The sequence below is a fragment of the Pseudomonas sp. GM48 genome, assembly GCF_000282335.1.
Taxonomy (GTDB): domain Bacteria; phylum Pseudomonadota; class Gammaproteobacteria; order Pseudomonadales; family Pseudomonadaceae; genus Aquipseudomonas.
In genome coordinates, this window is the sequence record NZ_AKJM01000117.1 from 57,322 (window position 1) to 114,144 (window position 56,823).

Sequence of the window (56,823 nt, forward strand, 5' to 3'; positions counted from 1 at the left end):
TGCCGCGTCGCATCAGCAGAGCGCTTCAGCCGCTCAGTGTTTTGGCTTTAACCCTGGCAATCAGCGGCTGCATCGGAACCGGAGGTATTGCCCCACAAGGCAAGGCGCTGGAGGCCAATTCACTGGCTACCGACGAAGCGATCCAGAGCGCCGCGCAAGATGCGCACTGGCCTACCGCGCAATGGTGGCAAGCCTATGGTGACCCGCAACTGAATCGCTGGATCGACCTCGCCCTGCAAGGCAGCCCGACCCTGGCCATGGCCGCCGCCCGGGTGCGTCAGGCCAAGTCCATGGCCGGCGTGGCCGAAGCGGCCGAGTCGCTGCAGATCAATGGTGATGCCACTCTCAAACGCCACAACTGGCCTACCGACCAGTTCTACGGGCCGGGTGAGCTGGCCAACTCCACGACCTGGGACAACAACGCGGCGCTGGGTTTCAGTTATGCCCTCGACCTCTGGGGCCGCGAAAGCAATGCCACCGAGCGCGCCGTGGACATGGCGCACATGACCGTCGCCGAAGCGCGTCAGGCCCAGCTCGAATTGCAGGACAACATCGTGCGTGTCTACATCGAGTTGTCGTTGCATTACGCCCAGCGGGACATCGTCGAAGCGACCTTGAAGCAGCAACAGCAGATTCTCGAGCTGGCGCAGAAGCGCCTGAACGGTGGCATCGGCACCCATTTCGAAGTCAGCCAGGCCGAGACGCCGCTGCCGGAAACCCATCGCCAGATCGATGCCCTCGACGAAGAAATCGCTTTGAGCCGCAATCAGCTCGCTGCTCTCGCCGGCAAGGGCCCGGGGGAAGGTGCGCAGTTGCAGCGGCCAACGCTGTCGCTGGGCGCGCCACTGAAACTGCCGTCTTCGCTGCCGGCGCAATTGCTCGGGCAGCGCCCGGACGTGGTCGCCAGTCGCTGGCAAGTGGCAGCACAGGCGCGAGGTATCGATGTTGCCCATGCCGGTTTCTACCCGAACGTCGATCTGGTCGGCAGCCTCGGCTACATGGCCACCGGCGGCGGGGCCCTGGAGTTTTTGACCGGCAAGAAACTCAACTACAGCGTGGGTCCGGCGATTTCGTTGCCGATTTTCGATGGCGGGCGTTTGCGCTCGGAACTGGGTGAAGCCTCGGCCGGGTATGACATCGCCGTAGCCAAGTACAACCAGACCCTGGTCAACGCGCTGAAAAACATCTCCGACCAGTTGATCCGCCGCGAGTCCATGGACAAGCAACAGGCTTTCGCCGCCGAGTCGGTGGCCGCCGCGCAGAAGACCTACGACATCGCGATGATCGCCTACCAGCGTGGCCTGACCGACTACCTCAACGTGCTCAACGCCCAGACCTTGTTGTTCAAGCAGCAGCAAGTGCAGCAGCAGGTACAGGCGGCGCGTTTGAGCGCCCATGCCGAACTGGTGACGGCGTTGGGCGGTGGCCTCGGTGCCGGCAACGACGTGCCGAAAGACAGCCAGACCCAGGCGCCGAAAACCCCGAGCCTTTTACGTTGAACACAAAACCTGTGGGAGCGGGCTTGCTCGCGAAGGCGGTGTGTCTGATGACACTTTTGTTGCCTGACACTCCCTCTTCGCGAGCAAGCCCGCTCCCACAGGTTCCGGGGCTTCACTGAATTTTATTGAGCAGGATTTGATGACTCCCTTGCCCGCACCCTTGCGCTGGTTGTACTCCCTTGAATGGCGCCGGGGTTTCTTTGACTGGGCACGCAGCGATGGCGTGACCTGGGTCTACATTTTCAAGGTGTTGTTCGCGGCATTCCTGACGCTGTGGCTGGCCATGCGCCTGGAGTTGCCGCAACCGCGCACGGCGATGATCACCGTGTTCATTGTCATGCAACCGCAAAGCGGCCAGGTGTTCGCCAAGAGTTTCTATCGTTTTCTCGGCACCCTGGCCGGGTCTGCGGTGATGGTCGCGCTGATTGCCCTGTTTGCACAGAACACTGAACTGTTCCTCGGTTCGCTGGCGATCTGGGTCGGTATCTGCACCGCCGGTGCCGCCCGCTGCCGCAACTTTCGCGCCTACGGTTTCGTACTCGCCGGATACACCGCAGCGATGGTCGGCTTGCCCGCGCTGGCTCATCCGGATGGCGCGTTCATGGCCGCGGTCTGGCGGGTACTGGAAATCTCGTTGGGCATTCTTTGCTCGACACTGATCAGTGCCGCCATCCTCCCGCAATCGGCCAGCGCGGCGATGCGCAATGCGTTGTATCAGCGCTTTGGCGTGTTCGCCTTGTTCGTCACCGACGGTTTGCGCGGTCGCAGTCAGCGCGAGGCGTTCGAGGCCGGCAACGTGCGTTTCATCGCCGAAGCCGTCGGCTTGGAAGGCTTGCGCAGCGTCACGGTTTTTGAAGACCCGCACATGCGTCGGCGCAATGGCCGGCTCAGTCGCTTGAACAGCGAGTTCATGAGCATCACCACGCGCTTCAACGCCTTGCATCAATTGCTCGAACGCTTGCGCAGCAGCGCGGCGGACCAGGTGGTGGCGGCGATCAAACCGGGCTTGCAGGACCTCGCCGAGTTGCTCGACGGTTTCAGCGGTCGCGCCCTGACCAGCGCCGATGCGGCGCGTCTGGTCGCGGTGCTTACCGCCTACAAGGAAGGTTTGCCGGCGCGGGTGCGCAGTCTTCGGGCGACGTTTCAGCAGAGCAATCCGGGCGATGCCGAGCAACTGGATTTCCACACCGCCTACGAGCTGCTCTATCGCTTCGTCGACGACTTGCACGGTTATGCGCAGACTCATGCGTCGCTGGCCGATCACAGTCACGAACGGGAGCGCTGGGACGAGCCGTTCACTCCGCAAACCAACTGGCTGGCCGCTGCGGCGTCGGGTATTCGTGCGTCATTCATTCTGGTGGTGCTGGGCAGCTATTGGGTGGCCACGGCCTGGCCGAGCGGGGCGACCATGACCCTGATTGCCGCCGCTACCGTTGGCCTGGCCGCGGCGACACCGAACCCGAAACGCATGGCCTTCCAGATGGCTTGCGGGACGCTGCTCGGGGCTTTGATCGGCTTCGTCGAGATGTTCTTCATCTATCCGTGGATCGACGGATTTCCCTTGCTGTGCATGGTCTTGGCCCCGGTGATCGTGCTCGGTTCGTTCCTCAGTTCACGGCCACAATACGCCGGGGTTGGCCTGGGGCTGCTGATCTTCTTCAGCACCGGTTCGGTACCGGACAACCTCACGGTCTACAACCCCTACACCTTCATCAACGACTACATCGCCATGGTGCTCGGCATGCTGGTGTGTGCCGCGGCCGGGGCGATCATTCTGCCGCCCAACAGTCGCTGGCTGTGGCGCCGGCTGGAGCAGGATTTGCGCGGTCAGGTGGTGTACGCGATCAGCGGCAAGCTCAAGGGGCTGGCATCGAGTTTCGAAAGCCGTACCCGTGATCTGGTGCACCAGGCCTACGGCTTTGCGGCGGGTCAACCGCAAGTGCAGCGGGACTTGTTGCGCTGGATGTTCGTGGTGCTGGAAGTCGGCCATGCGATCATCGAGTTGCGCAAGGAACAGGCGATTCTGCCGGTGCATCCGGCCTATGCCGAATCCCGGCCGTGGCGCCAGGCAATCCGGGTGATGGGACGCGCACTGGTGCGGTTGTTCCTGCAACCGAACAGCAGCAATCTCGAACGCGCGCTGATTGCCGTCGATCACGCGATCAACCGTGTGCAGTCCACCGACGAACCCTTCGCCCCGCACTTCGATACCTCGGCGTTGCGCCGGGTGAAGAGCTACCTGCACTTCATCCGCACCTCTCTGCTCGATCCGCAATCACCGCTCGCCGCCTTCGCACGCAGCCAGCCCCAAGGACTTGAACATGCCTCGTGAAATCGCCTTCCACGGCGTGTACATGCCGACCATGACCCTGATGTTTTTCATTGCGGCTCTGCTTGCCTGGGCGCTGGACCGGTTCCTGTCCGGGTTCGACCTGTACCGCTTCTTCTGGCACCCGGCGTTGCTGCGCCTGAGTCTGTTTACCTGTCTGTTCGGCGCCATGGCGCTGACTGTCTACCGTTGACTCGCTATCACTGAGAATGCCCCGATGAAAAAGTTTTTCAGCCTGCTTGCGACCTTGCTGGTGCTGGCCCTTGCGCTGTGGATCGGCCGCTCCCTGTGGGAGCACTACATGAACACGCCATGGACCCGCGACGGCCGCGTGCGCGCCGACATCATCAACGTCGCCGCCGACGTCACTGGCGAAGTGGTGGACGTGCCGGTGCGTGACAACCAACTGGTGAAGAAGGGCGATTTGCTGATGCAAATCGACCCCGAGCACTACCGCCTCGCGGTGAAACAGGCGCAATCGCTGGTGGCATCGCGCAAGGCAACGTGGGAGATGCGCAAGGTCAACGCCCATCGTCGTGCCGATATGGACAACCTGGTGATCTCCAGGGAAAACCGCGACGACGCCAGCAACCTCGCTGACTCGGCCCTGGCCGATTACCAGCAGGCCCAGGCGCAACTGGAGGCCGCCGAACTCAACCTCAAGCGCACTGAAGTTCGTGCGGCGGTGGATGGTTACGTGACCAACCTCAACGTCCATCGCGGCGATTATGCGCGCATCGGCGAAGCGAAAATGGCCGTGGTCGACATGAACTCGTTCTGGGTCTACGGCTTCTTCGAAGAAACCAAACTGCCCCATGTGCGCGTCGGCGATAAGGCCGACATGCAACTGATGAGCGGCGAAGTGCTCAAGGGCCACGTGGAAAGCATTTCGCGTGGCATCTACGACCGCGACAACCCGGAAAGCCGCGAACTGATCGCCGACGTCAACCCGACCTTCAACTGGGTACGCCTGGCGCAGCGGGTGCCGGTGCGCATTCACATCGATGAAGTGCCGGAGGGTGTGGTGTTGGCGGCCGGGATTACTTGTACGGTGGTGGTGAAGCAGGAGGGTGGGGCGTAACCGGTAGATCGAGTCGCCTGCTTCGCGAGCAAGCCCGCTCCCACATTTGATCTCTTTCGTGTGCAAGCTTTGAGTTCACTGAAGATCCAGTGTGGGAGCGGGCTTGCTCACGAAGGGAGCGACGCGGTGTCAGAGCTGCCCACGCAACCCGAACCGCTTCATCAGCCCGGATTCGAGCAAACCCTTGGGCAATAAACTAGCCATCAGCGGCAACGCACGACTGCCATTGCCCAGGCGAACCAGCCGTGGCGGTTTGGCTTGCTGCACAGCCTTGAGCAATCCGGCGGCGAATTCATTGGCCGGGGTCGGTTTGTCCTGGGAAGCCCTGGCCCGGGCGCGTATGCCTTCGCGCAGCGGGAACCATGGCGATTGCTCGCTGATCAATTGCTCGGCTTCGTGGCCGGCATTCCTGGCGAAACTGGAAGCGATGGCCCCCGGCTGGACTTCCATGACCCGTACGCCGAACGGCGCCAGTTCCATGCGCAAGGCATCGCTCAAGGCATGCACGGCGGCTTTCGAGGCGCAGTAGGCGCCGGCGAATGGCGTGACCAAAACACCGGACACGCTACCGATATTTACCACCAACCCTTTGGCCCGACGCAGCACCGGGAACAACGCACGGGTGACGCCGACGATGGCGAACACGTTGGTTTCGAACTGGCGCTGCATGGCCGGTACACCACCATCAAGTAGCGGCCCCATGGCGCCGTACCCAGCGTTGTTGATCAGCACATCGAGGCCGCCGGTTTGTTGATTGATTCTCTCGCTCAAGGCTTCGAGCGCCGCGCCATCGTTGACATCCAGTTGTACGGCGGTGAAACCGGCAGCACTTAGCGTGGCGACATCTTCAGCTTTGCGCGCACTGGCCCAGACTTCATAGCCGGCGACCTTGAACGCATCGGCAAGGGCACGGCCAATGCCGCTGGAACAACCGGTAATCAACGCAACGGGCATGGCGCATTCCTTGTGCAAAAAATGGGGGAGGGATCAGTCGGAAAAACTGCCCTGCAATCGCTCAGCGCGAAACTCCAGGGTTTCCGGACGGTAGCCAGGGCGCAGTGGCGGTAGCGGCAAGCAATCTTCCCAGTTGCCACCGGCCTGCAATTCGCCGGGGCCACGATAGCGCGGGGCGGTGTATTGATTATCGGCCAGGTTCACCGTATCGCCCGGCGCATAGGCCGCGACTCGCCAGCGCAGTTCGGTTAGCGGCACGTCATTGCCATTGTTCAGGGTCAATTGCAGTGGCCGGTCGGCAGGACACTGCTGCGGCGCGTAGTTGATTCGCAGCTCAAGGCGTTGCAGTTGCTTGAGTTCGCGGTGGTCCATCCAGATGACCCAGGTCGCGACGATGCCCAGCCCCACGGCGGCGGCCATGGAAACGGGCAAGGCCTTGGCCGGATAGCGCAACAACAGGATCAGCCAGGTGATGACCAGCAGGACGCCGATGAACATGACGTAAGTCTCGGGAGTAGAGAGGGTCATCCTACCTAAGCGCAGGTAGGGTTGGCGATGGGCGATTCGGTGGTGTGCTGAGCGGCCCCTTCGCGGGCAAGCCCGCTCCCACAGGGTATTGGGTTGATCACAGATTTTGTGCTCGGCTTAGTCCACTGTGGGAGCGGGCTTGCTCGCGAAGAGGCCAGTCGAGGCACTACAAAAAAACAGTGCAAAAAAAGCCCCCGCCCAGCCTGCTGCGGATAGGGAACGCAGCAGGCTGGACGAGGGCTTCTTGTTTTACTGAGCGTTACTGCGCGATGGTTTTCACCGCCACGCCACGCTCAACCGGAGTGGAGCGCCCGTAGATATCTTCAAACCGCTCGATATCGTCCTCACCCAGATAACTCCCCGACTGCACCTCAATGATCTCCAACGGAATCTTCCCCGGATTACGCAGACGATGCACCGAAGCAATCGGAATGTAGGTCGACTGGTTCTCGGTCAGCAGGAACACGTTCTCGTCACAGGTCACCTCGGCAGTGCCGCTGACGACGATCCAGTGTTCAGCGCGGTGGTGGTGCATCTGCAGTGACAGGCACGCGCCCGGTTTGACCGAGATGTGCTTGACCTGGAAGCGCCCGCCCATGTCCACCGAGTCGTAGGAGCCCCATGGACGGTAGACTTCGCAATGGTTCTGGGTTTCGCTGCGGCCCTGTTCGTTGAGGGTGTTGACCATCTGTTTCACGCCTTGGACCTTGTCCTTGTGGGCGATCATCATGGCGTCCTTGGTTTCGACCACGACGATGTTTTCCAGGCCGATCACCGACACCAGTTTGCCGTTGCCGTGGATCATGCAGTTTTTGCTGTCCTGGATCACCACGTCGCCCTTGGTGACGTTGCCGTTGGCGTCTTTTGCATTCACTTCCCACAGCGACGACCAGCAGCCGACATCGCTCCAGCCGGCGGTCAGCGGCACGACGCAGGCGCGTTGGGTTTTTTCCATCACCGAGTAGTCGATGGAATTGTCCGGGCAGCAGGCGAAGGTGGCTTCGTCGAAGGTGATGGTGTCGGCGTCCTGGTGGCTGCGTTCCAGGGTCAGCAGGCAGGTGTCGTAGATGTCCGGATCGTGCTTTTTCAGCTCTTCGAGGAAGCGGCTGGCGCGGAACAGGAACATGCCGCTGTTCCAGAAGTAACCACCGGACTGGACGAACTCGGTGGCGCGCTTCACGTCGGGTTTTTCGACGAAGTGCGAGACGCGGCTGACGCCTTCGGGCAGCAGCGAGTCGTTGGTCGACTTGATGTAGCCATAACCGGTTTCCGGCTTGGTGGCTGGCACACCGAACAGCACCATTTCACCGTTTTCGGCGGCGACGGTGGCCAGGGCCAGGGCGCGTTGCAGGGCTTTCTGGTCTTCCAGTACGTGGTCGGCCGGCAGTACCAGCATCAGTTCGTCGCGACCTTCATTGACCAGCATCATCGCGGTCAGGGCCACGGCCGGCGCGGTGTTGCGCCCGAATGGTTCCATCAGGATGCGTTGGGTTTCCAGTTTGCGCGCGGCCAACTGCTCGTTGACGATGAAACGGTGGTCCTTGTTGCAGACCACGATTGGCGTGTCCATGCCTTCGAACACCAGGCGTTCCAGGGTTTGCTGGAAGAGGGTGTGTTCGCCGGTCAGGGCCAGGAACTGCTTAGGGAATTGTTTACGGGAAAGCGGCCAAAGACGTGAGCCACTACCACCTGACAAGATCACCGGAATCATGTTGTTACTCCTTGAATATCGATTGGTTAGAGCTACTGCGTTCTGTCGTTTCACTCTTGTTTTTGTTTCGTAGCCCGATTGACGCCTCGATCCTTTGTGGGAGCGGGCTTGCTCGCGAAGGCGATGGATCAGTCGACATTGATGTTGAATGTCAGACCGCTTTCGCGAGCAAGCCCGCTCCCACAGGGGGGATGCGTCAGTCAGGCAAATCGTTTAGCGCGTCGATACCGGGCGTTTCACCCAGACCGGCGACAGGCTGCTGCCGCTGCCGGTGACGTACAGCACCGCGGCTTCACCGCGTTCCAGGGCGACCGGTTTCACGTCGCCGACTTTGGTGGCGCCGTCATAGAGCGCCAGGCTGACTTTCACCGGGTTGATTTCACGTTCGCCACGGCCTTTGGCGGCCACGTTCGGGACCACGTCGGTCTTGCCGTCGGCGGTTTTCAGGGTCAGCGCCTTGTCGCTGAGGTTTTGCACGCGTACCAGGGACTTCTGCTTGTTCTTGAACGGCGGCTCCTCGATCAGTTGCGGTGCGCCGCTGGCGTTGTTGACCAGGGTGTAATAGTGGTCGCCGGCCAGTTTCACCGGCAGGGACTGGCTGCCGACCTTGGCGCTGTAGTCGCCGCCCGGCATGAAGCTGAAGTCAGTGCTGGACAGTGGCGCGACATCGCTCAGGTTGGTGCTGCCAACGGTGGCGCTGACTTCGGCGTTGCTGGCGTTGTAGATGCGCACGAAGGTCGAGCCTTTCGGTGCGGTCGGGCCGTACAGGGCGGCGTCGCCACCGGCGAAAGCCTGCACCGACAGCACGCTGAGGCCGGCAACCAGGGCAAAGCGTTTGGCGAGACGACGCGGAGTTGTAGTGAAAGTCATGGTGTACCTCTCTTTCAGTTTTGCGCCCGGTCGGGCGTCTCGGATTTGTTGTTGATGGCTACGTTTTGTTGGCGCGCGCCGGCTTGTTTAAGCTCTGCGACCCACTGCGGGTCGGCGTCGCCGATTTCGTTGTTCACGGGCAGATATCGTTCAGGAAACTCCCAGATCAGCACCTGTGGCGGGCTGTTCTTGAAGGCATCGCTTTTCAGGTAGCTGAGCATCGGCAGAATCGGGCCGTGGCCGTCTTCGGCGTAATTGACCACGTCGCTGTGCAGCGCCTGCTTGAGCGCACCGACGAAGTTCCAGTTGGGGTTGGCGCTGTAGCTGGTGCCGATCAGGGCCACCGGCACTTCGGTGTTGGCGAACAGGGCGTCGTCACCGGCCGGCTGGTCGTTCGCCGCCACGGTGTTGCGTTTTTGCAGTGGCTCTTGCGCCGGCATCAGGTTTTCGAACAGCGGGTCGAGCGGCAGGAACAACTGCAGGTCACCCTTGTGTGTCACGGTTTCCGCAGGTTCGGTCACAAAGCGCTGCGGCTCGCCGCTCAGCGGGTACTTTTCGGCGATGGTTTTGGCCAGACGGTCGGCGGCGATCTCGGCGCCTTCCGGGGTCCAGTGGGTGTCGGTGCGCAGGAACACTTGCTGGCCGTTCTGTTTGGCCTGCTGCAGCGGGCCGAGCAGGTCTGGGGCCGGAATCCGGTCGGCGGCCAGGCGCTGGTGGAAGTCCTTGTAGAGGTTGGCGTGGATGCTCGCCGGTTTCACCTCACCGAGGTGTTCCGGGTACAGGCGCACTTTGGCCGGCACTACCGCCATCACCAGTTGCACGCCTTTCTCTTTCAGGGTCTGGCGCACGCCTTCGACCAGCGCGTAGTTGCCTTGCAGGTTCAGTTCTTCGTTGACCACCGGGTGGAATTCTTCATCGCTGTACAACCACTGGTCGCGGCCGAGCACTACGCCCGGACGACCTTCGTTGAACAGTTTGAAATCCAGTGCGGCCCAAAGATTGGTGCCCAGGCGCTTGATCGGGAACTCGTCGTCGTAGTGGGTTTCCACGGCCTTGGTCCAGCGACCGTTGAGCACCGTCGCATCGGCGTTGGTGCTGAAGCCGAAGAAACTGCGCACCGACCACAGGCCGAGCACCAGCAGGGTCACCAGGAACAGCGCGATGTAGAAGATGCGTAATGAGCGGGTCATGGTCAGATCCCTCAGAACTGGAAGTAAAGGAACGGCGAGAAGCTTTGCGCCGAGAGTTTGAGAATCGAGGCGATAAACAGCAGCAGCACCAGTGCACGCATCACGTAGCGCGACCAGTTAGCGGTCCAATAAGCCGGTTGCACCTGGGCTTCGACGCCGACGGTGTAGCCAGGCTGGTGGATGCTCGCCGGGTTATCCCCAGGCACGGCCTTGATCGTTCCCGGTGTCGCAGCAGCCGGGCCGTCGGTGTCGACGTTCACTGCAGGCTTGGTCTTCACCGGAGGCTGATTGGTGTAGAAGTCGCGCAGGCCGAAGAACGCCAGGGTTACGTAGGCCACGATCAGCGTTGCCACTTGCAGGCCGGTGAGGCTGGCCTGGTTGAGTTCCGACAGCGACCAGTCGCCGAAGCTGAACATCGCGCCGTACATGCGCCCGGCGACGTGCAGGTTTTCCGCGCGGAAGATCACCCAGCCCATCACCACCAGCAGGAAGGTCATTACCCAGCGGATCGGATTGAAGCTGCGTGGCGAAGTATTCAGGCCGATGGCTTTTTCAATTGCCAGCCACATGCCGTGCCATGCACCCCAGACGATGTAGGTGATGTTCGCGCCGTGCCACAGACCACCGAGCAGCATGGTCAGGAACAGGTTGCGATAGGTCATCAGCGTGCCTTTGCGATTGCCGCCCAGCGTGATGTACAGATAGTCACGCAGCCAGGTCGACAGGCTGATGTGCCAGCGCCGCCAGAACTCGGTGATCGACTGGCTGACATACGGCTGCTTGAAGTTTTCCATGAAGCGGAAACCCATCATCAGGCCCAAGCCGATGGCCATGTCGCTGTACCCGGAGAAGTCGAAATACAGCTGCGCGGTGTAGGCCAGTGCGCCGAGCCAGGCATCGCCCGTGGTCGGGTTTTGCAGGGCGAAGCAATGGTCGGCCACCACCGCGAGGGTGTCGGCGATGAAGACTTTCTTGATGAAGCCCTGCATGAACCGCGTGCAGCCCTCGGAGAATTTGTCGAGGGTGTGGGTGCGGTTGTTGAACTGGTCGGCCAGGTCGCGAAAACGCAAAACCGGACCGGCGATCAAGTGCGGGAAGATCGCCACGAACGCCGCGAAGTCGATCAGGTTGCGCGTCGCCGGAGTGTCGCCACGGTAGACGTCGATGATGTAGCTGATGGACTCGAAGATGTAGAACGAGATCCCGATCGGCAGCAGCACGTGGGTCAGAATGAACGGCGAAAGACCTACCGACGTCATCATCGCGTTGATGCTGTCGACGCCGAAGTTGGCGTACTTGAAGTAGCCGAGGATGCACAGGTCGACTGCCACGCCGAGCAGCAGCCAGCGCTGCGCCGGTTTGGTCTTGACCCCGGCGGCACCGACTTTCAGGCCGATCCAGTAGTTCCACAGCGTGACGCCGGCGAACAGCGCGAGGAAGTCCACACGCCACCAGGCGTAGAACACGTAACTGGCAATCAGCAGCAGCAAATTGCGATAGCGTTGCCCGCTCAGGTAGTACAAGCCGAGAAAGATCGGCAAGAACAAAAACAGGAACACGTTGGACGAAAAAACCATCCCGATCTCTCCTTGTTTGAACCAACAGTCAAGGGCCAACGGCCCCCCCAAACCCCCCAAAAAAAATCTGGAGGGCAACACACATAACTAAGGTCTTGCACTAACCCTGTGGGAGCGGGCTTGCTCGCGAAAGCGGTGTATCAGTCGACATCATTGGTGAATGTCAGACCGCTTTCGCGAGCAAGCCCGCTCCCACAGGGGATCTGTGTTTGTCTCTAAGAACCCTTGCCCTTTTCATTGGCCGGGTCGTAGACCTTGGTCAGGTCACCGCCGAGGCGGAAGGTCTTGAACGGTTGCATCTTGTGCTTCTTCGCCAGCACCTCGGGCGAGCAGGTGTAGAGCGAGCAGTACGGTTCGAGCCAGGCGAATTTCATGTCCTCTTTCAAGTCGGTCATGTCCTGTTCCTTGCCGTTCTTTTTCTCGAACTGGTCCGGGTCTTTCACGCCCGACAACACCCGATCACCCAGGCGTTTGAGCGCGGCGTTGTTTTCCTGACGCAGATCCACACCGTTGACCTGGGCGAAACTGGCGATCATCGCCAGCGGCGGCAGGGCGTAGTTGTGGTAGGCCAGCGCCCGTTGCTGACGCTTGAGTTCGTTGGGCAGGTAGCCGTCGGCGTCGACCTGATTAGCGCCGACCTTGTATTCCTTGACCGCCCAGTCGAACAGGTCGCGGCGGTTGGTGGCGACGGAAGTGGCCATTACCGACCACGCCGCCCAGTACGAGTGATTGTTGGTCTGGTCAAGCGGCAGGTTGTCCCAGTCGCTGACCACCTGGTCGGCCATCTTGCTGAACCAGCCTTCGATCACTTGCGCTTGCTGTTGATGGGTGGCCAGCGGGTGGGAGTCGGAAAACTTCAGGCGGATGTACGCCGAAGCCATGCTGCCCAATGCCCATTTGCGCATCGATTTGCCGGTGTGGTTGAAGTCCTTGGACATCAGCGCGTCGGCCTGTGCCCAGGCCGTCAGCCAGCTCAACGTGCACTCCAGCTGTTCCGGGCGACCGTCACGCATGAACTGCATCACGCGCTTGCTGGTGCCGCGCTCGATCTTGGTGATGTCGGCGGTGCTCTCGCGGAAGGCTTTTTCCGACTGCACGTTCAGGGTCGCGCGGGCCTTGTCCGAACCTTCGTACTTGCTGCGAAATTGCAACGAGCCGGTGTACGGCGTCGGCATCGCATCGCAGCCTTCGCTGTTGTCGCCCGTCTTGAATTTATCCACAGGCGCAAAATAGCCCTGGGGTGGACGCAGTGGCGCAGCTGCTTGCGTGGCCCCGGCGAACATCGCCAGGCTCAAGAGCGTTGGTGCCAACAGTGTTGAAAATTTCGGATTGCGCATAGCAGACCTCATTGCCCGACCGAAGCAGTACGCTGTTCGGCGCCCGGGAATACGTTGCGTTTGCAGATTTTCGCTTCGACTTTCTGTGGCGCGGCACCGGCTTCGGGGCCCTGGACTTCAACGGCCAGCAGGTTCTGCGAAGCCCAGTCTTCGTCCGTGCGCAACTCGAAAGCGAAACGCCCGTCAGTCTCGGAGGTTTCCGGTTTGTCGATCTTGATGTCCTCGTGGCGACCGTTCATGTACCAGAGGGTGGCTTGCAGGGTTTTCACCGAGGTGTCGGCGAAGCGGATGTCAACCTGGTGGCTGCTGTTGCGCAGGTCCATGTTTTTGCTGTTGACCATCAACTCGTTTTTGCCCGGCTTGAGCGTGGCGCTGCCGGACATCTGCGCATCCTTGCCTTCGCAACCGTTGTCCAGCAGCGCCATCATCTGGCGGTAGATGGTTTCCTGGTCGAGGCGGTACAGCGGCGAGAATTCCCAGATGAGAATCTTCGGCGGGTTCTTCTGGAACTCGTCGCTGCCCAGGTACTGCAGCATCGAACCTTCGAGGCCGCCGCCGGGGAACGCCACGTTGAGAATGTCGGCACCGATGGCCTCTTCGAGGAAACCGGCGAAGTTGTAGTTCTTGCCACTGTGGGAGGTACCCACGAGGGTGATTTGCGGGTTGCCGGAGTCGCCGAACAGATCGCCGTCACCCGCTTCGCCCTTCGGCTCGGTGGTGAACTGATCCATGTACTGGATCGCATAGCTGGTGCCACAGAGTTGACCTGCCATGTTGTGCAACGTTCCGGTCTTGCCCATACGCCCCGACTTTTTGGTCTCGAATTCGCGCTTGGGAATGTCGGCGAATTCAGGCAATTGCTTGACCTTCTCGGCGACGATTTTCGCCGTGCGCTGGGCTCCGTATGGGGTCCAGTGCTGGTCGCCACGGAAGTAGAAATCGTGGGCGGGCAGGGTGTCGGGCAACGACTCGTTGGTCAGCGGTGACAGGTCCGGAACGACGTAGCCCATCTGCGCGAAACGGCCGAGCATGGACTTGTAGTTCTTCAGCGCCTTGTCGAAGTCGAAGCTGGCTTTCTCCGCCGGGTTGAGCTTGTTGCGGTTCACCAGGCCACGGGTCGGCTGGTACACGACAACCAGTTCCACACCTTTGCTCTTGAACGCATCGTGCAGTTGCTTCATGCGTTTGTAGCCGGCGGGGGTGGTGTCGAATTCGGTGCGCAAGTCTTCCTGCGTACGGAACAGCCAGTCGCCCTGAGCCTGCACCAGGGTGGTGAAGTTCTGCTGGTAGCGGGTGGTGTAGTTCTTCGGATCATGGGCGGCCGGGCACAGGCTGCAGCACGGCTCGGCGGAGAATTTCGGTGCTTGCACCTCATCGGCGCGCGCACCGGTGCTGGCCGCGAGAATGCCGGCGGTCAGGGCCGACAGGCTGAGTAATTTGATCAAGTGTGGGTGCATAAGATTATCCTCAGTCCCGCATTTCGGTCTGGCGTTCGACGGGGTCGATCAGCACGGCTTTCTGCTGGCGCACCAGCAGGTCGAGAATTTCATCCTGACGATCGCCGAGGATGCCGGTGAAGCTGATGCCGCTGGATTTGGTCGGCGCAAGCATCGACACGCGATACAACTCGACGCTCAGCGGCGAGTCGATGGACAGCGGCCCGCTGCCGTTGGCCGCCAGTTCACCGCCGACCACGATCAGCGACACCTGGGCGTCGAACGGGTCGAGCTTGATGTCACGGTCGGTGTTGCTCAGGTCCTTGATGTGGCCGTAGACGCCGGTCAGGCCGTTGGCCATAGCGACGTTTTCGTACAGGCGAATGTTCACGCTGTTACGAATGCGGATGCCGTGGCGCTTGTTGCTCAGAACGCGATTGCCCCACAGCAGGTTGTCGGCACTCTCGTAGAGGGTGATGCCGTCGGTGTGGTTCTGGTAGATCTCGTTGTGGGCGATCAGGTTGTTCACGCTGTTACGGTCGATCACCAGCCCCGAGAGGTGGTTGTCGTAGCTGCGGTTGTTGAAGATGAAGCTGTCGTTGACCTCACGGGAAATAATGATCCCGTGCTTCTTCTTGGTACCAAACACCGTGTTGTCGGCAATGATCAGACCGTGGGAGCGGTCATGCGGGTCGATGCCGTAGACGATGTTGTCTTTGTAGGTGTTGCCCTTGACCACGAAGTCGCGGGTTTCATAGCAGTAGAAGCCGTACCACATGTCCGAGAATTCGGAGCCGACGATCCAGCCGGTCGGCTCAGGGCGCTTGAGCACCTTGGCCATGTTCGGCGTGTATTGGGAAATACTCACGCCGTAGGACTTACTGTTGGCGTAGCCGAAACTGGCGATCTTGCTGTTGGCGATGTAGGTCTCGGTGCCGCCCCAGGACAGCAGGAATGGACGGAACTCCTTCGGCGAATTGAATGTCGCCGGACCGTTGTCCTTCTCGCGCCAGCCAGTGATTTTGGTGTCACGCACAAACAGCTGGCCGTCGTTGACCAGGAACGCACCGCCCTCCTGGGACAGGCGCAGTTCCTGGGTCTGCTTGTCGATTTCGAGGATGCCATGACGACCGACCACGATCGGCAACCGGGACAGGAACACGCCCGGCGAGGTTTCGCTGAAGTACTGCTTGGGGACCTTTTTCGCCAGGTCCTTGAGGTTCATGTAGCCGTCGTCGACGAAGATCGCCTGCGGGATGCCGTGCTGACGCACCACCCACTCGGCCATCTTGTTATCACCGCCGATGAAGTCCTTCAGGGCGTCTTCCTGCATCATCCGGCGCAGGCTGATCTTGCCCGGTTTGCTGCGCACGATTTTTGCCGCGATGGCCTCGGCTGTGTAGCCCGAAATGTCCGGCAATTTCGGCTTTTCAAGCTCCAGCGGTGCGGTTGGTGCGCTGCTGACGGTGTAGGTCTTGGCCTGTTGCAGTTCCTTGGCGATGGTGGCCGGCTTCGCCGGTTCCACTTTGGCCGGCTCTACATTGGCGAAGCCAGTCGCACTGGCCAACAGCATCGCGCCGGCCAACAGGCTGATCGAGCCTTTTCGGGCTGGATGATTCATCTGGGAGACTCCCTTCGCAATGTGCATCAGAAGCGCCAGATCACGTCGATGAACGCACGGTGCATGTACGAATCGACCTGACTGCCATAGGCATCGCCCGGCTTGAACACGCCGCCACGGAAGCGCACCAGGGCCGAAGGCTCGTCGATCGACTGGCTCAGTGCCGCCGGCAACAGGCCTTGCTTGAAGTACTTGGTGACCACCAGGTCCATCTCCTGGCCGAGGTCTTTCTCGCCATCGTTCAGCGGCAGGGACGTGGTGGAAAGAATTGCGCCGGTGGCATCGTCGGTGTTGTTTTCGACGGCGTTGATGCCATTGCTGCCGATCGGCTTGTTGCCGTCGACGCGCCAGAACTTGTGGTAGATCAGGCTGGCGTCGTATTCGTCGTTGAGCATCCACGAGCCGAACAAAGTCGCGGTCTGCATGTTTTGCATTTCGCCACGGAAGGCTTCGCCGAAACGGTGAACCCGCGAGCGCGTACCGGTGTAGTTCGAGCGGTTGCTTTCCAGACCGTTCTGTTCGTACTCGGCGCTGGCTCGGGCATAGGCGGCACCGACTTGCCATTGCGGGTCGAGGCGCAGGCGCACGCCGATATCGGTGGCCCAGCCGTTGAGGTTTTCACCGCGCTTGGCTTCGGCCGGCGACGTACCATCGGCGTTCAGCGGGTTGACCTTGTCGATGTCACCGCTCATGCCGGTGATGCTGCCCCAGTAATTGACCGTGTTGGTATTGCGCCAGTTATAGGCGTCGCTGTCGGCGGTCAGGCCGATCCAGCTGATGTCACCGTTCTGTTTTTTGTCCAGCGAATCAGCCGGCACACCCGGCTCCGGGAAGTCGAGCTTGCCGTTGTCATGGGTGTGATGACCGCGAATACCGACCCAGTTGCCCGGTGTCCACTGATACGACGCATCGGCGTAGGCGTGCAGGCGATCCTTGTCTTTCGGGGCGAGTTCCGTGAGGTCGGTGCGGTACTCGCTGAAACGTTCGGCGACCCCGACGTTGGCGCGCAACAGGGTTGTGTCGAACGTCCAGTTCAGGGCTTCGATGTTGGTGTCGCGCCATTGGCCGTCGGCGTTGTGCAGGCGTTGGCGACCGAGCTTCAACTGCTCGCCCGGATACGGCGTGAGTCCGCTGTAGCCGACCCAGAATTCGCGCATGGCCAGGTAGTTTTTCTTGGTCTTGCGATCACCGTTGTCGGTGGGTGTGGTGCCATCACTGGCGGTCCCTTGCAAGGTGTCCGTCTCGATGATGTCGGTGGCTGTCACGGCTTGCCCCATGGCATAGGCGCTCCATGCGCCGCTTTCGCCATAGATCCATGGACGCAAGTCGAGGCCGACGCCGTTAACGTCGCCACCGCTTTGGGTACCGAGGTCACTGTCGTCTTCGGATTGGCCGGTAACCTTCACTTCCAGGCCAAAGTTCTTGGTTTCTTCAGTCATCGCAGCAAGCGTCGGGCAAGACCAGATCAGCGCGAATGTCAGGCCGATGCCGGCCTTCATGAATGGATTCAACTTCATTGGGATTCCTCGCTGACTTCTTCTTGCAGGGTGTGCAGTTCCGGCGTGTTCGGGCTCAGGGCACCGCGCACGGCCTGTTCTTGTTTCAACAGGCGTTGGGCTTCGGCCAACCGGTCGGGCGGCAATTGCGTTTGGATTGTTTGCGCAAGCTCGGTGGCTTGCGGGGTGTTCTGGGCCAGGGCCAATTGGCTGAAGACGTAGGCGTTCAGCGGATCAGGCTTGGTGCCCTTGCCTTGGGAAAACAGTTGGGCAATGGCGAAGTCGGCGCTGTTCTGGCCGTTGCGTGCAGCGGTCAACAGATGGTCGAGAGCCTTCTGCGGATAGACCTTGCCCAGGTAGCCACGGCGATAGATCTGGCCGAGGTAGTAATCGGCGGCGACTTCGCGGCCGACGGCTTTCTGGAAGTGCGCTTCGGCGACCTTGGCGTCGGCCGGCACCAGTTTGCCTTCGAAGTAGAGCTTGCCCAGCAACAGCTCGGCGCGCGGCTGGTCGGCGGCGCGACCGTTGTCCAGGTACTTCATCATCTGGTCGACGTCGCCGAGTTCCGGGAAGTCGTAGAGCAGTTGCGCGAGGCTGACCCACGACGCCGGGTAGCCCGGTGCGATCGGTTCGAGCAGCGACTGCGCGGTTTTTTCGTCGGTCTTGCCCAGGGTCGAATCGGCGAGCACACGGGCGACGCTGTCGACGCGCTGCGCCGAAACGCTGCCGCGTGCATGGGCTGCTTGCATCTGCTTGATCAGCTCTGCCTGCTGCTCTGGCTTGGCCTGTTTCTGGTAGACCGTGGCCAGTTCGACGTAGCAGATGTCGCTGGTGTTGAGCGCGGCCTTGCAGATCTTTTCCACGTCATCCAGATGCTGGTCGTAGGTGCCCTGGGTGCGATAGAGCAGCACCTGCGCCAAACCGGCTTCCGGTTTGTTTTCGGCACGCCATTGGCTGATCTGCTGCTGCGCATTCACGTTGGGAAAGCTGTGCGGGTATTGCAGGTACAGCATCGCCAGCGGGATCAGCGTGTTGCCTTCGCCCGCGGCGGCGGCTTTTTTCAACAGGGTTTCGGCTTCGTGGTGCTCGGCTTCAGTGGCGCCGGGCTTGGCCACCAGCAGGCGACCGAGGCGCGCCTGGGCACGTGGCGAAACGCTGGCCGCGGCGCGGTAAGTCGCCTCGGCCTGTTTCATCTGCGCCGGGTCGCGGCTGTCGACCTGGATATCGGCCAGGCCGACCTGCGCTTCGCTGTAGCCCAGGTCTGCCAGCTGCCGGTAGTTCGCCGCAGCGGTGGCGGTATCGCCGCGCTTGAGCGCTTCGTTGGCCAGGCGCTGGTCGGGTAGGCCGGCGCAACCGGCCAGGCTCACCGCCAATGCCACGGCACACAGAGAGCCCATGTGGGAGCGGGCTTGCTCGCGAAAGCGGTGTGTCAGCGAGCATTGATTCTGAATGTTCAACCGCATTCGCGAGCAAGCCCGCTCCCACAGGGGATGTGGTGTGTTCAGAAAGTTTGGAGTCGTCACAGGCATGTCCTCGACTTAAAGACCGACAGCCATGGCTTTGTCGATCAGCCAGTTCAGGTTCGGGCCACGGTCGCTGCTCACTTCCGCCGGGCGGCCGGCGAGGGAGCTGTCCAGGGTTTCGTCCGGCTGGATCAGCACGCGGATGTCCGACGACAGGTCGGCGCTTTTCAGGCTGGTGCTGCTGACGATCTTGCCGGTGCGGCTCTTGTCCTCGCCGGCGATCTGGAAGCGCACCGAAGTACCCGGGCGAACGTCGCCGAACTGGCGATAGGAGAAGCGTGCTTCAACATTGGCTTCGCTGTTGCGTGGCACCAGTTGGAAGATCACGTCGCCCTTGCTGGCGTACTGACCGTTGGCGACCATTTGCTGGGCCACGGTGCAATCGCAAGGCGAGGTCAAGGTACCGGTCATTTGCTTGCCGAACAGTTCTGCAACCTTGGCCGGTTGCAGTTGGTCTTCGTCCAGATGGCCCTTGAGCACGTCGAGCATGCTGGTGCTGAAGGTCGCCAGCGGTGCGCCTTTGGCGGCCACGCCGTCGGCTTTCACCAGGCTCTGCACGGTACCGTCGCGGGGCATGGTGATGTTCACGCCCGGCACGCTGACCAGACCGGCCTGGGCATGGCTGACGAAGTACATGCCGTACACCGATTTGAAAACAAAACCGAAGGCGGCCACACCAACCACGAAGATCCCCAGGCTGAAAGTCACGGCTTTCATGCGCCCGAACGCGGACATGCCGTGGCCGCCGTCCTTGACCTTGCGCGCCTTGGTGAAGTTGTCGCGCTGCAGGGTCGCCAGCATTTCACCCACGCTGACGATGTCGCCCGCCAGGTGCGAAGTGATCAGGTGGCGCAGGGTCGAGATGTCCCGTGGTTCCAGGTTCTGGAACTGGCAGCCGGCGCGTCCGGTCTCGCGATCAAAGGAGCGGACTTGCAACTCGACGTCCATGGCCAGGCCGAGGTTGTCGATGACGAATTGCAGGCGAGCCTTGTACACGTCGCCGATCTTCAGTGGCAATTGACCGGCATTGAACGCCAGGCCACCGGCGGACAGGTCGATCACCCGGGCTTCGACCGGTGTCCGGTCAGGGCCGAAGAAGCGCAACTTGGCCGGGATTTTTACGCGGGCGTGTTGGCGCTGGGCTTCGGATTCGTGCACTACGTTGGCGTTGACGGCGGTATTCATAAAGGCGATTTCCTGGTTAATTCAATAAGGGGGCGGTCAGACCATCAACAGCAGCACGGCGACAAAAATGCTGCCGGCAGAGAAGGTCATGGTCCGAGACGACCAGGTGTTGAACCAACGTTGAAAGCTGGCGAGATCACGGGTCAGGTGGGTGGGCTGGCGGGTCCAGGATTGTTGGTCGAGGCGGAAGAACACGTAGATCTTCACCAGCGCGCCGACGATCTGGTTGTAATAGAGAATCGCCGGGTAGGCCGGGCCGATCCGGTGTCCGGAGCACGATAGCAACAGGGTCAGGATGAACCGGGTGATGCCGATCCACAGCAGGTACACCAGGATGAACGCGGTGCCGTACTTGAAGCTGGCGATCAGCGCCACGGTCAGGCCCAGCAGCGAGGTCCACATCGACACGCGCTGGTCGAACAGCACCACCGAAGTGAACACGCCGAGGCGTTTGATCCCCAGGCCCAGGGCCCGGGAGTTCTGCCGCAGGTTGTTGCCGTACCAGCGGAACATCAGTTTGCGGCTGGCCTTGATGAAGCTCTTTTCCGGCGGGTGTTCAACGGTGTTGATCGCGGCATCCGGCACGTAGAACGTGTCGTAGCCCAGGCGCATCAGGCTGAACCAGCTCGATTTGTCATCGCCGGTAAGGAACTTGAAGCGACCCAGGCGCCAGTGTTGCAGCGAGTCGCTTTCCACGTCGGCGATGAAGTCCGGGTTGGTGACCACGGTGGCGCGGAACACCGACATGCGACCGGTCATGGTCAGCACGCGCTTGGACAGGGCCATCGAGCACATGTTGATGTGGCGCTGAGCGAAACGCAGCTTGTGCCATTCGCTCATGATGTAGCCGCCGCGCACTTCGCAGAATTCGTTGGTGGTCAGGCCACCGACGTTGCCGAACAGCTGGAACCACGGCACGGTCTTGAGCACCACGCCTTCGCCGAGCACGGTGTCGCCATCGATCACTGCAACCACGGCGCGATCATCCGGCAGGTGCCGGGAGATGGCGCGGAAACCATAGGCCAGGCCATCGCGCTTGCCGGTGCCGGGAATGCGCACGAAGTCGAGCTTGACCCGGGCCGGTGGGTTCATCCGGTTCCACAGGCTTTTGACCAGCAGCTCATCGGACATTTCCACGATGGAGCAGACCACGGTGGTCGGCAGGCCGCAGTCGATGGCTTCGCGGATCACCGAGCTGTAGACCTGCGCGGTGGTCAGGGCGTCGATACGGAAACTGGTGACCATCAGGAACACGTGGGACGGGTCAGCCGCTTTGCCCAGCTTGCGCACTTTGCGCCGCAGGTGCGGGTAGACGATGTACAGAAAAATCATGCCGCGCACAAAGTGTGTGGCACCCATCGAATAGCGCCAGATACCCACGGCGCCAATCAGGAAAATGAAGTCCTTCGACTCGGAGTCGAACGTGGACACGGGCAACGCCATGGCGAGGCCCATCAGTAAACTCAGGTAGAACAGCCAACCGGCGGCCTGGAGTAGGCCGTGTTTTAGCCTGTGCATAATCGGAATCCTAAAGTCAGTTGCAAGCCCCAAGCTTCAAGCCCCAAGCGAGGAGCTTTGAACTTGCGGCTTGGAGCTTGAAGCTTGCGGCTGCCTTACCAGCAGATACCTTCGGCCCGGCTATTGGTGCTGGTGGCCTTGGACATGAAGCCAACCAGGTCAATCACCTGCTTGCCTTGTGGAACGTCCTGCACCAGAGCGCGGAACTTCTCGTCGCGGTTGCCGAGGATGATCACGTCGGAGTTGTTGATCACCGCGTCGAAGTCGGCGTTGAGCAACGACGAGACGTGCGGGATCTTCGACTCGATGTAGTCCTTGTTGGCACCGTGAACGCGGGCGTACTCGACGTTGCTGTCGTAGATGCTCAGGTCGTAGCCTTTGCCGATCAGCATTTCCGCCAGGTCGACCAGCGGGCTTTCGCGCAGGTCGTCGGTGCCGGCCTTGAAGCTCAAGCCCAGCAGGGCGACTTTGCGTTTGTCATGGCTGGAAACGATGTCGAACGCGTTCTGCACCTGGGATTCGTTGCTGCGCATCAGCGAGTTGAGCAACGGCGCTTCCACGTCCAGGGAACCGGCGCGGTAGGTCAGGGCACGCACGTCCTTTGGCAGGCACGAGCCGCCGAAGGCGAAGCCCGGGCGCATGTAGTACTGGGACAGGTTGAGGGTCTTGTCCTGGCAGACCACGTCCATCACTTCGCGACCGTCGACGCCGACCGCCTTGGCGATGTTGCCGATTTCGTTGGCGAAGGTGACCTTGGTGGCGTGCCACACGTTGCAGGTGTACTTGATCATCTCGGCGACCGCGATGTCCTTGCGGATGATCGGTGCGTCGAGCTCTTCGTACAGCGACTGCAGAACGTCGCCGGACGCTTTGTCGAATTCGCCGATGACGGTCATTGGCGGCTGGTCGTAGTCGGCAATGGCGGTGCTTTCGCGCAGGAACTCAGGGTTCACGGCCACGCCGAAATCAACACCGGCCTTTTTGCCGGAGCAGTCTTCGAGAATCGGGATGACCACGTTGGCCACGGTGCCCGGCAGCACGGTGCTGCGCACGACGATGGTGTGGCGGGTGGATTTGTCACGCAGGACAAAACCGATTTCGCGGCACACCGCCTCGATGTAGTTCAGCTCCAGATCGCCGTTCTTTTTGCTCGGCGTGCCCACGCAGATCATCGACAGATCGGTGTCGCGAATCGCCTCGGCGAAGTTGGTGGTACCGCGCAGACGACCGGTCTGGATGCCCTGGGCCAGAAGTTCGCCCAGGCCCGGTTCAACAATCGGCGATTTGCCGGCATTGATCATATCGATCTTGTCTTTGGCCACATCGACGCCGACGACGTCATGACCCCGTGCAGACAGGCAACCGGCACATACTGCGCCGACGTAACCCAAACCAAAAATGCTGATGCGCATCGCAATTACCTCTCTGTTATCAAGCCTGTATTCATCAAGCCATTAGATGGCCGGAGTTAATGGTGTTCAGCGGTGATAGTGCACTCGCAAGTACGCCTTACAGGCGCAACGATGCCGCGTGCTGGCATATAAGTTACGAGTGTCTAAATAAATGCACTCAAGGTGTGCGTAACTAGGCCTTGTTATTATAATTTGCCCTGTTATGCAGCCGATCCTCCTTTCAGGGGATGCAGGTGCAAAAAGGTCTTGCACGCTTGATCTCGGGCCGAAAGCCCGTGGATCAAGCGGTTGGGTGCTCGGGTGAGCACGTTTATAGGGGCGCTGCCGTGGCCTTGTAGGGGATAGTCATACCGCTTTATCTCCTGTCCGCTTGCTGTTGTCCAAATCAGTGATTAGTCAGCGCAAGTTAGTATTACAACTTCGCTACAAGAATCGCTTATCTGCGTAAGTTATCTCGTACACGCTCGGCGAGAATCGTTACGGGTGGTATGAGCGGCGCGTTTTGACATAGTTCCAGTCCGCCCATCGTGAAATCTGAAATTTTTTGAAATATTGAGAAAGATGGCACTGCTCTCAAACTGATAGCACTTGCCGTTTCGCCCTTTATATATAGGCAGATAATTGGGGCGGATACTTTTTTGCCACTATGGGAAAATTTTTTCAGTGCCACTACTGAAAAAAAAGATCGAAGTCGAGTGAAACTAAAGTTAAGAAATAGAGTGGTGATTTTTTGGCGCCATAAATATGGCGAAAAAGGCGGGGAAGTCTGAAGTGAATCCAAGGTCGGCGCACGAGAGTTGTGGGAGTCGTGCGCCGACTGGATGCATCACTCTGGTGCGTGATCGCGCAGGAATACCAAATTGTCCGGTTTGGACTGCTCGGCGCTGTAGCGATAACCCTGAATGTCGAATTGCTTGAGGGCAGCCGGATCGTTGATGCGTTCTTCGATGACGAAGCGACTCATCAGGCCGCGGGCCTTTTTCGCGTAGAAGCTGATGATCTTGTACTGGCCGTTCTTCAGGTCCTTGAACTCGGTATTGATGATGCGTGCGTTCAGGGCGCTGCGTTTGACCGCCGAGAAATACTCGTTGGAGGCCAGGTTGAGCAGTACGTCGTCGCCTTGATCGACCAGGGCTTCGTTCAGCCATTCGCTGATGCGTGTACCCCAGAACGCATACAAGTCCTTGCCCCGGGCGTTGGCCAGTCTGGTGCCCATTTCCAGGCGGTAGGGTTGCATCAGGTCCAGCGGGCGCAGCAGTCCGTACAGGCCGGACAACATGCGCAGATGCTGCTGGGCATAGTCGAAATCGGCCTCGCTGAAGGTTTGTGCATTCAGGCCGGTGTACACGTCGCCCTTGAAGGCCAGCAGTGCCTGCTTGGCGTTTTCCGGGGTGAACGCGGGCGTCCAGCTGCCGAAACGAGCGGCGTTGAGCCCGCCGATCTTGTCGGAGACGTGCATCAATTCGCTGATTTGCGCCGGCGTCAGCTCGCGCAATTGCAGGATCAGTTCCTGGGAGTGGTCAAGGTACTGCGGCTGGGTGAAGCGCTGGGTCGCCGGCGGTGTTTCATAGTCGAGGGTCTTGGCGGGTGAAATCACCATCAGCATGAAGTCGTCTCCTTTAATCGTGGCGGCGATTCTAGGGGGTTGTCGTCGTTGACTCCAGCTATGGCATCCATAGGTGATGGCCGGTGGTCATGCGCTGAACCTGTGGGAGCGGGCTTGCTCGCGAATGCGGTGTATCAGTCGACATTTTTGGTGAATGTCATACCGCTTTCGCGAGCAAGCCCGCTCCCACAGAGGTTCAGTGTTGCTGCGGGAGTTGTGTCTGGATCAGCTATAGTGCCGCGCGGGTTTTGTTATGGAGACATCCCATTGCGTATTGTTTTGCTCATCTCGGCCTGGCTACTGAGCGTCGCTGCCATCGCGGCACCGGGCGATGTGGCGACGCTTGATCGTAGTACCTGGCCAGAAAAACTCGGCAACCCGACGCTGTTCGACGTGGCGTCGAGGGCTGAGATCCTGATGTTTTCCAGTGTCCTGTTGGCCAGCGAGTCGCTGGATGAATCCGCCCTGGCCCAGCGCCTGGGCCTGCGCAAGATCAATCTGGAGTCGGTCAACCGGGTTCGCCAGCGCATGTGGCAACGGCTGCTGGCCAACTACAACTTCGCCCAACAGAGTTGCGACCAGGATGCCTCGTTCTGTTTTCTGGTCGAAGACATGCCCACCTTGCGCGAGCAAGCTGCCAAGTTTCAGGTCGGTGCAGACAGCTACTACATCAAGTGGGCCGAGCCGAGCCGTGTGTTTCACACCCAGTACCTGGACGAGCAGTTGCGCAAGGCCGCGCTGTTCCCGCAAACCAGCAGCGAAGTCGATCGTTTTGGCGACTATGAGCGCACCGGCGACGAGATGCATGACCGGCTGTTTCTGCTGAGCTTCGACAGCGCCGCCAACGCCGTGCCGGATAACACCGCCTGGGTCACCGAGTACCTGCGCAAGTCGAACATGAGCGGGACATTCTTCGTCCTCGGCAAGGACATCCAGGCCCGGTTGGCCGGACATTCGGTGAGTGAGCTGCAAGCGACCTACTCAACCCAGTGCATTGGCGTACAAGGCTGGGAGTTCCGCTCCCACAGCCACTGGCAGGACTGGCAAGACTCGGTGCGCCGCAGTGCCGAACTGGTCAAAAGCAAACTGCCGGAGAACTACGTGCCGCTGTTCCGTCCGCCTGATGGCCAGCGCCGTTCCGATGCCGAAAGCTTCTTCAAGACTCAGGGTTTGCAGGTAGCGCTGTGGGACATCGACGCCCAGGACGGCGCCGGCAAACTCAAGGGCAACCCGAGTGCGCAACGGGTGCTGACCCTGATGCTGCTGTGGCGGCACGGGGTAATCAATTTCAACGTGAAGCAGGATGGGGTGAAAACGGCGTTGCCGTGGCTGGTTACGCAAACGGCGCCTGTCGGGATCGGCTGGGAAGATTGCCAGGATGCGTTTCGCTGAAACGCCCAGACCCAGTAAACGTTGGGTTTTTGGCGATTTTGCAGGGGAATTCGGTGCAGGTGGACTTCCGACTGTAAACGGGTGATGGCAGTCCGCCAAGTGCTATTGGTCATTCTGAAAAATAAACTTCAAAAAAGCGTCAAAGTACTTTTTTCTGTCACACGTTTTGGAGTATTACGAAGACAGACCGCCGAAACCTGCAACACAGGTGGCGTCTCCCAAGACCCAGCTATGCAGGCAGAACACTTGAGTCCCCGCAGGTGTATTCGGCAGTCACTTCGAGGCGCAGCACCGCCAAGGTATTGCGTCGACTGGCTCCCACAAAGGTGACCGAGTATGGATGATCACGGACGTAGCTCTTCTTCCAACCAGCCAATCCTTTATGTACTCGATACCAACGTATTGATTCACGATCCAAACGCGCTGCTTAACTTCGAAGAACACCACGTCGCGATCCCGATGACCGTGCTTGAGGAGCTCGACAAGCTCAAGAGCGGGCATCACAGCGTTGCTGCCGAATGCCGCCAGGCCATCCGCCTGATCGACAAGACCCTGGGCGATGCCTCACCCGAGGACGTCGAGCAGGGTGTGCCGATCCAGCGTGGCAAAAGCGGACCCAAGGGTTTGCTGTCAATTCTGATGAGCAAGCATGCCGAGCCGAACCTGATTCTGCCCGAGCACCTGAATGACAACAAAATCATCAACCAACTGATCGATCTGCACGCGCGCGACCCGAAGAAGCCCGTGGTGCTGGTCACCAAAGACATCAACATGCGCCTCAAGGCGCGCGCCTGCGGGATCGCAGCCGAGGATTACAGTACCGACCAACTGGTTGACGACGTATCGCTGCTGCCCAACGGTTATCACAACATGACCGGCTCCTTCTGGGATCGTGTGAGGAATGTCGAAACCCGTCAGGACCATGGCCGCACCTGGCACCAGGTGCAGTTGATCGACAACCTGCCGGCGGTGCACATCAACGAGTTCATCATTGATGAACAGGGCTTTGTCGGCTGGATCAAGGAGATCGAAGAGGACCGGTTGCTGATCCTCGACCTGCACCAGGAACCGCTGCTGCACCAGGAAGCCTGGGGCCTGAAGCCGCGTGATATCTATCAGAGCCTGGCGTTGTACGCCTTGCTCGACCCGGATATCCACCTGGTCAACCTGTCGGGTGCCGCGGGTTCGGGTAAAACCATCCTGGCGCTGGCCGCTGCGATCGAGCAGACCATGGTCAGCAAACGTTATCGCCGCATCATCGCCACCCGCAGCGTGCAGGGCCTGGACCAGGAAATCGGCTTCCTGCCCGGCACCGAGGCGGAAAAAATGGAGCCGTGGCTGGGCGCCATCACTGACAACCTCGAAGCCTTGCACATGGATGACGAAAGCACCCATGGCAGCGTCGACTACATCCTCAGCAAAGTGCCGTTGCAGTTCAAATCCCTCAACTACATCCGGGGCCGCAGCTTCCAGCAGAGCCTGATTTTGATCGACGAATGCCAGAACCTCACGCCGCACCAGATGAAAACCATCATCACCCGTGCCGGCGCCGGTTCCAAAGTGGTGTGCCTGGGCAACCTGGCACAGATCGACACCCCTTACCTGTCCGCGACCAGCTCCGGGCTGACCTACCTCACTGAACGCTTCAAGGACTTCCCGAACGGGGTGCACATCACCCTGCAAGGGGTACCACGTTCGATCCTGGCCGAATACGCCGAATCGCATTTGTAACTGTCCACCGAAACCGGGCGGCCCAACAGCCGCCCGGTTTTTTGTGGAAGTATGAAAAACCTGTGGGAGCGGGCTTGCTCGCGAAAGCGGAGGATCAGTCACCCATGCATCGACTGACCCGCCGCTTTCGCGAGCAAGCCCGCTCCCACATTGGTTTGTGGTGGGCCGACAATCGTGCGTGCGAAAAATTGACCCACAGGTTTACAATCGATGCTCCTGATCAGGAGTAAATCCGTGCTGACTCATCTCGATTCCCAAGGTCGCGCCAACATGGTCGACGTCACCGAAAAAGCCGTGACGTTCCGTGAGGCGACGGCCCAAGCGCTGGTGCGCATGCTGCCCGAAACCCTGCAGATGATCGTCAGCGGGGGCCACCCCAAGGGTGATGTGTTTGCCGTGGCGCGCATTGCCGGCATCCAGGCTGCAAAGAAAACCAGCGATCTGATTCCCCTGTGCCATCCGCTGATGCTGACCGGTGTCAAGGTCGAGCTCAGTGCCGAAGGCGACGATTCAGTGCGCATCGTGGCGCGCTGCAAGCTGTCCGGACAGACCGGCGTCGAGATGGAGGCCCTGACTGCCGCCAGCGTCGCCGCACTGACGATCTACGACATGTGCAAGGCCGTGGACCGTGGCATGAGCATCGAAAGTGTGCGTCTGCTGGAAAAGGTTGGCGGCAAGAGCGGTCATTTCCAGGCGGAGCAGCCATGAACGTGACCGTGAAGTTTTTCGCCCGTTATCGTGAAGCGCTGGGGCTGGACTCGGTGAAGGTTCAAGGTGATTTCGCTACCGTCGACGACGTCCGCGCACTCTTGGCCCAGCGTGACGGTGCCGAGGTGTTGAGCGAGCAGAACCTGATGTGCGCCCGCAACGAAGACCTCTGCCAGCTCGACGAGCCGGTCAGCGAGGGCGATGAAGTGGCGTTCTTTCCGACTGTGACCGGAGGCTGAGCCATGGCCATTCGCGTGCAGTCCACAGCGTTCGATCCGGGGGCTGAAGTCAACGCCATGCACGACGCCAATGTCGGTGTGGGTGCAGTGGTGAGTTTTGTCGGCTACGTGCGCGATTTCAATGACGGCCTGGACGTCGCCGGGATGTTCCTCGAACATTATCCGGGCATGACCGAAAAGGCCCTCGGCAAGATTGCCATCGAGGCTGAACAGCGCTGGCCCTTGCTCAAGCTGGAAGTGTTGCACCGTATAGGCGCCCTGGAACCGGGCGAGCCGATTGTCTTCGTTGGCGCCGCCAGCGCCCATCGTCAGGCGGCATTCGACGCCTGTGCCTTTGTCATGGATTACCTGAAAACCCGCGCACCGTTCTGGAAGAAAGAAAACACCAGTGACGGACCGCGTTGGGTCGAGGGGCGTGACAGTGATCATGCGGCGGCGGATCGCTGGAAGCAGTAACTCCTGCGGCGTTCTCAAGTCAGCCTTCGCGAGCAAGCCCGCTCCCACAATGGATTTGGTTGAATACAAATTTTGTGTACGACACAGAACCTTGTGGGAGCGGGCTTGCTCGCGAAGGGGCCATCTGACTCACCCAATACCTTGCAGAACCACCACCCGACCACCGGCCGGCACGGTCTGCATTTGCCTGATTGACGACCAATACATAAAAGTCCAAGATGGAATTATAAGTACAAAAAATTTCCACCCGCTTCAGCTTTTTCTTCTGTCTTGCCAAACCAACAACAACCGCGAGAAAACGAACATGAAGAAGTTCCCCCTCATCACCGGTCTGGCCTTGAGCCTGTTGGCGTGCAGTTCTGTGTTCGCCGCCGAGAAAACCTTGCGTATCGGCATCGAAGCCGCGTATCCACCGTTCGCTTCGAAAACCGATAAAGGCGAGATCGTCGGTTTCGACTACGACATCGGTAACGCGCTGTGCGCGCAGATGAAGGCCAAGTGCGTGTGGGTCGAAGGCGAGTTCGACGGTCTGATTCCTTCCCTGAAAGTGAAGAAAATCGACATGGCGCTGTCGTCCATGACCATCAATGAAGACCGCAAGAAGTCGGTGGACTTCACCCACAAGTACTATTTCACTTCGTCACGCCTGGTGATGAAGGATGGCGCGGTGGTGGATGACCAGTACGCCAGCCTCAAGGGCAAGACCATTGGCGTGCAGCGCGCCACCACCACCGACCGTTACGCTACCGAGGTGTTCGAGCCCAAGGGCATCAACGTCAAGCGCTATAGCAACAACGAAGAAATCTACATGGATCTGGCAGCCGGTCGCCTCGATGCGATTTTTGCCGACACCATTCCGCTCAATGACTTCCTGTCGATGCCGCGTGGCAAGGGTTACGCCTTTGTCGGGCCGGAGCTGAAAGATCCGAAGTATGTGGGCGAGGGTGCCGGGATTGCCGTGCGCAAGGGCAACACCGAGTTGGTCAGCGAGCTGAACACGGCCATTGATGGCATTCGCAGCAGTGGCGAGTACCAGAAGATTTCCGAGAAGTACTTCAAGTCGGACATCTACGGCGACTGATAGTCCGCTTTCGCGAGCAAGCCCGCTCCCACAATGGACCTGTGTTTGCAGATCCAGTGTGGGAGCGGGCTTGCTCGCGAAGAGGCCAGATCAGACAGCACAAGCCTAAGGGCCTAGCCCTTCAATTCCTTCAAATGCTTGTACACCGTCGCCCGCCCCATGTTCAGCACATTGGCCACATAGTTCGACGCACTTTTGCCCTTGAAGGCGCCTTCGGCGTGCAACGCCAGCACCAGCTCACGCTTGTGGTCGCGGGTCAGCAGATTCAGGCTCAACTGACGTTCGCGCAGCCAGGCGTGGAGGAAGGTGTTGATCCGTTCCTGCCAGTCATCGCGAAACAGTGAGTCCGGTTGCGGGATCAGCTTGGTCGGCGACAGGAACAGATCCAGAGCGGCCTTGGCATTCTCGAACAGCGAAATATTCAGGTTGATGCACAGCACCGCCAGCGGATGACCCTCGCTGTCGCGTAGCACCGTGCTGAGGCTGCGAATCTTCTGACCATCCCAGTTGAGCTTTTCGTACGGTCCGATGTTTCGTTCGCTGACATCGTCGCTGAGCATGTCTTCCAGCGCCGAGTCGTCGCCGATTTCCCGCTTGGACAGGTTGTTGGCGATGTAGTCGACCTTTTGCGTGCGCAGGTCGTGCAGCACCACTTCGGCGTGGGGAAAGAACAGCGTGGCGATGGCATCGGCGATCGCCCGGTAGTTATCCAGCGACGTGGTGTCCGGGGCGGAGTCTTTTTCGGGGGCGTTCATACAGTGGAACTCCAGGCAGCGTCAGCGCCCCATCAAAGGGACGCTGAAAGTGTGCCGTAATCGTGGGGGCACGTCACCTGAGGATCAGGATCAGCCGAGGCGGGCGGGGGAGAGCATTTCGGCACTCAGGCCGAAGCGGCCGAGCGACTCGGGCAACGCTGCGCCACGTACCAGTGCCGCGCTGGCCTGGCCCATGGCGGGCGAGGTCTGGATGCCATAACCGCCTTGTGCCGCGACCCAGAACAGCCCCGGCACCTGTGGATCGAAGCCGGACAGCAAGTCGCCGTCGCTGACGAAGCTGCGCAGGCCGGCCCAGGTCCGGGTCGGGCGGCGAATGCTCAGGGTGGTGGCTTCTTCGATCTGGTAGATGCCCATGGCAATGTCCAGTTCTTCGGGCTGCACGTCGTGAGGTTCCACCGGGTCGGCGTTGGCCGGCGAGCCGAGGAACATCCCGGCGTCGGGTTTCATGTAGAAGGATTCGTCGAGGCTGACCAGCATCGGCCAATGGTGGATGTCCACGCCTTCGGGGCCGGCGAAGATGAACGCGGCACGGCGTTTTGGTTGCAGGCCCAGTGGCTTCGCGCCGGCCAGTTCGCCGATCTTGTCGGCCCAGGCACCGGCGGCGTTGATGATGATCGGTGCGCTGAACGTCTGGCTGCTGGTCTGGACGTGCCATGTACCTTGGTCATCGCGGCTCAGGCTGACCACTTCGCTGTCGGTGTGTACTTCGCCCTGATTGCGGCGGATACCGCGTAAATAGCCCTGGTGCAGGGCATCGGTGTCGATGTCGCTGGCGGTCGGATCGTAGATGGCGCCGTGGACTTTTTCCCGGCGCAGGATTGGCACCCGCTTGCAGGCCTCGTCGGTGCTGAGTAATTGCATCTCCGGCACCGTGGTTTTGGCGCTCTGATATTGCCTGTTCAATTCGTCCGGGTCACCGGTGAAATCCACAGTCATTTCGCCGCGCGGGGTCAGCAATGGGTGTTCGCAGAAGCCGCTGGGCGGGTTGTCGAAAAAGTCCCGGCTGGCCAGGGTCAATGCCCGCACTTGCGGGGTACCGTAGGCTGCGGTGTACAGCGCGGCCGAACGACCGGTGGAGTGATAGGCTGGATGGGATTCGCGTTCGAGCACGATCACGCGGCCATGCTGCGACAACCAGAAACCGGTGGAAGCGCCGGCAATCCCGCCGCCGATGATGATGAAATCTGCCTGGCTCATGAACGTCTCCTGTGAAGCGCGATGCTGAAATTGTAGTAATCCCCTGTGGGAGCGGGCTTGCTCGCGAAAGCAGTGTGGCAGTCAACATCTCAGGTGAATGTCAGACCCTATTCGCGAGCAAGCCCGCTCCCACAGGTTTTGTGGTGTCAGTGCGATAGGTGGTAGATGGCATTGGCCAGCGCAATGTCTTCCAGGCCCAGGCCGATGGAGCGGAAAAACACGTGGCGATCGTAATCCGGGCGCTGGACTTTTTCGCTGAGCAGGTCCGGCAGGTCGCCGACAATCGCGCTCCTGTCCCAACCGTGCTGCTCGGCGGCGATCAGCATTTCACCGGCCGAGCCCGGGGTGGTCAGGCGATAGTCGCAGAACACCTGCATGTCGTTGAGGCACTGCGGCGGCACTTCGTGGGCGCGCGGCGCGTTGGTGCTGATGGAGGTGATCAGCGCCGGTTTGCGCAAGCTCGACGGATCGATCACCGGACCGGCGGATGAGGTGCAGAGCATGATCACCTCGGCGTCCTGCACGGCGGCTTCGCGACTGTCGACGATGTTCAGGCGTGGCTCGATGTTTTTCAGCAGGCTCACGGTCTCGGCATCTTCGCTCAGGCTCGGCGAGTACAGGTTGATGCTCTGCCAGTCGCGCAGGCCTTTCACGTAATGCAGGTGCGCCTGGGCCACTTTACCGCTGCCGATGATGGCCAGGCGATTGGCCTTGAGCGGCGCGAGGGCATCGACGGCCACAGCCGTGGTCGCAGCGGTGCGTGCCGTGGTCAATTCGCCTGCATCGCACAGCAACAGTGGCTGGCCGGTTTGCATCGACATCAACAGTGTCCACGCCGTCACCAGCGGTCCCTGTTCTCGGACGATGTACGGCGACGTCTTGATCCCGTATACGCCGTCTTCAGCCAGCACGCCCAGGTAGTTGATGAAGTCGCCGGCGCCCTGGGGAAATTCAACCAGTTGTTGTGCCGGTTGCACGGCTTGCCCGGCCGCCAGGTCACGAAACATTTTGCGCAGGATCTGCGGCACGTCGACCTGCGCCAGTAGCTCGCGAGCCTGGGCTTGGGTGATCACTTGGGGCGTACTGGACATGGTCGGCTCCGGAGCTGGAAGTAAACTAATTTGTCTATTATGGACTTTTAGTTGTATCTAACAATATCCGGGCGAAAAAAAAGCGCAGTCCGTTTCCGGCTGCGCTTCCTCTTGCTACGTCACTCAGTGCGGACGCTTGCGCTCCACCGCCCGCAACAGATGCGTCGGTGGTGTTTCACAGCTGATCTTGCGCCCCAGTTTTTCCTCGATGGACGGTAACTGGTAGGAGTCGTCTTCACCGGCAAAGCTGATGGACACACCGTCGGCGCCAGCACGACCGGTACGCCCGATGCGGTGCACGTAGTCGTCCGGCACTTCCGGCAGGGTGAAGTTGATCACGTGGCTGATGCCGTCGATGTGGATGCCGCGACCGGCCACGTCGGTGGCGACCAGTACGCGGATCTTGCCTTCGCGGAAACCTTCCAGGGTCTTGATGCGCTTGTGCTGCGGCACGTCGCCGGACAGTTGCGCGGCATTGATGCCGTCGCGCACCAGGCGTTCTTCGATGCGCCGTACTTCATCCTTGCGGTTGGCGAAGACAATCACCCGCTCCCAACCATTGTCGTTGACCAGGTTGTAGAGCAGTTTGTACTTGTCGGCACCGGCCACGGCGTAGATGTGCTGTTCGACGTTTTCGTTGGCCACGTTCTGCGACTCGATCTCGACGATCGACGGGTCGGTGGTCCATTGCTTGGCCAGGTTCATCACGTCTTCGGTGAAGGTCGCCGAGAACAGCAGCGTCTGACGCTCGGCCTTCGGCGGCGTCTGGCGAATGATCTGGCGCACTTGCGGGATGAAGCCCATGTCGAGCATGCGGTCGGCTTCGTCCAGCACCATCACTTCGACCATGTCCAGATGCACGTCGCCGCGCTGGTTGAAGTCCAGCAGGCGGCCCGGCGTGGCCACGAGGATGTCGCAGTGGCGGGCTTCGAGGTGCTTGAGTTGCTTGTCGAAGTCCATGCCGCCGACGAACGTCATGACGTTGAGGCCGGTGTACTTGGTCAGGTCGGCAGCGTCCTTGGCGATCTGCACCACCAGTTCGCGGGTCGGCGCGATGATCAGCGCCCGTGGCTCACCCATGTAGCGCTCTTTCGGCGGCGGGGTTTGCAGCAATTGGGTGATGATCGAGATCAGGAACGCAGCGGTCTTGCCGGTACCGGTCTGGGCGCGGCCGATGGCGTCTTTGCCCGCGAGGGTGAAGCCCAGCACCTGGGCCTGGATCGGCGTGCAATACGGGAAGCCCAGGTCCTGGATGGCGTGCATCAGTTCAGGGGCGAGTTTGAAATCGTGGAAGCGGGTTTTGCCTTCCTGGGGTTCGACGACGAAGTCTTCGAGTTTCCACGGGATGACCGGCGCTTTGGGCTTGGGTTCGCGACGCGGTTTGGCGGGTTTCGGCGTTTCGCTGAGTGGCTGCTCCGGGGCTGTTACTTCCGCAGGCTGGGCAGCTTTTGCGGTCTTCGGCTCATGCTTGGGTGCAGCAGCGGGGGCGGCCCGTTCAGGCTGATTACCGTCGGTGCGGTGGCCGGGAGCGTGAGACGCAGGGCTGGGAACTGGCGCGAGTTGCTCAGTCTCGCTTTTACCGAACATTTTCTTGAGTGCTTTGAGCACGGTCATCTCATCAATTGGTTAAGGAATGTACGCCGGCCAGTGTAATGCAAGAATCAGGCGCGGCGTAGTGGGATGGATCAAAGGGCGCTTTTAAACAGGAATGCTTAACGCAAACGCTCGGCGAGCCATGTGCCGATGTCGCGAATTTCTTCGGGTAACACTTCGTGGCCCATTGGGTATTCCTGCCATGTCACGGTGACACCACGCTGCTTCAAATGCTCGTAGGCGCTGCGTCCCATCGAGTTTTGCACCACATCGTCGTATTGGCCGTGCATCGACAGTACGGGAATGCGCTGCTGGCTGGCGGACAGTTCCAGTTCATTGCTGAAGGTTGGTGCATAAGTAGAAAGGGCAATGATGCCACCCAGTGGTCCCTGCCATTTCAGAAATGCGGTGTGGAATACCACGGCACCGCCCTGGGAAAAACCTGCCAGAAAGATCCGCGAGGCGTCTATTCCGCTGGCGCGCTGCGTCTCAAGCAGTTCGATAATCCAGTTGGCCGACTCTTCGAGTTGTTCGCGATTGATCGCGCGTGCCGGGCTCATGGCCAATATGTCGTACCAGCTCGGCATCTCGTAACCGCCATTGATGGTCACGGCGCGGCTCGGTGCCTGGGGCAAAACGAAGCGGGTGCTCAGCAGGCTTTCCTGTAGCGCTTCGGCCACCGGCAGGAAGTCATAGCGGTCGGCGCCCAGGCCATGCAGCCAAATGACGCAGGCGTCTGCGGTCTTGACGGGTTCAAGAATCAAGGGGTTGGTCATGGCTGCTCCAATGTTGTGCGCGCGCGCTCATTAAGTGCGTGATCCAAGTGCGCGTCTGGTTGATCCGTTAAGAAGATGTCGCAAGGGTACAAGTTTTGCTATTGACCTGCTGCTGAACCGCTTTAGTAGGCGGTGTGGTACGAGCTTTGCTATGGGGAAACGGTGCAACCCATCTCGCGCCCGGCGGTAACACTATCAGTGTACTGCCGACTGTGGGATAGCAATGAATCCGGTGATGGATGTTCGCCAATGGCCGCTACGGGGCTTAGCGAACGTGAAAGGGCTACAGCCCGTTCGGCCGACTGGTGAGAGTGAGTTTTCCATGACGTGGATTTTCTCCTACTAGACTCAAAGCTAACGTCTTACGTCGGTTGACCCCAAAACAAGCCAACAAGGGTCAACTACGCCTCAAAAGGGTGCGACAGGACTCACGCTCCGACACAACAAGAGCAAAACTGGAGGTTTGAATGAAGATGTTGAAATCCACCCTGGCTATCGTGACTGCAGCCGCGGTACTCGGTGTCAGCGGGTTTGCCCAGGCGGGCGCAACCCTGGATGCAGTGATGAAGAAAGGTTTCGTGCAGTGTGGCGTCAGCGATGGCCTGCCAGGCTTCTCGGTTCCGGATTCCACCGGCAAAATCGTAGGTATCGATGCTGACTACTGCCGTGCAGTAGCGGCTGCCGTCTTCGGCGACGCGACCAAGGTCAAGTTCAGCCAGTTGAACGCCAAGGAGCGCTTCACCGCGCTGCAATCCGGCGAAATCGACATTCTGTCGCGCAACACCACCATGACCAGCTCCCGTGATGCGGGCATGGGCCTGAAATTTCCTGGCTTCATCACTTACTACGACGGCATCGGCTTCCTGGTAAACAACAAGCTGGGCGTGAAAAGCGCTAAAGAGCTGGACGGCGCGACCATCTGCATCCAGGCCGGTACCACCACCGAACTGAACGTTTCCGACTACTTCCGCGGCAACGGCCTGAAGTACACCCCGATCACGTTCGACACCTCCGACGAGAGCGCCAAGTCGCTGGAATCCGGTCGTTGCGACGTGCTGACCTCCGACAAATCCCAGCTGTTCGCCCAGCGCAGCAAGCTGGCTTCGCCGAAGGACTACGTGGTTCTGCCGGAAACCATTTCCAAGGAGCCTCTGGGCCCGGTCGTGCGTAATGGTGACGACGAGTGGCTGGCTATCGTGCGCTGGACTGGCTACGCCATGCTCAACGCTGAAGAAGCCGGCATCACTTCGAAGAACGTAGAAGCCGAAGCCAAGGGCACCAAGAACCCAGACGTTGCCCGTCTGCTCGGCACCGACGGTGAATACGGCAAAGACCTGAAAGTGAAGAAAGACTGGGTCGTGCAGATCGTCAAACAAGTCGGCAACTACGGCGAAGTGTTCGAGAAAAACCTCGGCAAGAGCACTCCGCTGGAAATCGACCGCGGGCTGAACGCTCTGTGGAACGCTGGCGGCATTCAATACGCACCACCAGTGCGCTGATGGTTCTATCACCCGGTGGGCCAACCACCGGGTGATGTTCTGTTCCATTATTTCCGGGGCACTTCATGCAAAATTCAATCGGCGCACCAAAGCAGAGGCTCAGCCTCAGCGATCCACGAGTGCGTGCGTGGGTATTCCAGATCATCACGATTATCGGGGTGGTCTCGCTAGGCTGGTTTCTGTTCGACAACACGCAAACCAACCTTCAGCACCGGGGCATTACCTCCGGTTTCGACTTTCTTGAGCGCAGTGCCGGTTTCGGTATCGCCCAGCACCTGATCGACTACACCGAAGCGGACACTTACGCCCGGGTGTTTGTCATCGGCCTGCTCAATACCTTGCTGGTGACCTTCATTGGCGTGATCCTGGCGACGATCCTGGGGTTCATCGTCGGTGTGGCGCGGCTGTCGAAGAACTGGATCATCGCCAAGCTGGCGACGGTGTACGTGGAAGTCTTCCGCAACATCCCGCCGCTGCTGCAGATCCTGTTCTGGTACTTCGCGGTGTTCCTGACCATGCCGGGGCCGCGCAACAGCCATAATTTCGGCGATACCTTCTTCGTCAGCAGCCGTGGCCTGAACATGCCGGCGGCGTTGATGGCGGATGGCTTCTGGCCGTTTGTGATCAGCATCGTCGTGGCCATCGTCGCCATCGTGCTGATGAGCCGCTGGGCCACCAAGCGCTTCGAAGAAACCGGTGTGCCGTTCCACAAGTTCTGGACCGGCCTGGCGCTGTTCCTGGTGATCCCGGCCTTGTGCGCACTGATCTTCGGTGCACCGCTGCATTGGGAAATGCCGAAGCTGCAAGGCTTCAACTTCATCGGCGGCTGGGTACTGATCCCGGAACTGCTGGCGCTGACGCTGGCGCTGACCGTTTACACCGCGGCGTTCATCGCCGAGATCGTACGTTCGGGCATCAAGTCGGTCAGCCACGGTCAGACCGAAGCGGCGCATTCGCTTGGCCTGCGCAACGGCCCGACCTTGCGCAAGGTGATCATCCCGCAAGCCTTGCGCGTGATCATTCCACCGCTGACCAGCCAATACCTGAACCTGGCGAAGAACTCCTCGCTGGCGGCCGGTATCGGCTATCCGGAAATGGTCTCGCTGTTTGCCGGTACGGTGCTGAACCAGACCGGGCAGGCGATCGAGGTGATTGCCATCACCATGAGCGTGTACCTGGCGATCAGTATCAGCATTTCCATGCTGATGAACTGGTACAACAAGCGCATTGCGCTGATCGAGCGGTAAGGAATAGCGCATGAGTACTCATACTTTCAAACCTGACATGCCTCCACCGGGCCGCAGCATCGGTGTGGTGGCGTGGATGCGCGCGAACATGTTCTCCAGCTGGCTCAACACCCTGCTGACCCTGTTTGCGTTCTACCTCATCTACCTGGTGGTGCCGCCGATCCTGCAGTGGGCCATCCTCGACGCCAACTGGGTGGGCACCACCCGCGCCGACTGCACCAAGGACGGAGCTTGCTGGGTGTTCATCCAGCAGCGTTTCGGCCAGTTCATGTATGGCTACTACCCGCCGGAACTGCGCTGGCGCGTGGACCTGACGGTGTGGCTGGCGGTCATCGGCGTGGCGCCGTTGTTCATCTCGCGCTTCCACCATAAAGCGGTGCACGGGCTGGGCTTCCTGGTGTTGTACCCGATCATTGCCTACTTCCTGTTGCATGGCGGCATTTTCGGCCTGACCAACGTGGCGACCAGCCAGTGGGGCGGCCTGATGCTGACCCTGGTCATCGCCACCGTCGGTATTGCCGGTGCGCTGCCGCTGGGGATTGTCCTGGCCCTGGGCCGTCGTTCGAACCTGCCGGCGATTCGGGTGGTCTGCGTGACCTTCATCGAGTTCTGGCGCGGTGTGCCGTTGATCACGGTGCTGTTCATGTCCTCGGTGATGCTGCCGCTGTTCCTGCCCGAAGGCATGAACTTCGACAAGCTGCTGCGGGCGCTGATCGGTGTGATCCTGTTCCAGTCGGCCTACGTTGCCGAAGTGGTGCGCGGTGGTCTGCAAGCGATTCCCAAAGGTCAGTACGAAGCGGCGTCAGCGATGGGGCTGGGCTACTGGCGCAGCATGGGCCTGGTGATTCTGCCGCAAGCCCTGAAGCTGGTGATCCCCGGCATCGTCAACACCTTCATTGCGCTGTTCAAGGACACTAGCCTGGTGATCATCATCGGCCTGTTCGACCTGCTCAACAGCGTCAAGCAAGCCGCTGCCGACCCGAAATGGCTGGGTATGGCGACTGAAGGCTATGTGTTCGCCGCCCTGGTGTTCTGGATTTTCTGTTTTGGTATGTCGCGCTATTCCATGCATCTGGAACGCAAGCTCGACACTGGCCACAAGCGCTAAGTCGCTACCTAATTTAGGAAGTTTTGTGATGAGCGAAGCAATCAAACAGCCTGTGAGCCCTGAAGGCATTATTCAGATGCAGGGCGTGAACAAGTGGTACGGCCAGTTTCACGTACTCAAGGACATTAACCTCAACGTCAAGCAGGGCGAGCGAATCGTCCTGTGCGGCCCGTCGGGTTCCGGCAAGTCCACCACCATCCGCTGCCTCAACCGTCTGGAAGAACACCAGCAGGGCCGCATCGTGGTCGACGGCGTGGAACTGACCAACGACCTTAAGCAGATCGAAGCGATCCGTCGTGAAGTCGGCATGGTGTTCCAGCACTTCAACCTGTTCCCGCACCTGACCATTTTGCAGAACTGCACCCTGGCGCCGATGTGGGTGCGCAAGATGCCCAAGCGCAAGGCCGAGGAAATTGCCATGCATTACCTGGAGCGCGTGCGCATTCCGGAGCAGGCGCACAAGTACCCGGGGCAACTGTCCGGTGGCCAGCAACAGCGTGTGGCGATTGCCCGTGCACTGTGCATGAAGCCGAAAATCATGCTGTTCGACGAACCGACTTCGGCACTCGACCCGGAGATGGTGAAAGAGGTGCTGGACACTATGATCGGCCTGGCCGAAGACGGCATGACCATGCTCTGCGTAACCCACGAAATGGGCTTTGCCCGTACCGTGGCCAACCGCGTGATCTTCATGGACAAGGGCGAAATCGTCGAACAGGCTGCACCAAACGACTTCTTCGACAAACCGCAGAACGAGCGCACCAAGCTGTTCCTGAGCCAGATCCTGCATTGATCTCAGACTGACTCGCAAAAACAGACCCGGCCTCGCGCCGGGTTTGTTTTACTACGTCTGCTATTCAGGAAACCGTGAGCGTTTCATGCTCTTTGTGCACTGTCGTTTTGAATTGTCTCAAGTCCGCATCTTCACCCAGAATCTTTGCGTCGGTGAGCAAATGCGGGTAACGATCCAGCAAACGCATCAGTAGTATCAATGCCTTTGGTGGCAGTACTTCACCGCTCTCATAGCGAGAAAACGCGTTGTGGCCGCCACCGGAGAGCAGTTGCACAGCGTCTTTTTGCGACAGGTGCAGTTTGCGGCGGATTCTCCTCATCTCGTTGCCGATCATCTGTCTGCCGGCTCTAACCAGTTCATCTCCTGCGTCTGAGAAACGCTGTGAGCACTCGGCGTCGAACTCGACCTCTCCGCACTTCTGGCACTCCCAACCAGACAAATCATCGATTCGACGTTCCATTCCCTTGACGCTCAAGGTTTCGCCCCGTCCCTCGAAATGCAACATGCCTTCCGGAGCTCCGCAACTGAAACACTGCTGTGTATTCATGTGTTTTTCTCCTTGAAGGAGATCACCGGTGGGCGCCCGCCGGGGCGATATGACACCTTGATGTAAATCTCCAGATCATGTGAATTGATGTGATAGACGTCTTGCCAGACTCGGTGATCGTCATAGGTCGTCATCGATTTGTACAACATGTTGCGTTGTAGATTGAGAATGACTTCTTGCATCCCTGTGAGATCCAGGCCGAGTGCGAAACCATTCCCTTGGGCTGTGCGTGTGAATGCTCTAGTCCCTAGCCGCATGACATCCTCCTTGATCGCCACCAAGTCGTAATGGGGTGTGTTCTTTTCCATAAGAAACCGTGAACCCTATCCCTGAAATTACCCTTAAAGGGTAATTTTGACCAATCGAAAATCCCGCTCCTTTCTCGCCCATTAACCCTAGGTGCTTGTCCTCTCAGACGAAGCTGACTAACATGTCAGAAAATTCATCCGATGATTGGATGAGAGGGTGAATTCAATGTCAGAAATTTCTCCGCTGGTTAAACGATCCCTGGTCGATCAGGCCCTGGACCAATTACGCCTGCGCATCAACCAGGGTGTCTGGGTCGTCGGGCAGCGCTTGCCCACCGAGCCCGAGCTGTCCGCAGAGCTGGGCATCAGTCGCAACACCGTGCGCGAAGCCATGCGTGTGTTGGCGTTTTCCGGGCTGATCGAAATCCGTCAGGGCGACGGCAGTTACCTGCGGGCAGTGATCGATCCGCTGGATACGCTCAAGGCGTTGTCCCGTTGTTCTCTTGAGCAGGCGCGGGAAACCCGGCACATCCTTGAAGTCGAGGCCATCGGTCTGGCTGCATTGCGCCGTACCGATGAGGATCTGGTGGCGTTACGCGAGGCGCTGGGAGTCAGCGGCAGCCATTACCACGGCGATCTCGACACCTACATCGCCTGCGACCTGGTGTTTCACCGCCGTCTGGTGGACGCCGCGCACAACCCTACCCTCAGCGAGTTGTATCGCTATTTCTCCAGCATCGTCGGCGCGCACTTGCGTCAGACGCTGAACATTGTTCCGCGCCGCCAGGAAGTGTTCGACCTGCACATCGAGTTGCTCGATGCGGTCGAACAACGCGACCCGGAGCGCGCCAAAGCCCTGTCGAGGCAGTTGATCAATGAACCTTGAAACCGAGAAGTCCATGCATCGCAGTGATTTATCCACAGCCGCAAAACGCGTGGCAGAGCTGGAAGAATTGCTGATCGACGCCGAGGCCGATGATGAGCAGGTCCAGCACGGTCACCCGGTTTTGCGCCGGCCATGGTTGTTGCTGCTGGGTCTGATTCTGGTGGCCTTGAACCTGCGACCGGCATTGTCGAGCATGGCGCCGATGCTCAGCGATGTGTCGAAGTCCCTCGGTTTGTCTGCGTCCCAGGCCGGTTTGCTGACGACGTTGCCGGTGCTGTGCCTTGGCCTGTTCGCGCCATTGGCGCCGGTGCTGGCGCGCCGCTTTGGCGCCGAGCGAGTCGTGCTGGGGATTCTGCTAACCCTCGCTGGCGGGATCATCCTGCGCAGTTCCTTCGGCGAGATCGGCTTGTTCGCTGGCAGTGTGTTGGCCGGCGCCAGCATCGGCGTGATCGGCGTTTTGCTGCCGGGCATCGTCAAGCGTGATTTCCCGAATCAGGCCGGGACCATGACCGGCGTCTACACCATGGCCCTGTGCCTGGGCGCGGCGATGGCGGCGGGGGCGACCGTACCCCTCAGCGAGCATTTCGACAAGAGCTGGGCAATGGGCCTTGGCTTTTGGGTTATCCCGGCGTTAGCGGCTGTAGTGTTCTGGCTGCCGCAAGTCGGCCAGAAACACGGCGCGCATCATGTCGCCTACCGCGTCCGGGGATTATTGCGTGACCCGCTGGCCTGGCAGGTGACCTTGTACATGGGCCTGCAATCGTCCCTGGCCTACATCGTGTTCGGCTGGTTGCCGTCGATTCTGATCGGTCGCGGCCTGACCCCGACCCAGGCCGGGCTGGTGCTGTCTGGCTCGGTGATCGTGCAACTGGTCAGCTCGCTCGCGGCGCCATGGCTGGCAACTCGCGGCAAGGACCAGCGGCTGGCGATTGTGATTGTGATGGTGCTGACCCTCGGCGGATTGTTCGGTTGCCTGTATGCGCCGATCGAAGGCTTGTGGGGCTGGGCAATTGTGCTGGGTCTGGGGCAGGGCGCCACGTTCAGCCTGGCGTTGACCCTGATCGTGCTGCGCTCGCGGGACTCCCACGTGGCGGCGAACCTGTCGAGCATGGCCCAAGGGTTCGGTTACACCCTGGCGTCGATGGGGCCGTTCGCGGTCGGTATCGTGCATGACTGGACCGGCGACTGGAACGCTGTTGGCTGGATCTTTGGTGTCATCGGCCTTGGCGCGATCATCGCCGGGCTCGGTGCCGGACGGGCGCGGTATGTGCAGGTCAGCAGCGAGAAGATTTAAATGCAATGGGGGCGTCTACAAATAGACAACCTCCAGCGTCGCCGAGCCATCGAGTGTCGCATCATCAGTCAGGTCCAGCGTTGAGGTAGGAGCAATGTACGTAACGAGTGTGACCCGACTGCTCAGACTCTGAAGCGCGACGGGGCCGGCAGTGCTGCCCGCAACATTGGTGAAACCCAGATAGCTCTGGGCGCCAACCGGTATCGCGCTGGACCTGGATGTACTCCATGCCTGCCCTCCTGTGGTGGAATCGGTTCGATACACTTGCGGCCAAGCGTCCACTACGGTGTTGGCGGGATCGAATTGCAGTGAGTACATACCGATCCTGTTGCCGCTGCGGTCGAACTCAAGGCCGTAGTAGATCTCGCTGTTGACGATGGCCGAGCCATCTCGGTTGTCGCGCATGATCAATGCGAATCGTGCAGGCATGTTGCAGTTGATGTTGAGGTCGAGTGATTCGTTGCGAAGTCGCGTCCTATTGTCGATGCTCAGGTCTTGCCGGGATATTTTTCCGTAGTCGACGAGGCCGTTGCTGGAAAAAGTTGGCGTGCAGGCGGCCGGGGTGATGATGCCGTTGACTGTCAGGTTTGCGGTAGACGCCGCAAGGGCGCAAGTCGCCATGCCCGTCAATAGCGCTGCGGTCAGGGCTGTGGGGATAAGCTTCATCGGTAAATTCCTTTTTGAGAAGAAGGTATAGGTGCTGAACCGCTCGCTCATTCAGGCAGCGAACGGTCCAGCGCTTTGGCCCTTAGAGGTACTTCACTTCGAACGTCGCGGAGCCATCAATGGTGACTTCGTTGTCCAGGGTCAGTGAGTCGGCGCGGGCGATGTACGTGTTGACCTCAAAGTCAAAGGTGACAACTTCTGCATCAACTGGTGTGGTGCTGCCAATAGTAGCAACGGACAAGAGATATCCCGCTTCAGCATCCGTTGTTTTCACCCAGCTTGATCCGCCGTTGCTTGATCTGATTGCGTCCAACGAAGTTACCCCGTCTTTGACTTGCTTGACTTTGGTGGAAAAGTAGCCCAATCGTTGACCGTCATCGGTCAGACCAAGGCCAAACCAATCAGCAATTGATGTGCCGTCTCTATTGTCAATTGGATTCAGTGCGAACTTGGCTGGAGCACTACAGGTTACGACTAGTTGAATTTCACGTGACCCAACCATGGTATTGCTTTCTCGATTAAGGTCCTGAGACGAGATCTTGCCCAGATCGATGACACCTCCACTGGACAAGGTCGGCGTGCAAGCGACCGGCGTGATGAGGCCTTTGACCGTCAGGTCAACGTTCGAGGCGGCGATGGCGTAAGGTGCGGCACCGATCAGTGCCGTTGTAGTGAGTGCTGCGAAGTACTTTTTCATGGTTGAAACTTCCTTTCTTTCGTTGTTGACCTTGAATGGTCCGGGGCGCGTGAGTGCATCTCGGGTTCAACAAGGCAGGTTGGGTGTTACGGGTAAAAAATTTCGATGGTCCCCGAGCCGTCGAGGTGAACGGCGCTACTCAGGTCCAGGCTCGTGGTGGGGGCGATCACGGCATCCACCGTCACCGTGGTTGTGAGGTTCTGGATCGAGGCCGGCCCTGAAGTGCTGCCGGCACTGTCGGTAAAACCCAGGTAGCTTTTCTGGGCGAACGGTATGGGGTTCGGACTGGAGGTGCTCCAGGCCACGCCTTGGGTGGTGGAGTCGGTTCGATACAGGCGGGTAAAGCTATCGGCGCTGGCGTTGGCGGGATCGACATTGAGTGAATACAGGCCGATCTTGTTGCTGCGGTGATCCAGACCCAGCCCGTAGTAAATCTCGCTGTTGACCGTCGCCGAGCCTGAGCGGTTGTCATGCATGACCAGGGCAAATTGTGTCGGGGCGGCGCAGCCAACCCGCAGGGTTAAATCCTTGGGCGGCAGCCGTGTGCTCTTGTCGGGGTTCAGGTCGTTTTGCGATAGCTGACCGAAATCCACCAGGCCGCCATTGGACAGTTCCACGTTGCACGCGGTGGGCGCGAAACTGGCGCGCAGGGTTATCTCCCTCGAGCGTCCCGTAGCGACCGCATCCAACAGGCCGGTGGTTTCCCAGGTAACGGCGTCACGTACCTGCAACGCTTTTTCCTGCGCCCAGGCTGTCAGCTCCAGTTGCGCCGAAAAACTTTGCCCTTGCGCCGTGACACCGCCCCGAACCGGAACGATGGCTTGCTGCGGTCGCCAAAGCAGACTCGAAGCGGTTGCTTCCGGTACCTGGCCGGCGGCGGAAATCAAGCCCAGTTCCACCGGTTGCCCATCGAGTACGGCGTCACTCATGCGCACGGCATAGCTGCCGTGCCCGGTAAAGCGAAAACGCTCGGCGGTCGCGGCCATGGCACGGTAGAACAGAGTCATGTCAGTGGGTTGTGCGCAGTTCAGGTTCAGGCTCAATCGGCGCTCGCCCAAGGTTCGCTCTTGGGGCCCATTGGCGCGTATCGCCCGATTCATTACGCCGTAGTCGAGTACTGTCTGGCTGAGGGTGAGCTTGCATTCATCGGCGAGGGCCGAGGCGTGCGGCGCAAGTCCGCTCAACATCAGCGTGCCGAGTGTCAGCAACAAAGGGTGGGACAGCTTCGTAGGGTCATCCTTAAAGTGTTCGACACTGGGCGGGGGCGGTCTCGTAATACACCTGGGTATTGGCCTTGGCCGGCAGTTCGAAACGCAGTTCGCAGCGCTCCAGTCCTGGTGCGGTTATCCACAGGTCGCGAGCAGTCAGGGCGTTGGGCAGAAACACCAATCCACCTTCTTGAGCGAGCGTTACGAACTCTCCGTTTGCGGTGCTTACCGTTGCGCCACGGGGCAGGGGAGCACCGTTGTCCGTGGTGACTTTGAGCAAGGCGCGACGGGTCAGCGTGACCCCGAATTCGACCTTGTCGACGGAACCACGCCCTGCGGAAACCACGGCCAGGCCGTTGTTGATATCGAGGTTGCGCGGCAGCGAACGGGTGTCGACCTCAATCGGACTGCGACCATAGGCGGTCACTTGAGGCACCACGGCCTGGCCTTGCCAATCGGTCCAGACCGGACCGCTGGGGGTCGAGACTTTGATAGCGCTGGCGTCACCTACCGAGAGCAGCGCAAAAGTGTCCCGCACGGGGTACGGCGACAACGTCAAGCCATCGCCGTGCAGCACGGCGCCGCCACGTGCTCCAGCCTGGTAACTGGAGCGCTCGGCATCGGAGCGGGTGTAACTCAAGTCCAGTTGGCTGTAACGCGGCAACAGGGAAACCCCCGCCGAGGACTGCACTTGTTTGTCTCGTGTGTCGTGCTCAACACCGACCCGGTAACTCAACTGGTCATTGACCTGTTCGTTCAAGCCGACACCGCTGCGGTATTCGCCAGCGGAACTGCGAACCCAAGAGCGCACCCGGCGGTTTTCACCTAGCGGAATACTGACGCTCAGATAAACGCTGTCATCGTTGCGCTGTGTACCGCTGACTTGCCTTTGCGCTGTGGCCGAGACAGACACGCCTCTGATGTTGGTGCCCCAGGACGTGAGGACGCGGCTGCTGCTTTGTCCGTCGAATGTCGTTGAGCGATTGAAGCCACTGCTGAACGCGCCAAGCCCGGGAGTCGACCAGGCCAGTGACAAGCTGTGCTGATCGCGGTAACGCGACTGGCTGCGTTCCGACTGAGTGTCGAACACCGCCTCCGACAGTTCGCGATAGCCGAAGGTCCGATATGAAGTGCCTGCATTGATCGACCACTGTTCGCCCAAACGTTGCGATAAATTCAGATCGGCCTGCAGCCCTCTGTCGGTTTGGCGGGCACGGGTGTCGGTCGTTTGCAGAGTGGTCTGGATCTGCGTGTCGGACCATGGCAACAAGCCAAGGCCTGCGCCTGCAGCAAGGTAGTCGGTGGCTCCCGTGGCGCCGGCGCTGAGCAGGGCATACGGGTTGAGTGCGCCGCTCCAGCCGCCGCTGATCACCCATGGTTCGCCGCTTTGCGCATCGCCGAGACTGCGCACCTGGCCTGCGGCCAACGAAAAGCCGGGAGCCGGCAGGCCAACGCCGAGCATGGCGACGGGAACCGTAAATTGTTGCTCGCCGCCATCCGCTTCCTTGACGGTCACTTCAACGTCAGAGCGACTGTCGAGCCGACGCACATTGCTCAGGGAAAACGGACCGGCCGGAACCACTGTCGAGTGGATAAGCGAACCGTTCTGCCGAATTTCGACCTGAGCCTGGCTGTGAGCAATCCCTTCGATGGGAGTGCTTTGGCCTTCCACCTGCAGGGCCTGCTCGGTCATGACTTGCACGCCGGTGATCTGCGCACCGGCCAGCACCGGGTTGTAGAGATTGATCTGACCGGCTTGAAGCACTGTCTCATGACTGGCAAAGGTGCGCTGGGCGTAAGCCGCCAGGTGAGCGGTACGGGACACATCGTTCTGCCAGGTCTGCACCTGGCGACTGCGCACAATCCAGTCCCCGGCATTGAAGCCGACCTCGGTGTTGGCTGAGGTGTAGCGATTTGTCTGGCTGCCGTATTGGCTGTAAAGGCTGTTGACGTCGTAGTTGAGCAACCCCGCGATGCCTCCGGTTTGAAAACCGGAGATATCCCGGACAGTCGGACGTATTGCGTTGGTTGGCACTATCAATGACAGGCCGAGGTTGGCCGGGTCCTGTTCGATTCGTGTTTGCGGCCAGGTGGCCAGCACATCGAAACAGCCACTGTCGGTGACCGGGGCTAGTGGCACGCTCAGATTTGCCGCATCAAGCAGGGCACGGTCAAAGCACAAGTCACCTTCCCCATTGAACGTGACGTCCACCCGGCCATGGCGCAGACCATTGACTGTGAGGGTGATCGGATGTCGGCCAGTGGTGAAGCGCGGAGCGGCCAGCAGCAGGGTTGCGAGACCAGGGTCGATACCGCGTTGACTCAGCATCGTTTGGTCGAATGACGTCGATGACGAAACGTCATTGGCATCGCTGGCCAGGGCATCGAACGACACCAGCGCATTGCTCAGCAGCAACACCGCGCCGGCCTGGAGCCGAAGCGGATGAGAAGTGCCGGCAGCCCGAATCGCGGGCATGGCTTCGCCGTCACGGTATTTCGATACTGTGTTCATGGGGGTTCACTTGGGGTTTGCCTGTGGGCTGGGCCAGTCCGCTACCGCTTCAGGCTCACATCCCGCGACGGATTACAGGCCGTCGCTTCGAACAATCAGGCCCACTCTTCCTTGGCGGGTGTTTTCGGTTGTACCGGTTTCAGGATTTGATCGGCGCGTCATAGGGCGGCACGGCAAAGCCATAAACGGTGGCGGGATGAATGCGCACTTGGGCAGCAGCCTTGGCGGTCACTGCCACGCTGATGTGCTCACCCGGCAGTACGTAGGTTTTTGGCAACACCGCACCGCTCCCGGAAGGCAGCAGTTGTACTTCCTGAGCCAGGCGTACCACGTAAGGCGTTTCGTTGCGTACGGTCAGTTGGCCGTCCTGCAGTGACCATTTCAGGTCGGTCCACGGTGTACGGTTGGGCGCCAGGCCTGCGGGGTGAAGGATGATCGGCAGGTTCTGGCGAACCGTCACACCCACTTGGGCTTTCCCGGTCTCGACGGCGGGTTTTCCCTGGGGAATTCCTTCAAAAATCACCCGCTTCAATCGCTGGGTGAGCAGGGGCTTTTCCGATTGCAGGATGAAGCGTACCAACTGCGTCCTGGAGGCCTCGACGCGTGCCAGCGGTGGTGTCACGAACACTAATGGCTCGGTGTCTTCGGGAATGTCTTCGATGGTGACGTGCAGCAGCGCCAGACTGGCGTCGGTATTGGTCACGGATACAGAGGTTTCCCCATTGGCTTCATTGACGATGACCACGGAGGTATCGGGCACCATGCCGTCGGCATGGGCCTGTGCGGTCAATAACAGAGCGCACGCACCGATGCCCGTATGGGTCAAACGGCGCAGATGCCTCAAAAATATCGTCTTGATGTCTCTCATTGAAATTCCCGGATAAAAGACCGTTGGCATGGCTCGGAATACAGGTAACGCAGGGGCTCCGTGAGCAGGCGTGCAGTGCGCAGGGTAATTGGTGTCTTGTTCATGTATTCGATAGTCAGGCAAAGAGTGAGCGCAGTTCTGTGCAGGTACGGGCGGACTGCTTGGCAGGCCACAATTTAGCGAGCAAGCGGAGCGGGAGGAATGCAACTAATACGAAAAGGGAGGGGGGGTGTATGAAAGAGTGTTGCGGACTACGGAACGCTTTCTAACGAGGAACCCTTTGGTTGTAGTCCTTCTGCGTAGTCTTAAGCCGCACTGCACTGTAGGAACCATCTATTTGTTAAATAGGCAAAGAGTGATCCCATTGAATACATTGAGGGTGCGACGTTAGAGGTTTTTTCGGGGCGTTGTGGAAGGGGGAGCAACGGCGCTATTTTCCGCGCCTTTGCGACACAAACAGGAGACGTCCCACAATGAGAGTCGTTATTGCTGACGATCATTCCGTCGTTCGTGTAGGGCTGCGCATACTCATCAACGCCAGCAGGCGATGTGTGATCGTCGGCGAGGCCGACAGTGCCGACAGCCTGATGAGTCTGCTTTCAAGCACGCCCTGCGAACTGCTGATCACTGACTTCTCCATGCCGGGAGGGCAGCAGGCCGATGGCTTGAAAATGTTGAGTACGATCCAGCGCCATTACCCGGCCTTGCCGATCATTCTGGTGACGATGTTTACCAGCGTGGCGACGACAAGGGCCGCGTTGGCCCAAGGGGTGATGGCCATTGTCGCCAAAACCGCCTCGTCGACCGAGTTGCCCCTGGCAATCAATGCGGTGGAGGAAGGGCGTCGCTACCTCAGCGAGTCCCTGCGCACGCTGCTGGCCAACACCCGCAGTCAGATGCACGAATCGCCACTGTCAGCCAAGGAACATGAAGTGGTCCGAATGCTCGCCAGTGGCATGACCGTGAGTGAAATCGCCAGTCACTTCAAACGCAGCGTGTCGACCATCAGTAAACAAAAGAACATGGCCATGCACCGGTTGGGCATTTCCACGGACGTTGATCTTTTTTCCTACGCACGGGACAACGGAATGTCGTACTGAAATGACGGGAGTAATCATTGCGTTATTTTCGTCATGAATGCCGATAGTGTTCGGTGCATTTGCAGACTATCGTGCAGGCAATCTTTCGAAGCCATTATGCAAATCCAGGGGAACCCGCAAATGAGTGAAGCCCATAGCGCCTTGATCACCCGTTTCTACCAGGCTTTCCAGCGCCTGGATGCCGAAGCCATGGCTGCCTGCTACACCGATGATGTGGTGTTCAGTGACCCGGCGTTCGGCGAGCTTCGCGGTCGCGATGCCGGTGACATGTGGCGCATGCTGACCACTCGGGCCAAGGACTTTTCCCTGACGTTCGATCATGTTCGCGCCGACGAGCGCACCGGTGGTGCCCATTGGGTTGCGACGTATCTGTTCAGCCAGACCGGCAACACCGTAGTCAACGATATCCAGGCGCGCTTCGTCTTTCGCGATGGCAAGATTTGCGAACATCACGACAGTTTCGATGTGTGGACCTGGTCACGTCAGGCGTTGGGTTTCAAAGGTCTGCTGCTGGGCTGGACGCCACTGGTGCGCAACGCCGTTCGGGCCCAGGCATTGAAGGGGCTGAAGGCATTCCAGGCCAGTCGCTGATAAGATCGCGGCTTGTTTTCTTTCAAGTCTTGATCGTGCCGTGACCACCCCAAGCGAGTCTCCCGTCAGCAAGCCCTGGTTCGTCTACCTGGTTCGAGCCGCCAATGGTTCGCTGTATTGCGGGGTCAGCGATGATCCCGTGCGCCGCTTCGCCAAGCATCAAAGCGGCAAGGGTGCACGGTTCTTTCTTTCCAGCCCGGCCATGGCACTGGTCTACACCGAACTTTGTCGCGACAAAAGCGAAGCGCTGCGCCAGGAACGGCTGATCAAAAAACTGCGCAAAAGCGCCAAGGAATGTCTGGTCGCGTCTTATCAATCTGACTGATCGGTTCCCATCAGGCACATCTGTAGGCTGCCAACCGATTGCGCGCTAAGCTGCGGATTCCTTATCTGTGCTGCGGAGCCGAGCATGTCCGAGTTGATTCTTCATCATTACCCGACGTCCCCCTTCGCCGAAAAGGCCCGGCTGCTGCTGGGTTTCAAAGGGTTGTCCTGGCGCTCGGTGAAGATCTCGCCGGTGATGCCAAAACCCGATCTTACGGCCCTGACTGGCGGTTATCGCAAGACGCCGGTGTTGCAAGTCGGTGCAGATATTTATTGCGACACGGCATTGATTGCCCGGCGACTGGAACAGGAAAAAGCCTTGCCGGCGTTTTTCCCGGAGGCTCAGGAAATGACCACCGCGTCGTTTGCCGCTTGGGCCGATTCGGTGGTGTTCCAGCATGCGGTCAGCCTGGTGTTCCAGCCGGAATCGATAGCGGTGCGCTTTGGCAATTTGTCGCCGGAAGCGATCAAGGCGTTTCTGGCCGACCGTGCCGGTTTGTTCAGTGGCGGTAGCGCGACAAAACTGTCCACCGAACAGGCCAAACATCAGTGGCCAACCCTCATGTTGCGCCTGGAGCAACAGTTGCAGCGCGAAGAAGGCGATTACCTGTTTGGCGAGCCGTCGATTGCCGACTTCGCCTTGGCTCATTCGCTGTGGTTTCTCAAGGCGACGCCGGTCACGGCTCCCCTGGTCGATGCTTATCCGGCGGTCAGTGCGTGGCATTCAAGGGTGTTGGGGTTCGGCCATGGCGCATCCAGTGAGATGACGTCCGAAGAGGCGCTGGAGGTGGCGCGCAGGTCCACGCCAGCGGCATTGCCGGATGAGCAGTTCGTCGATCCCAACGGGTTCACGGCGGGTCAGCAGGTGGTGATCGCGGCCACGGACTATGGCGTTGATCCGGTCGCGGGAGAGCTGCTGTTTGCCGGCAGCGAAGAATTGATTGTACGGCGCAAGGACGAGCGTGGCGGTGTCGTGCATGTGCACTTTCCGCGGTTCGGTTTCCGGATCGAAGCCATCTGACGCAGACATACACCTGTGGCGAGGGAGCTTGCTCCCGTCGGGTCGCGAAGCGGCCCCTGCAGAGGGACTGCTGCACAGTCCAGCGGGAGCAAGCTCCCTCGCCACAAGGGTTTTGTGAACCTGGTCAGTTACTTCAACGCGGCCAGTATCGCATCCGGGTCATACCCGCGAATCAGGGTTCCGTTCACATCGATGATCGGAATCCCTCCGCCACCCAGGGCCACGTAGTCCTTGCGCGCGACGGTATCCTTCTCGATATCGAATTCCTTGTACGGAATGCCTTTCTGATCGAGAAAGCGCCGGGTCAGCTTGCAGTAGCCGCACCATTCGGTGGCGTAGAGCACGACATTGGCCTTGGCCTGCGTCTGCTCAGGCAGTGCTTGCGATGGATTGAACACCCGCTCGATCTTGCCCCAGTTCTGATAAACCACGACCACCAGCAGGATCAGCAGGAATTTTTTCAGTACGCCGCCGAGCATCAGTTGCGACGCTTCAGCTGATCGGTGAGCGAGGTGGGCAGGCCCTTGATGATCAACGTGCCGGCTTCTTCGTCGTACTCGATCTTCGAACCCAACAGGTGCGCTTCGAAACTGATCGACAGGCCTTCGGCGCGGCCAGTGAATCGGCGGAACTGGTTCAGGGTGCGTTTATCCGCCGGGATTTCCGGCGACAGGCCGTAGTCCTTGTTGCGGATGTGATCGTAGAAGGCTTTCGGGCGTTCTTCGTCGATCAGCCCCGACAACTCTTCCAGGCCCATCGGCTCGCCGAGCTTGGCCTGGCTGCTGGCATAATCCACCAGGGTCTTGGTCTTCTCGCGGGCGTCGTCTTCCGGCAGGTCCTCGCTTTCGACGAAGTCACTGAAGGCCTTGAGCAGGGTGCGGGTTTCACCCGGGCCGTCGACGCCTTCCTGGCAGCCGATGAAGTCGCGGAAATACTCCGAAACCTTTTTACCGTTCTTGCCTTTGATGAACGATATGTACTGCTTGGACTGCTTGTTGTTCTGCCACTCGGAAACATTGATCCGCGCGGCCAGGTGCAACTGGCCAAGGTCGAGGTGGCGGGACGGGGTCACGTCCAGTTCGTCGGTCACTGCCACGCCTTCGCTGTGGTGCAACAGGGCGATGGCCAGGTAGTCGGTCATGCCTTGCTGATAGTGCGCGAACAGTACGTGGCCGCCGACCGACAGGTTCGACTCTTCCATCAGTTTCTGCAGATGCTCGACCGCCACACGGCTGAATGCGGTGAAATCCTGGCCGCCATCGAGGTACTCCTTCAGCCAGCCGCTGAACGGGAATGCGCCGGACTCCGGATGGAACAGGCCCCAGGCTTTACCCTGTTTGGCGTTATAGCTTTCGTTGAGGTCGGCGAGCATGTTCTCGATGGCTGCGGACTCAGGCAGTTCTTCGTTGCGGGCATGCAGAACTGCGGGTGTGCCGTCGGGTTTTTTGTCGATCAGGTGGACGATGCAATGACGGATCGGCATGGGCTTCTCGGCTGAATGAGGAGAGGAGGGCGTGCTCCCCCGAAAAAGCGCTCAGTGTACCGCAACCACTGGTTTTGGCGCGGTGCGAAGGGCAATTGACGGGCGACCGACGGCGCTTATGCGTTTTTTTCCTGTTTTAGCGCAATAAAGCTGACCAAATGGGTAGCTAGAGGCGGATATTTCCACGTCTGTGTGCTAGCTTTGCCCGGTCTTGCGCGACGTCACTGCGTTAAGCGTGCAGTCAGCATTTGTCAGGTCGAACCAAACCCTGATTTCGGTATCTATAACCCCGATCCCGAGGTTATTTGGCCGAGGGTGCCAGATCCAGAAGATCGGGCTCGATGGCTGACATTGCACTCTGCAATCCATATGAATTTGATAGGGAAGGAACACTAAATGGCTCTTACTAAAGACCAACTGATCGCCGACATCGCTGAAGCTATCGACGCGCCGAAAACCACCGCGCGTAACGCTCTGGACCAACTGGGCCAAATCGTTGCCGATCAGCTGGAAAACGGCGGCGAAATCACTCTGCCAGGTATCGGCAAACTGAAAGTGACTGAGCGCCCTGCCCGTACTGGCCGTAACCCTTCGACTGGCGCTGCCATCGAAATCGCTGCCAAGAAAGTGATCAAGCTGGTTGTGGCCAAAGGCCTGACCGACGCTGTCAACAAGTAAGACTTGTTGAAAAACCGTGCACCGGAGCGATCCGGGCACGGTTTTTTTGTGCCTGCGATTTAGCGCAAATAACCTGCCGTTCACTGACTCAGCTGCTGCGCGCCCAACGCTCACGCCAGGCGTGTTGCTGCGCCTTGGTCTGGAACGTCCAGGCGACGAAGCGGCTCTGTTTCTGGCCCTGACCCATTTCCACCACCTGACTGTCCAGCGCGCCGGCCTTGTTCAGGGCTGCCTGGATTGCCGGCAGGTTCGACGCCTTTGACACCAGTGTGCTGAACCACAGCACTTGTTGCGCCACCTGCACGCTCTCGCTGACCAGTTGCGTGACGAAACGCACCTCCCCGCCCTCACACCACAACTCCGCCGCTTGTCCGCCGAAGTTCAGTACAGGCAGCTTGCGTTTCGGATCTGCTTTGCCCAGGGCGCGCCATTTGCGCGTGCTGCCCCGTGTGGCCTCGTCCAGCGACGCGTGGAACGGCGGGTTGCACATCGTCAGGTCAAAGCGCTCGGCACTCTCCAGCAGGCCTGTGAGGATCTGCTTGGGGTTGCTCTGCTGGCGCACCTGAATGGCTTTGTTCAGGCCGTTTGACGCAATGATTGCCTTGGCGGCGGCGATGGCGGTCGCATCGATATCGGAACCGAGAAACTGCCAGCGGTAATCGCTGTAACCGATCAGCGGATACACGCAGTTGGCACCCATGCCGATGTCCAGCACCTTCACGGCGGCGCCGCGAGGGATTACACCGTCATTGCCACTGGCCAGCAGGTCGGCAAGGAAGTGCACGTAATCGGCACGGCCTGGCACCGGCGGGCACAGGTAGTCGGCCGGAATGTCCCAGTGAGCGATGCCATAGAACGACTTGAGCAGCGCCCTGTTGAACACCCGCACAGCTTCCGGGCTGGCGAAGTCGATGCTTTCCTTGCCGTACGGATTGATGATTACGAATTTCTTCAGTTCCGGGGCGCTTTTGATCAGCGCCGGAAAGTCGTAGTGACCCTGATGGCGATTGCGCGGGTGCAGGCTGGCCTTCTCACGCGGCGCCGCGGCTTTGGCCGCAGGCGCGGATTCAGGCTTTTTGCGCGCAGGTTTCGGTGTGCGGGGGGCGGTCATGGCGGTGGTCGATTCGGGTATGGCTAAAAGTGGCGGGCATTGTCCCACATCTGTGGGGTAACACCGACCAAATGTGGGAGCGGGCTTGCTCGCGAATGCGGACTTTCAGTCAATATTTATATCGAATGTTATGACCTCTTCGCGAGTAAACCCGCTCCCACAGGGGGATCTTCATTGGATGTAAGAAAGTGGCAGGCATAAAAAAGGGAGGCCACTTGGGCCCCCCTTTTTCATTGCGATCTGCCGTTACAGGCTGGCAATCCGCGCATGCTGCTCGGCCAGCTTGCCCAGGGCCTGTTCGGCCTCGGCCAGTTTGGCACGTTCTTTCTCGATGACTTCAGCCGGGGCCTTGTCAACGAAGCCGGCGTTGGACAGCTTGCCGCCGACGCGTTGCACTTCACCTTGCAGGCGCTGGATTTCCTTGTCCAGGCGCGCCAGTTCCGCACCTTTGTCGATCAGGCCGGCCATCGGCACCAGCACTTCCATCTCGCCGACCAGTGCGGTGGCGGACAACGGTGCTTCTTCGCCGGCAGCCAGGACGGTGATCGATTCGAGGCGCGCCAGCTTCTTCAGCAGGGCTTCGTTCTCGGTCAGGCGACGCTGATCCTCGGCGCTGACGTTCTTCAGGAACAGCGGCAGCGGTTTGCCCGGGCCGATGTTCATTTCGCCACGGATGTTACGGGTGCCAAGCATCAAGCCCTTGAGCCATTCGATGTCGTCTTCGGCGGCCTGATCGATGCGTGTTTCGTTGGCCACCGGCCAAGGTTGCAGCATGATCGTCTTGCCTTCGATGCCGGCCAGCGGCGCGATGCGCTGCCAGATTTCTTCGGTGATGAACGGCATGAACGGGTGCGCCAGGCGCAGGGCGACTTCCAGCACGCGAACCAGGGTGCGACGGGTGCCGCGCTGGCGCTCGACCGGTGCGTTTTCGTCCCACAGCACAGGTTTGGACAGTTCCAGGTACCAGTCGCAATACTGGTTCCAGATGAACTCGTACAGGGCTTGCGCGGCCAGGTCGAAACGGAACTG

General features: G+C 59.8%; 52 protein-coding genes (2 of these 52 cut by a window edge). 21 read left to right on the forward strand and 31 right to left on the reverse strand.

The window, feature by feature from the left end; genetic code table 11:
• From PMI28_RS07445 to PMI28_RS07430, 4 genes are all read left to right on the forward strand, one after another.
• Positions 1 to 1,499: the 3' portion of an efflux transporter outer membrane subunit gene (locus PMI28_RS07445; RefSeq protein WP_007989917.1), read on the forward strand. Its footprint begins 1 nt before the window's first position; the window shows 1,499 of its 1,500 coding nt (coding positions 2-1,500); its start codon straddles the left edge of the window (only 2 of its three bases are visible, at positions 1 to 2); it ends in the stop codon at positions 1,497 to 1,499.
• A 139-nt stretch (positions 1,500 to 1,638) separates the two neighbouring features.
• Positions 1,639 to 3,831, forward strand: coding sequence for an FUSC family protein (locus PMI28_RS07440; RefSeq protein ID WP_007989918.1), 2,193 nt, complete (start codon positions 1,639 to 1,641; stop codon positions 3,829 to 3,831).
• Complete coding sequence (locus tag PMI28_RS07435) at positions 3,821 to 4,021, forward strand: DUF1656 domain-containing protein (RefSeq protein WP_007989920.1); 201 nt, start codon at positions 3,821 to 3,823, stop codon at positions 4,019 to 4,021. The genes PMI28_RS07440 and PMI28_RS07435 overlap by 11 nt, the downstream gene beginning before the upstream one ends.
• A 24-nt stretch (positions 4,022 to 4,045) precedes the next feature.
• Complete coding sequence (locus tag PMI28_RS07430) at positions 4,046 to 4,909, forward strand: efflux RND transporter periplasmic adaptor subunit (protein WP_007989922.1); 864 nt, start codon at positions 4,046 to 4,048, stop codon at positions 4,907 to 4,909.
• 129 nt (positions 4,910 to 5,038) lie between these two features.
• On the opposite strand, the gene PMI28_RS07425 is transcribed toward PMI28_RS07430, so the two are convergent.
• The 15 genes from PMI28_RS07425 to yaaA form a co-directional block, all read right to left on the reverse strand.
• Positions 5,039 to 5,863, reverse strand: a complete 825-nt coding sequence (locus PMI28_RS07425) for an SDR family oxidoreductase (RefSeq protein WP_007989923.1) — start codon at positions 5,861 to 5,863, stop codon at positions 5,039 to 5,041.
• Between the two features lie 33 nt (positions 5,864 to 5,896).
• Positions 5,897 to 6,361 carry a hypothetical protein gene (locus PMI28_RS07420; protein WP_007989926.1) on the reverse strand — a complete coding sequence of 155 codons (465 nt, stop codon included), beginning with the start codon at positions 6,359 to 6,361 and terminating at the stop codon, positions 5,897 to 5,899.
• A 289-nt stretch (positions 6,362 to 6,650) separates the two neighbouring features.
• Positions 6,651 to 8,102, reverse strand: coding sequence for a mannose-1-phosphate guanylyltransferase/mannose-6-phosphate isomerase (locus tag PMI28_RS07415; RefSeq protein WP_007989927.1), 1,452 nt, complete (start codon positions 8,100 to 8,102; stop codon positions 6,651 to 6,653).
• Between the two features lie 213 nt (positions 8,103 to 8,315).
• Positions 8,316 to 8,972 carry an alginate O-acetyltransferase AlgF gene (locus PMI28_RS07410; RefSeq protein ID WP_007989929.1) on the reverse strand — a complete coding sequence of 219 codons (657 nt, stop codon included), beginning with the start codon at positions 8,970 to 8,972 and terminating at the stop codon, positions 8,316 to 8,318.
• 14 nt (positions 8,973 to 8,986) lie between these two features.
• Complete coding sequence (locus tag PMI28_RS07405) at positions 8,987 to 10,162, reverse strand: alginate O-acetyltransferase (protein WP_007989931.1); 1,176 nt, start codon at positions 10,160 to 10,162, stop codon at positions 8,987 to 8,989.
• Positions 10,163 to 10,173: 11 nt separating this feature from the next.
• A complete protein-coding gene (locus PMI28_RS07400; protein ID WP_007989933.1) occupies positions 10,174 to 11,739 on the reverse strand; it encodes an MBOAT family O-acyltransferase in 1,566 nt (521 codons plus the stop codon).
• Positions 11,740 to 11,954: 215 nt separating this feature from the next.
• Entirely contained in the window at positions 11,955 to 13,076 is a 1,122-nt protein-coding gene (locus PMI28_RS07395) for a mannuronate-specific alginate lyase (RefSeq protein ID WP_007989935.1), read from the reverse strand.
• Between the two features lie 8 nt (positions 13,077 to 13,084).
• Positions 13,085 to 14,533, reverse strand: a complete 1,449-nt coding sequence (locus PMI28_RS07390) for an alginate O-acetyltransferase (protein WP_007989937.1) — start codon at positions 14,531 to 14,533, stop codon at positions 13,085 to 13,087.
• 10 nt (positions 14,534 to 14,543) lie between these two features.
• Positions 14,544 to 16,133 carry a mannuronan 5-epimerase AlgG gene (algG, locus tag PMI28_RS07385; RefSeq protein WP_007989939.1) on the reverse strand — a complete coding sequence of 530 codons (1,590 nt, stop codon included), beginning with the start codon at positions 16,131 to 16,133 and terminating at the stop codon, positions 14,544 to 14,546.
• Between the two features lie 26 nt (positions 16,134 to 16,159).
• Positions 16,160 to 17,650 carry an alginate export family protein gene (locus tag PMI28_RS07380; protein ID WP_007989940.1) on the reverse strand — a complete coding sequence of 497 codons (1,491 nt, stop codon included), beginning with the start codon at positions 17,648 to 17,650 and terminating at the stop codon, positions 16,160 to 16,162.
• A complete protein-coding gene (gene algK, locus PMI28_RS07375) occupies positions 17,647 to 19,152 on the reverse strand; it encodes an alginate biosynthesis TPR repeat lipoprotein AlgK (protein WP_007989942.1) in 1,506 nt (501 codons plus the stop codon). Before algK ends, PMI28_RS07380 begins: the two co-directional genes overlap by 4 nt.
• Before the next feature lie 15 nt (positions 19,153 to 19,167).
• Positions 19,168 to 20,337 (reverse strand): alginate biosynthesis protein Alg44, encoded by a 1,170-nt coding sequence (locus PMI28_RS07370; RefSeq protein ID WP_007989945.1) that lies wholly within the window; start codon positions 20,335 to 20,337, stop codon positions 19,168 to 19,170.
• A gap of 36 nt (positions 20,338 to 20,373) precedes the next feature.
• The gene (alg8, locus tag PMI28_RS07365; protein WP_007989947.1) at positions 20,374 to 21,855 is read right to left on the reverse strand and encodes a mannuronan synthase; all 1,482 of its coding nucleotides are present in this window, start codon (positions 21,853 to 21,855) and stop codon (positions 20,374 to 20,376) included.
• A 95-nt stretch (positions 21,856 to 21,950) separates the two neighbouring features.
• Entirely contained in the window at positions 21,951 to 23,267 is a 1,317-nt protein-coding gene (locus PMI28_RS07360) for a nucleotide sugar dehydrogenase (protein ID WP_007989949.1), read from the reverse strand.
• Between the two features lie 826 nt (positions 23,268 to 24,093).
• Complete coding sequence (yaaA, locus tag PMI28_RS07355) at positions 24,094 to 24,873, reverse strand: peroxide stress protein YaaA (RefSeq protein WP_007989950.1); 780 nt, start codon at positions 24,871 to 24,873, stop codon at positions 24,094 to 24,096.
• A 267-nt stretch (positions 24,874 to 25,140) separates the two neighbouring features.
• Between yaaA and PMI28_RS07350 the strand changes: the two genes are divergently transcribed.
• The 6 genes from PMI28_RS07350 (at position 25,141) to PMI28_RS07325 (ending at position 30,480) form a co-directional block, all read left to right on the forward strand.
• Positions 25,141 to 26,265, forward strand: coding sequence for a polysaccharide deacetylase family protein (locus tag PMI28_RS07350; RefSeq protein ID WP_007989952.1), 1,125 nt, complete (start codon positions 25,141 to 25,143; stop codon positions 26,263 to 26,265).
• Positions 26,266 to 26,601: 336 nt separating this feature from the next.
• A complete protein-coding gene (locus PMI28_RS07345) occupies positions 26,602 to 27,996 on the forward strand; it encodes a PhoH family protein (protein ID WP_007989953.1) in 1,395 nt (464 codons plus the stop codon).
• A 234-nt stretch (positions 27,997 to 28,230) separates the two neighbouring features.
• The gene (gene moaC / locus PMI28_RS07340; RefSeq protein ID WP_007989955.1) at positions 28,231 to 28,704 is read left to right on the forward strand and encodes a cyclic pyranopterin monophosphate synthase MoaC; all 474 of its coding nucleotides are present in this window, start codon (positions 28,231 to 28,233) and stop codon (positions 28,702 to 28,704) included.
• Positions 28,701 to 28,943: a molybdopterin converting factor subunit 1 gene (gene moaD, locus PMI28_RS07335; protein WP_007989957.1), complete on the forward strand. Its 243-nt coding sequence runs from the start codon at positions 28,701 to 28,703 to the stop codon at positions 28,941 to 28,943. The genes moaC and moaD overlap by 4 nt, the downstream gene beginning before the upstream one ends.
• Before the next feature lie 3 nt (positions 28,944 to 28,946).
• A complete protein-coding gene (moaE, locus tag PMI28_RS07330; RefSeq protein WP_007989960.1) occupies positions 28,947 to 29,399 on the forward strand; it encodes a molybdopterin synthase catalytic subunit MoaE in 453 nt (150 codons plus the stop codon).
• Positions 29,400 to 29,703: 304 nt separating this feature from the next.
• Complete coding sequence (locus PMI28_RS07325) at positions 29,704 to 30,480, forward strand: ABC transporter substrate-binding protein (protein ID WP_007989962.1); 777 nt, start codon at positions 29,704 to 29,706, stop codon at positions 30,478 to 30,480.
• 113 nt (positions 30,481 to 30,593) lie between these two features.
• On the opposite strand, the gene PMI28_RS07320 is transcribed toward PMI28_RS07325, so the two are convergent.
• The 5 genes from PMI28_RS07320 to PMI28_RS07300 form a co-directional block, all read right to left on the reverse strand.
• Positions 30,594 to 31,235: a helix-turn-helix transcriptional regulator gene (locus tag PMI28_RS07320; RefSeq protein ID WP_007989964.1), complete on the reverse strand. Its 642-nt coding sequence runs from the start codon at positions 31,233 to 31,235 to the stop codon at positions 30,594 to 30,596.
• Positions 31,236 to 31,325: 90 nt separating this feature from the next.
• Positions 31,326 to 32,453, reverse strand: a complete 1,128-nt coding sequence (locus tag PMI28_RS07315) for an NAD(P)/FAD-dependent oxidoreductase (RefSeq protein ID WP_007989966.1) — start codon at positions 32,451 to 32,453, stop codon at positions 31,326 to 31,328.
• A gap of 146 nt (positions 32,454 to 32,599) precedes the next feature.
• Positions 32,600 to 33,544 carry an ornithine cyclodeaminase family protein gene (locus PMI28_RS07310; protein ID WP_007989968.1) on the reverse strand — a complete coding sequence of 315 codons (945 nt, stop codon included), beginning with the start codon at positions 33,542 to 33,544 and terminating at the stop codon, positions 32,600 to 32,602.
• A gap of 123 nt (positions 33,545 to 33,667) precedes the next feature.
• Positions 33,668 to 35,158 (reverse strand): ATP-dependent RNA helicase RhlB, encoded by a 1,491-nt coding sequence (rhlB, locus tag PMI28_RS07305; RefSeq protein ID WP_007989970.1) that lies wholly within the window; start codon positions 35,156 to 35,158, stop codon positions 33,668 to 33,670.
• Positions 35,159 to 35,256: 98 nt separating this feature from the next.
• On the reverse strand, positions 35,257 to 35,913 hold the full coding sequence (locus tag PMI28_RS07300) for an alpha/beta hydrolase (RefSeq protein ID WP_007989972.1): 657 nt from the start codon (positions 35,911 to 35,913) through the stop codon (positions 35,257 to 35,259).
• 467 nt (positions 35,914 to 36,380) lie between these two features.
• Here PMI28_RS07300 and PMI28_RS07295 point away from each other — a divergent pair, with 467 nt between their 5' ends.
• The 4 genes from PMI28_RS07295 to PMI28_RS07280 all read left to right on the forward strand — a co-directional run bounded on the left by PMI28_RS07295 (position 36,381) and on the right by PMI28_RS07280 (position 40,560).
• Positions 36,381 to 37,412, forward strand: coding sequence for an amino acid ABC transporter substrate-binding protein (locus tag PMI28_RS07295; RefSeq protein ID WP_007972676.1), 1,032 nt, complete (start codon positions 36,381 to 36,383; stop codon positions 37,410 to 37,412).
• Positions 37,413 to 37,477: 65 nt separating this feature from the next.
• The gene (locus PMI28_RS07290) at positions 37,478 to 38,659 is read left to right on the forward strand and encodes an amino acid ABC transporter permease (protein ID WP_007989975.1); all 1,182 of its coding nucleotides are present in this window, start codon (positions 37,478 to 37,480) and stop codon (positions 38,657 to 38,659) included.
• 10 nt (positions 38,660 to 38,669) lie between these two features.
• Entirely contained in the window at positions 38,670 to 39,767 is a 1,098-nt protein-coding gene (locus tag PMI28_RS07285) for an amino acid ABC transporter permease (protein WP_007989977.1), read from the forward strand.
• A 28-nt stretch (positions 39,768 to 39,795) separates the two neighbouring features.
• Entirely contained in the window at positions 39,796 to 40,560 is a 765-nt protein-coding gene (locus tag PMI28_RS07280; protein WP_007989979.1) for an amino acid ABC transporter ATP-binding protein, read from the forward strand.
• Between the two features lie 64 nt (positions 40,561 to 40,624).
• Here PMI28_RS07280 and PMI28_RS07275 read toward each other — a convergent pair whose 3' ends face one another.
• Both PMI28_RS07275 and PMI28_RS07270 read right to left on the reverse strand, forming a co-directional pair.
• Positions 40,625 to 41,107 (reverse strand): type II toxin-antitoxin system MqsA family antitoxin, encoded by a 483-nt coding sequence (locus PMI28_RS07275; protein ID WP_007989981.1) that lies wholly within the window; start codon positions 41,105 to 41,107, stop codon positions 40,625 to 40,627.
• Positions 41,104 to 41,415, reverse strand: coding sequence for a type II toxin-antitoxin system MqsR family toxin (locus PMI28_RS07270; protein ID WP_033063540.1), 312 nt, complete (start codon positions 41,413 to 41,415; stop codon positions 41,104 to 41,106). The genes PMI28_RS07275 and PMI28_RS07270 overlap by 4 nt, the downstream gene beginning before the upstream one ends.
• Before the next feature lie 166 nt (positions 41,416 to 41,581).
• On the opposite strand from PMI28_RS07270, the gene PMI28_RS07265 reads away from it, so the two are divergent.
• Together PMI28_RS07265 and PMI28_RS07260 are read left to right on the forward strand one after the other, a co-directional pair.
• On the forward strand, positions 41,582 to 42,241 hold the full coding sequence (locus PMI28_RS07265; RefSeq protein ID WP_007989985.1) for a FadR/GntR family transcriptional regulator: 660 nt from the start codon (positions 41,582 to 41,584) through the stop codon (positions 42,239 to 42,241).
• On the forward strand, positions 42,231 to 43,535 hold the full coding sequence (locus tag PMI28_RS07260) for a CynX/NimT family MFS transporter (RefSeq protein WP_007989987.1): 1,305 nt from the start codon (positions 42,231 to 42,233) through the stop codon (positions 43,533 to 43,535). The genes PMI28_RS07265 and PMI28_RS07260 overlap by 11 nt, the downstream gene beginning before the upstream one ends.
• A 15-nt stretch (positions 43,536 to 43,550) precedes the next feature.
• Here PMI28_RS07260 and PMI28_RS07255 read toward each other — a convergent pair whose 3' ends face one another.
• From PMI28_RS07255 to PMI28_RS07235, 5 genes are all read right to left on the reverse strand, one after another.
• Entirely contained in the window at positions 43,551 to 44,201 is a 651-nt protein-coding gene (locus PMI28_RS07255; RefSeq protein ID WP_007989989.1) for a DUF1120 domain-containing protein, read from the reverse strand.
• A gap of 82 nt (positions 44,202 to 44,283) precedes the next feature.
• Complete coding sequence (locus tag PMI28_RS07250; RefSeq protein WP_007989991.1) at positions 44,284 to 44,898, reverse strand: DUF1120 domain-containing protein; 615 nt, start codon at positions 44,896 to 44,898, stop codon at positions 44,284 to 44,286.
• Positions 44,899 to 44,984: 86 nt separating this feature from the next.
• Positions 44,985 to 46,085 carry a DUF1120 domain-containing protein gene (locus tag PMI28_RS07245; protein WP_007989993.1) on the reverse strand — a complete coding sequence of 367 codons (1,101 nt, stop codon included), beginning with the start codon at positions 46,083 to 46,085 and terminating at the stop codon, positions 44,985 to 44,987.
• A 52-nt stretch (positions 46,086 to 46,137) separates the two neighbouring features.
• On the reverse strand, positions 46,138 to 48,618 hold the full coding sequence (locus tag PMI28_RS07240; RefSeq protein WP_007989995.1) for a fimbria/pilus outer membrane usher protein: 2,481 nt from the start codon (positions 48,616 to 48,618) through the stop codon (positions 46,138 to 46,140).
• A 139-nt stretch (positions 48,619 to 48,757) separates the two neighbouring features.
• Positions 48,758 to 49,486 (reverse strand): fimbria/pilus chaperone family protein, encoded by a 729-nt coding sequence (locus PMI28_RS07235; protein ID WP_007989997.1) that lies wholly within the window; start codon positions 49,484 to 49,486, stop codon positions 48,758 to 48,760.
• A gap of 473 nt (positions 49,487 to 49,959) precedes the next feature.
• Between PMI28_RS07235 and PMI28_RS07230 the strand changes: the two genes are divergently transcribed.
• From PMI28_RS07230 to PMI28_RS07215, 4 genes are all read left to right on the forward strand, one after another.
• Positions 49,960 to 50,586 carry a response regulator gene (locus tag PMI28_RS07230; RefSeq protein ID WP_007989999.1) on the forward strand — a complete coding sequence of 209 codons (627 nt, stop codon included), beginning with the start codon at positions 49,960 to 49,962 and terminating at the stop codon, positions 50,584 to 50,586.
• Between the two features lie 120 nt (positions 50,587 to 50,706).
• The gene (locus tag PMI28_RS07225) at positions 50,707 to 51,177 is read left to right on the forward strand and encodes a nuclear transport factor 2 family protein (protein ID WP_007990001.1); all 471 of its coding nucleotides are present in this window, start codon (positions 50,707 to 50,709) and stop codon (positions 51,175 to 51,177) included.
• 40 nt (positions 51,178 to 51,217) lie between these two features.
• Entirely contained in the window at positions 51,218 to 51,502 is a 285-nt protein-coding gene (locus tag PMI28_RS07220; protein WP_007990002.1) for a GIY-YIG nuclease family protein, read from the forward strand.
• 84 nt (positions 51,503 to 51,586) lie between these two features.
• Positions 51,587 to 52,522: a glutathione S-transferase family protein gene (locus PMI28_RS07215; RefSeq protein ID WP_007990004.1), complete on the forward strand. Its 936-nt coding sequence runs from the start codon at positions 51,587 to 51,589 to the stop codon at positions 52,520 to 52,522.
• Positions 52,523 to 52,650: 128 nt separating this feature from the next.
• Here the strand turns inward: PMI28_RS07215 and PMI28_RS07210 are convergent, their stop codons facing one another.
• Positions 52,651 to 53,001, reverse strand: a complete 351-nt coding sequence (locus tag PMI28_RS07210; protein WP_007990007.1) for a glutaredoxin family protein — start codon at positions 52,999 to 53,001, stop codon at positions 52,651 to 52,653.
• Positions 53,001 to 54,005: a nucleoid-associated protein YejK gene (yejK, locus tag PMI28_RS07205; RefSeq protein ID WP_007990009.1), complete on the reverse strand. Its 1,005-nt coding sequence runs from the start codon at positions 54,003 to 54,005 to the stop codon at positions 53,001 to 53,003. The genes PMI28_RS07210 and yejK overlap by 1 nt, the downstream gene beginning before the upstream one ends.
• Before the next feature lie 396 nt (positions 54,006 to 54,401).
• Between yejK and PMI28_RS07200 the strand changes: the two genes are divergently transcribed.
• Entirely contained in the window at positions 54,402 to 54,683 is a 282-nt protein-coding gene (locus PMI28_RS07200) for an HU family DNA-binding protein (protein WP_007905514.1), read from the forward strand.
• Positions 54,684 to 54,771: 88 nt separating this feature from the next.
• Here the strand turns inward: PMI28_RS07200 and rlmF are convergent, their stop codons facing one another.
• On the reverse strand, positions 54,772 to 55,794 hold the full coding sequence (rlmF, locus tag PMI28_RS07195) for a 23S rRNA (adenine(1618)-N(6))-methyltransferase RlmF (protein WP_007990012.1): 1,023 nt from the start codon (positions 55,792 to 55,794) through the stop codon (positions 54,772 to 54,774).
• A 246-nt stretch (positions 55,795 to 56,040) separates the two neighbouring features.
• Positions 56,041 to 56,823: the end of a valine--tRNA ligase gene (locus PMI28_RS07190; RefSeq protein ID WP_007990013.1), read on the reverse strand. It continues 2,064 nt past the right edge of the window; 783 of the gene's 2,847 nt are visible here — the last part of the coding sequence; the start codon falls outside the window, past its right edge — the gene reads right to left on this strand; the stop codon is at positions 56,041 to 56,043.

Bases quoted from the DNA above. Each gene is read 5' to 3' on its own strand.
- PMI28_RS07315 (WP_007989966.1), bottom strand. From the start codon at position 32,453: ATGAGCCAGGCAGATTTCATCATCATCGGCGGCGGGATTGCCGGCGCT.
- PMI28_RS07420 (WP_007989926.1), bottom strand. From the start codon at position 6,361: ATGTTCATCGGCGTCCTGCTGGTCATCACCTGGCTGATCCTGTTGTTG.
- PMI28_RS07440 (WP_007989918.1), top strand. From the start codon at position 1,639: ATGACTCCCTTGCCCGCACCCTTGCGCTGGTTGTACTCCCTTGAATGG.
- PMI28_RS07280 (WP_007989979.1), top strand. From the start codon at position 39,796: ATGAGCGAAGCAATCAAACAGCCTGTGAGCCCTGAAGGCATTATTCAG.
- PMI28_RS07245 (WP_007989993.1), bottom strand. From the start codon at position 46,085: ATGTTGAGCGGACTTGCGCCGCACGCCTCGGCCCTCGCCGATGAATGC.
- rhlB (WP_007989970.1), bottom strand. From the start codon at position 35,158: ATGACCGTGCTCAAAGCACTCAAGAAAATGTTCGGTAAAAGCGAGACT.
- PMI28_RS07400 (WP_007989933.1), bottom strand. From the start codon at position 11,739: ATGGTTTTTTCGTCCAACGTGTTCCTGTTTTTGTTCTTGCCGATCTTT.
- PMI28_RS07320 (WP_007989964.1), bottom strand. From the start codon at position 31,235: ATGAACGCCCCCGAAAAAGACTCCGCCCCGGACACCACGTCGCTGGAT.
- PMI28_RS07230 (WP_007989999.1), top strand. From the start codon at position 49,960: ATGAGAGTCGTTATTGCTGACGATCATTCCGTCGTTCGTGTAGGGCTG.
- PMI28_RS07210 (WP_007990007.1), bottom strand. From the start codon at position 53,001: ATGCTCGGCGGCGTACTGAAAAAATTCCTGCTGATCCTGCTGGTGGTC.
- PMI28_RS07250 (WP_007989991.1), bottom strand. From the start codon at position 44,898: ATGAAAAAGTACTTCGCAGCACTCACTACAACGGCACTGATCGGTGCC.
- moaD (WP_007989957.1), top strand. From the start codon at position 28,701: ATGAACGTGACCGTGAAGTTTTTCGCCCGTTATCGTGAAGCGCTGGGG.
- moaE (WP_007989960.1), top strand. From the start codon at position 28,947: ATGGCCATTCGCGTGCAGTCCACAGCGTTCGATCCGGGGGCTGAAGTC.
- PMI28_RS07360 (WP_007989949.1), bottom strand. From the start codon at position 23,267: ATGCGCATCAGCATTTTTGGTTTGGGTTACGTCGGCGCAGTATGTGCC.
- PMI28_RS07380 (WP_007989940.1), bottom strand. From the start codon at position 17,650: ATGAAGTTGAATCCATTCATGAAGGCCGGCATCGGCCTGACATTCGCG.
- yaaA (WP_007989950.1), bottom strand. From the start codon at position 24,873: ATGCTGATGGTGATTTCACCCGCCAAGACCCTCGACTATGAAACACCG.
- PMI28_RS07425 (WP_007989923.1), bottom strand. From the start codon at position 5,863: ATGCCCGTTGCGTTGATTACCGGTTGTTCCAGCGGCATTGGCCGTGCC.
- rlmF (WP_007990012.1), bottom strand. From the start codon at position 55,794: ATGACCGCCCCCCGCACACCGAAACCTGCGCGCAAAAAGCCTGAATCC.
- PMI28_RS07410 (WP_007989929.1), bottom strand. From the start codon at position 8,972: ATGACTTTCACTACAACTCCGCGTCGTCTCGCCAAACGCTTTGCCCTG.
- PMI28_RS07310 (WP_007989968.1), bottom strand. From the start codon at position 33,544: ATGTCCAGTACGCCCCAAGTGATCACCCAAGCCCAGGCTCGCGAGCTA.
- PMI28_RS07200 (WP_007905514.1), top strand. From the start codon at position 54,402: ATGGCTCTTACTAAAGACCAACTGATCGCCGACATCGCTGAAGCTATC.
- PMI28_RS07345 (WP_007989953.1), top strand. From the start codon at position 26,602: ATGGATGATCACGGACGTAGCTCTTCTTCCAACCAGCCAATCCTTTAT.
- PMI28_RS07415 (WP_007989927.1), bottom strand. From the start codon at position 8,102: ATGATTCCGGTGATCTTGTCAGGTGGTAGTGGCTCACGTCTTTGGCCG.
- algG (WP_007989939.1), bottom strand. From the start codon at position 16,133: ATGAATCATCCAGCCCGAAAAGGCTCGATCAGCCTGTTGGCCGGCGCG.
- PMI28_RS07275 (WP_007989981.1), bottom strand. From the start codon at position 41,107: ATGAATACACAGCAGTGTTTCAGTTGCGGAGCTCCGGAAGGCATGTTG.
- PMI28_RS07325 (WP_007989962.1), top strand. From the start codon at position 29,704: ATGAAGAAGTTCCCCCTCATCACCGGTCTGGCCTTGAGCCTGTTGGCG.
- PMI28_RS07435 (WP_007989920.1), top strand. From the start codon at position 3,821: ATGCCTCGTGAAATCGCCTTCCACGGCGTGTACATGCCGACCATGACC.
- PMI28_RS07265 (WP_007989985.1), top strand. From the start codon at position 41,582: ATGTCAGAAATTTCTCCGCTGGTTAAACGATCCCTGGTCGATCAGGCC.
- PMI28_RS07270 (WP_033063540.1), bottom strand. From the start codon at position 41,415: ATGGAAAAGAACACACCCCATTACGACTTGGTGGCGATCAAGGAGGAT.
- PMI28_RS07255 (WP_007989989.1), bottom strand. From the start codon at position 44,201: ATGAAGCTTATCCCCACAGCCCTGACCGCAGCGCTATTGACGGGCATG.
- PMI28_RS07235 (WP_007989997.1), bottom strand. From the start codon at position 49,486: ATGAGAGACATCAAGACGATATTTTTGAGGCATCTGCGCCGTTTGACC.
- PMI28_RS07395 (WP_007989935.1), bottom strand. From the start codon at position 13,076: ATGCGCAATCCGAAATTTTCAACACTGTTGGCACCAACGCTCTTGAGC.
- PMI28_RS07405 (WP_007989931.1), bottom strand. From the start codon at position 10,162: ATGACCCGCTCATTACGCATCTTCTACATCGCGCTGTTCCTGGTGACC.
- alg8 (WP_007989947.1), bottom strand. From the start codon at position 21,855: ATGCACAGGCTAAAACACGGCCTACTCCAGGCCGCCGGTTGGCTGTTC.
- PMI28_RS07285 (WP_007989977.1), top strand. From the start codon at position 38,670: ATGAGTACTCATACTTTCAAACCTGACATGCCTCCACCGGGCCGCAGC.
- PMI28_RS07290 (WP_007989975.1), top strand. From the start codon at position 37,478: ATGCAAAATTCAATCGGCGCACCAAAGCAGAGGCTCAGCCTCAGCGAT.
- PMI28_RS07370 (WP_007989945.1), bottom strand. From the start codon at position 20,337: ATGAATACCGCCGTCAACGCCAACGTAGTGCACGAATCCGAAGCCCAG.
- yejK (WP_007990009.1), bottom strand. From the start codon at position 54,005: ATGCCGATCCGTCATTGCATCGTCCACCTGATCGACAAAAAACCCGAC.
- PMI28_RS07225 (WP_007990001.1), top strand. From the start codon at position 50,707: ATGAGTGAAGCCCATAGCGCCTTGATCACCCGTTTCTACCAGGCTTTC.
- PMI28_RS07430 (WP_007989922.1), top strand. From the start codon at position 4,046: ATGAAAAAGTTTTTCAGCCTGCTTGCGACCTTGCTGGTGCTGGCCCTT.
- PMI28_RS07215 (WP_007990004.1), top strand. From the start codon at position 51,587: ATGTCCGAGTTGATTCTTCATCATTACCCGACGTCCCCCTTCGCCGAA.
- PMI28_RS07260 (WP_007989987.1), top strand. From the start codon at position 42,231: ATGAACCTTGAAACCGAGAAGTCCATGCATCGCAGTGATTTATCCACA.
- PMI28_RS07295 (WP_007972676.1), top strand. From the start codon at position 36,381: ATGAAGATGTTGAAATCCACCCTGGCTATCGTGACTGCAGCCGCGGTA.
- PMI28_RS07240 (WP_007989995.1), bottom strand. From the start codon at position 48,618: ATGAACACAGTATCGAAATACCGTGACGGCGAAGCCATGCCCGCGATT.
- PMI28_RS07300 (WP_007989972.1), bottom strand. From the start codon at position 35,913: ATGACCAACCCCTTGATTCTTGAACCCGTCAAGACCGCAGACGCCTGC.
- PMI28_RS07390 (WP_007989937.1), bottom strand. From the start codon at position 14,533: ATGCACCCACACTTGATCAAATTACTCAGCCTGTCGGCCCTGACCGCC.